This is a genomic window from Methylobacterium ajmalii (genome assembly GCF_016613415.1).
Lineage (GTDB): Bacteria > Pseudomonadota > Alphaproteobacteria > Rhizobiales > Beijerinckiaceae > Methylobacterium > Methylobacterium ajmalii.
Genome location: NZ_JACWCT010000164.1, coordinates 1 through 55,299, shown reverse-complemented (window position 1 = coordinate 55,299; position 55,299 = coordinate 1). Strand labels below are relative to the sequence as shown.

Annotated in this window: 52 protein-coding genes, 2 tRNA genes and 2 pseudogenes; 28 read left to right on the top strand and 28 right to left on the bottom strand. The window is 72.6% G+C overall.

The window, feature by feature from the left end; all coding sequences use genetic code 11:
• The first annotated feature begins 93 nt into the window (after positions 1-93).
• The 3 genes from HPY23_RS29405 (at position 94) to argE (ending at position 2,119) form a co-directional block, all read left to right on the top strand.
• A complete protein-coding gene (locus tag HPY23_RS29405; protein ID WP_048431558.1) occupies positions 94-297 on the top strand; it encodes a hypothetical protein in 204 nt (67 codons plus the stop codon).
• A 104-nt stretch (positions 298-401) separates the two neighbouring features.
• A complete protein-coding gene (locus HPY23_RS29400; protein WP_091746056.1) occupies positions 402-743 on the top strand; it encodes a DUF1491 family protein in 342 nt (113 codons plus the stop codon).
• Between the two features lie 179 nt (positions 744-922).
• Positions 923-2,119, top strand: coding sequence for an acetylornithine deacetylase (gene argE / locus HPY23_RS29395; RefSeq protein ID WP_244537622.1), 1,197 nt, complete (start codon positions 923-925; stop codon positions 2,117-2,119).
• 7 nt (positions 2,120-2,126) lie between these two features.
• Here the strand turns inward: argE and HPY23_RS29390 are convergent, their stop codons facing one another.
• Positions 2,127-2,384 (bottom strand): hypothetical protein, encoded by a 258-nt coding sequence (locus tag HPY23_RS29390; protein WP_048431425.1) that lies wholly within the window; start codon positions 2,382-2,384, stop codon positions 2,127-2,129.
• 301 nt (positions 2,385-2,685) lie between these two features.
• On the opposite strand from HPY23_RS29390, the gene HPY23_RS29385 reads away from it, so the two are divergent.
• Positions 2,686-3,153, top strand: a complete 468-nt coding sequence (locus HPY23_RS29385) for a hypothetical protein (RefSeq protein ID WP_200601808.1) — start codon at positions 2,686-2,688, stop codon at positions 3,151-3,153.
• Between the two features lie 19 nt (positions 3,154-3,172).
• On the opposite strand, the gene HPY23_RS33365 is transcribed toward HPY23_RS29385, so the two are convergent.
• The 6 genes from HPY23_RS33365 to HPY23_RS29355 form a co-directional block, all read right to left on the bottom strand.
• Positions 3,173-3,541 (bottom strand): hypothetical protein, encoded by a 369-nt coding sequence (locus HPY23_RS33365; RefSeq protein WP_236012723.1) that lies wholly within the window; start codon positions 3,539-3,541, stop codon positions 3,173-3,175.
• A gap of 283 nt (positions 3,542-3,824) precedes the next feature.
• Positions 3,825-3,900 (bottom strand) — tRNA-Ile (locus HPY23_RS29375).
• Between the two features lie 240 nt (positions 3,901-4,140).
• Complete coding sequence (locus HPY23_RS29370) at positions 4,141-4,890, bottom strand: ABC transporter ATP-binding protein (protein ID WP_091888218.1); 750 nt, start codon at positions 4,888-4,890, stop codon at positions 4,141-4,143.
• Entirely contained in the window at positions 4,887-6,665 is a 1,779-nt protein-coding gene (locus HPY23_RS29365) for a branched-chain amino acid ABC transporter ATP-binding protein/permease (RefSeq protein ID WP_091888220.1), read from the bottom strand. The genes HPY23_RS29370 and HPY23_RS29365 overlap by 4 nt, the downstream gene beginning before the upstream one ends.
• A gap of 2 nt (positions 6,666-6,667) precedes the next feature.
• Positions 6,668-7,705, bottom strand: coding sequence for a branched-chain amino acid ABC transporter permease (locus HPY23_RS29360; protein WP_091888222.1), 1,038 nt, complete (start codon positions 7,703-7,705; stop codon positions 6,668-6,670).
• A gap of 226 nt (positions 7,706-7,931) precedes the next feature.
• Positions 7,932-9,089 (bottom strand): ABC transporter substrate-binding protein, encoded by a 1,158-nt coding sequence (locus tag HPY23_RS29355; protein WP_091888224.1) that lies wholly within the window; start codon positions 9,087-9,089, stop codon positions 7,932-7,934.
• Positions 9,090-9,351: 262 nt separating this feature from the next.
• On the opposite strand from HPY23_RS29355, the gene paaG reads away from it, so the two are divergent.
• The 5 genes from paaG (at position 9,352) to HPY23_RS29330 (ending at position 12,955) form a co-directional block, all read left to right on the top strand.
• Positions 9,352-10,155 (top strand): 2-(1,2-epoxy-1,2-dihydrophenyl)acetyl-CoA isomerase PaaG, encoded by an 804-nt coding sequence (paaG, locus tag HPY23_RS29350; protein WP_091888226.1) that lies wholly within the window; start codon positions 9,352-9,354, stop codon positions 10,153-10,155.
• A gap of 35 nt (positions 10,156-10,190) precedes the next feature.
• Positions 10,191-10,616: a hydroxyphenylacetyl-CoA thioesterase PaaI gene (gene paaI / locus HPY23_RS29345; RefSeq protein ID WP_091888343.1), complete on the top strand. Its 426-nt coding sequence runs from the start codon at positions 10,191-10,193 to the stop codon at positions 10,614-10,616.
• A 210-nt stretch (positions 10,617-10,826) separates the two neighbouring features.
• Positions 10,827-12,161, top strand: a complete 1,335-nt coding sequence (gene paaK, locus HPY23_RS29340) for a phenylacetate--CoA ligase PaaK (RefSeq protein WP_091888228.1) — start codon at positions 10,827-10,829, stop codon at positions 12,159-12,161.
• Between the two features lie 26 nt (positions 12,162-12,187).
• Positions 12,188-12,817 (top strand): TetR/AcrR family transcriptional regulator, encoded by a 630-nt coding sequence (locus HPY23_RS29335; RefSeq protein WP_048431418.1) that lies wholly within the window; start codon positions 12,188-12,190, stop codon positions 12,815-12,817.
• 61 nt (positions 12,818-12,878) lie between these two features.
• Positions 12,879-12,955, top strand: a tRNA-Arg gene (locus HPY23_RS29330).
• Positions 12,956-13,256: 301 nt separating this feature from the next.
• On the opposite strand, the gene HPY23_RS29325 is transcribed toward HPY23_RS29330, so the two are convergent.
• The 7 genes from HPY23_RS29325 to nikA all read right to left on the bottom strand — a co-directional run bounded on the left by HPY23_RS29325 (position 13,257) and on the right by nikA (position 19,183).
• A complete protein-coding gene (locus HPY23_RS29325; protein ID WP_089504140.1) occupies positions 13,257-13,415 on the bottom strand; it encodes a DUF3309 domain-containing protein in 159 nt (52 codons plus the stop codon).
• Positions 13,416-13,791: 376 nt separating this feature from the next.
• Positions 13,792-14,253, bottom strand: a complete 462-nt coding sequence (nikR, locus tag HPY23_RS29320; protein ID WP_091888230.1) for a nickel-responsive transcriptional regulator NikR — start codon at positions 14,251-14,253, stop codon at positions 13,792-13,794.
• Positions 14,253-15,032: an ATP-binding cassette domain-containing protein gene (locus HPY23_RS29315; RefSeq protein WP_091888232.1), complete on the bottom strand. Its 780-nt coding sequence runs from the start codon at positions 15,030-15,032 to the stop codon at positions 14,253-14,255. Before HPY23_RS29315 ends, nikR begins: the two co-directional genes overlap by 1 nt.
• Complete coding sequence (locus tag HPY23_RS29310) at positions 15,029-15,829, bottom strand: ATP-binding cassette domain-containing protein (RefSeq protein ID WP_091888234.1); 801 nt, start codon at positions 15,827-15,829, stop codon at positions 15,029-15,031. Before HPY23_RS29310 ends, HPY23_RS29315 begins: the two co-directional genes overlap by 4 nt.
• On the bottom strand, positions 15,826-16,698 hold the full coding sequence (gene nikC, locus HPY23_RS29305; RefSeq protein WP_200601809.1) for a nickel ABC transporter permease subunit NikC: 873 nt from the start codon (positions 16,696-16,698) through the stop codon (positions 15,826-15,828). Before nikC ends, HPY23_RS29310 begins: the two co-directional genes overlap by 4 nt.
• Entirely contained in the window at positions 16,656-17,597 is a 942-nt protein-coding gene (gene nikB, locus HPY23_RS29300; protein ID WP_091888238.1) for a nickel ABC transporter permease subunit NikB, read from the bottom strand. The genes nikC and nikB overlap by 43 nt, the downstream gene beginning before the upstream one ends.
• Complete coding sequence (nikA, locus tag HPY23_RS29295; protein ID WP_091888240.1) at positions 17,597-19,183, bottom strand: nickel ABC transporter substrate-binding protein; 1,587 nt, start codon at positions 19,181-19,183, stop codon at positions 17,597-17,599. Before nikA ends, nikB begins: the two co-directional genes overlap by 1 nt.
• Positions 19,184-19,366: 183 nt before the next feature.
• Between nikA and HPY23_RS29290 the strand changes: the two genes are divergently transcribed.
• A complete protein-coding gene (locus tag HPY23_RS29290) occupies positions 19,367-20,323 on the top strand; it encodes a ketopantoate reductase family protein (RefSeq protein WP_091888242.1) in 957 nt (318 codons plus the stop codon).
• Here the strand turns inward: HPY23_RS29290 and HPY23_RS29285 are convergent, their stop codons facing one another.
• The 3 genes from HPY23_RS29285 to HPY23_RS29270 all read right to left on the bottom strand — a co-directional run bounded on the left by HPY23_RS29285 (position 20,324) and on the right by HPY23_RS29270 (position 24,366).
• On the bottom strand, positions 20,324-21,208 hold the full coding sequence (locus HPY23_RS29285) for a ribokinase (RefSeq protein ID WP_091888244.1): 885 nt from the start codon (positions 21,206-21,208) through the stop codon (positions 20,324-20,326).
• Between the two features lie 668 nt (positions 21,209-21,876).
• Positions 21,877-23,544, bottom strand: coding sequence for a Na/Pi cotransporter family protein (locus tag HPY23_RS29275; protein ID WP_091888246.1), 1,668 nt, complete (start codon positions 23,542-23,544; stop codon positions 21,877-21,879).
• Between the two features lie 126 nt (positions 23,545-23,670).
• Positions 23,671-24,366: a hypothetical protein gene (locus HPY23_RS29270; protein WP_091888248.1), complete on the bottom strand. Its 696-nt coding sequence runs from the start codon at positions 24,364-24,366 to the stop codon at positions 23,671-23,673.
• Between the two features lie 249 nt (positions 24,367-24,615).
• Here HPY23_RS29270 and HPY23_RS29265 point away from each other — a divergent pair, with 249 nt between their 5' ends.
• From HPY23_RS29265 to HPY23_RS29250, 4 genes are all read left to right on the top strand, one after another.
• The gene (locus HPY23_RS29265) at positions 24,616-25,167 is read left to right on the top strand and encodes a DUF4337 domain-containing protein (RefSeq protein WP_048430904.1); all 552 of its coding nucleotides are present in this window, start codon (positions 24,616-24,618) and stop codon (positions 25,165-25,167) included.
• Positions 25,168-25,569: 402 nt separating this feature from the next.
• Positions 25,570-26,208 (top strand): TetR/AcrR family transcriptional regulator, encoded by a 639-nt coding sequence (locus tag HPY23_RS29260; RefSeq protein WP_236012722.1) that lies wholly within the window; start codon positions 25,570-25,572, stop codon positions 26,206-26,208.
• Positions 26,205-27,500: an efflux RND transporter periplasmic adaptor subunit gene (locus HPY23_RS29255; protein WP_091888250.1), complete on the top strand. Its 1,296-nt coding sequence runs from the start codon at positions 26,205-26,207 to the stop codon at positions 27,498-27,500. The genes HPY23_RS29260 and HPY23_RS29255 overlap by 4 nt, the downstream gene beginning before the upstream one ends.
• A gap of 4 nt (positions 27,501-27,504) precedes the next feature.
• Complete coding sequence (locus HPY23_RS29250) at positions 27,505-30,639, top strand: efflux RND transporter permease subunit (RefSeq protein WP_091888252.1); 3,135 nt, start codon at positions 27,505-27,507, stop codon at positions 30,637-30,639.
• Between the two features lie 13 nt (positions 30,640-30,652).
• Here the strand turns inward: HPY23_RS29250 and HPY23_RS29245 are convergent, their stop codons facing one another.
• From HPY23_RS29245 to HPY23_RS29235, 3 genes are all read right to left on the bottom strand, one after another.
• Positions 30,653-31,162: an SgcJ/EcaC family oxidoreductase gene (locus tag HPY23_RS29245; RefSeq protein ID WP_060848583.1), complete on the bottom strand. Its 510-nt coding sequence runs from the start codon at positions 31,160-31,162 to the stop codon at positions 30,653-30,655.
• A gap of 170 nt (positions 31,163-31,332) precedes the next feature.
• Positions 31,333-33,165: an aminopeptidase P family protein gene (locus HPY23_RS29240; RefSeq protein ID WP_091888254.1), complete on the bottom strand. Its 1,833-nt coding sequence runs from the start codon at positions 33,163-33,165 to the stop codon at positions 31,333-31,335.
• Between the two features lie 63 nt (positions 33,166-33,228).
• Positions 33,229-34,371, bottom strand: a complete 1,143-nt coding sequence (locus HPY23_RS29235) for a DUF2125 domain-containing protein (protein ID WP_331369162.1) — start codon at positions 34,369-34,371, stop codon at positions 33,229-33,231.
• A gap of 151 nt (positions 34,372-34,522) precedes the next feature.
• On the opposite strand from HPY23_RS29235, the gene HPY23_RS29230 reads away from it, so the two are divergent.
• The 6 genes and pseudogenes from HPY23_RS29230 to HPY23_RS33360 all read left to right on the top strand — a co-directional run.
• Positions 34,523-35,065 (top strand): gamma-glutamylcyclotransferase, encoded by a 543-nt coding sequence (locus tag HPY23_RS29230; protein WP_060848586.1) that lies wholly within the window; start codon positions 34,523-34,525, stop codon positions 35,063-35,065.
• A gap of 231 nt (positions 35,066-35,296) precedes the next feature.
• Positions 35,297-36,625 carry an MFS transporter gene (locus HPY23_RS29225; protein ID WP_091888256.1) on the top strand — a complete coding sequence of 443 codons (1,329 nt, stop codon included), beginning with the start codon at positions 35,297-35,299 and terminating at the stop codon, positions 36,623-36,625.
• 114 nt (positions 36,626-36,739) lie between these two features.
• Positions 36,740-37,582 carry a universal stress protein gene (locus HPY23_RS29220; protein WP_060848587.1) on the top strand — a complete coding sequence of 281 codons (843 nt, stop codon included), beginning with the start codon at positions 36,740-36,742 and terminating at the stop codon, positions 37,580-37,582.
• 9 nt (positions 37,583-37,591) lie between these two features.
• The gene (locus tag HPY23_RS29215; RefSeq protein ID WP_060848588.1) at positions 37,592-38,005 is read left to right on the top strand and encodes an HIT domain-containing protein; all 414 of its coding nucleotides are present in this window, start codon (positions 37,592-37,594) and stop codon (positions 38,003-38,005) included.
• 83 nt (positions 38,006-38,088) lie between these two features.
• Entirely contained in the window at positions 38,089-38,514 is a 426-nt protein-coding gene (locus HPY23_RS29210; protein WP_091754447.1) for an acyl-CoA thioesterase, read from the top strand.
• Positions 38,515-38,884: 370 nt separating this feature from the next.
• Positions 38,885-39,034: pseudogene (locus HPY23_RS33360) on the top strand (IS110 family transposase); the annotation flags it as partial.
• Positions 39,035-39,039: 5 nt separating this feature from the next.
• On the opposite strand, the pseudogene HPY23_RS29205 reads toward HPY23_RS33360, so the two are convergent.
• Positions 39,040-39,399: pseudogene (locus tag HPY23_RS29205) on the bottom strand (transposase); the annotation flags it as partial.
• 571 nt (positions 39,400-39,970) lie between these two features.
• On the opposite strand from HPY23_RS29205, the gene HPY23_RS29200 reads away from it, so the two are divergent.
• From HPY23_RS29200 to HPY23_RS29180, 5 genes are all read left to right on the top strand, one after another.
• A complete protein-coding gene (locus tag HPY23_RS29200; RefSeq protein ID WP_060848591.1) occupies positions 39,971-40,576 on the top strand; it encodes a hypothetical protein in 606 nt (201 codons plus the stop codon).
• A gap of 159 nt (positions 40,577-40,735) precedes the next feature.
• Entirely contained in the window at positions 40,736-41,725 is a 990-nt protein-coding gene (gene acuI, locus HPY23_RS29195; protein ID WP_091888258.1) for an acrylyl-CoA reductase (NADPH), read from the top strand.
• Between the two features lie 49 nt (positions 41,726-41,774).
• Entirely contained in the window at positions 41,775-42,236 is a 462-nt protein-coding gene (gene greA / locus HPY23_RS29190; protein ID WP_060849552.1) for a transcription elongation factor GreA, read from the top strand.
• Positions 42,237-42,911: 675 nt separating this feature from the next.
• On the top strand, positions 42,912-43,406 hold the full coding sequence (locus tag HPY23_RS29185) for a YciE/YciF ferroxidase family protein (protein WP_060848593.1): 495 nt from the start codon (positions 42,912-42,914) through the stop codon (positions 43,404-43,406).
• Between the two features lie 44 nt (positions 43,407-43,450).
• Positions 43,451-43,864 (top strand): VOC family protein, encoded by a 414-nt coding sequence (locus HPY23_RS29180; protein ID WP_091888260.1) that lies wholly within the window; start codon positions 43,451-43,453, stop codon positions 43,862-43,864.
• Positions 43,865-43,874: 10 nt separating this feature from the next.
• Here HPY23_RS29180 and HPY23_RS29175 read toward each other — a convergent pair whose 3' ends face one another.
• The 6 genes from HPY23_RS29175 to HPY23_RS29150 all read right to left on the bottom strand — a co-directional run bounded on the left by HPY23_RS29175 (position 43,875) and on the right by HPY23_RS29150 (position 50,474).
• On the bottom strand, positions 43,875-44,864 hold the full coding sequence (locus HPY23_RS29175; RefSeq protein WP_091888262.1) for a glucokinase: 990 nt from the start codon (positions 44,862-44,864) through the stop codon (positions 43,875-43,877).
• Between the two features lie 66 nt (positions 44,865-44,930).
• Positions 44,931-45,881: a 3-hydroxyacyl-CoA dehydrogenase family protein gene (locus tag HPY23_RS29170; RefSeq protein ID WP_091888264.1), complete on the bottom strand. Its 951-nt coding sequence runs from the start codon at positions 45,879-45,881 to the stop codon at positions 44,931-44,933.
• A gap of 258 nt (positions 45,882-46,139) precedes the next feature.
• Positions 46,140-47,288, bottom strand: a complete 1,149-nt coding sequence (locus HPY23_RS29165; protein ID WP_091888349.1) for an NADH:flavin oxidoreductase/NADH oxidase — start codon at positions 47,286-47,288, stop codon at positions 46,140-46,142.
• Between the two features lie 8 nt (positions 47,289-47,296).
• Entirely contained in the window at positions 47,297-48,325 is a 1,029-nt protein-coding gene (locus HPY23_RS29160; protein WP_091888266.1) for a cyclase family protein, read from the bottom strand.
• A gap of 61 nt (positions 48,326-48,386) precedes the next feature.
• Positions 48,387-49,610 carry an ABC transporter substrate-binding protein gene (locus HPY23_RS29155; protein ID WP_091888268.1) on the bottom strand — a complete coding sequence of 408 codons (1,224 nt, stop codon included), beginning with the start codon at positions 49,608-49,610 and terminating at the stop codon, positions 48,387-48,389.
• Positions 49,611-49,787: 177 nt separating this feature from the next.
• A complete protein-coding gene (locus tag HPY23_RS29150; protein WP_060848599.1) occupies positions 49,788-50,474 on the bottom strand; it encodes a histidine phosphatase family protein in 687 nt (228 codons plus the stop codon).
• A 130-nt stretch (positions 50,475-50,604) separates the two neighbouring features.
• On the opposite strand from HPY23_RS29150, the gene HPY23_RS29145 reads away from it, so the two are divergent.
• Both HPY23_RS29145 and HPY23_RS29140 read left to right on the top strand, forming a co-directional pair.
• Complete coding sequence (locus tag HPY23_RS29145; protein WP_091888351.1) at positions 50,605-51,030, top strand: PaaI family thioesterase; 426 nt, start codon at positions 50,605-50,607, stop codon at positions 51,028-51,030.
• Between the two features lie 104 nt (positions 51,031-51,134).
• Positions 51,135-52,586, top strand: a complete 1,452-nt coding sequence (locus HPY23_RS29140) for an MFS transporter (protein WP_091888270.1) — start codon at positions 51,135-51,137, stop codon at positions 52,584-52,586.
• Positions 52,587-52,589: 3 nt separating this feature from the next.
• Here the strand turns inward: HPY23_RS29140 and HPY23_RS29135 are convergent, their stop codons facing one another.
• Positions 52,590-53,663, bottom strand: a complete 1,074-nt coding sequence (locus HPY23_RS29135) for an NAD(P)H-dependent flavin oxidoreductase (RefSeq protein ID WP_091888272.1) — start codon at positions 53,661-53,663, stop codon at positions 52,590-52,592.
• A gap of 369 nt (positions 53,664-54,032) precedes the next feature.
• Between HPY23_RS29135 and HPY23_RS29130 the strand changes: the two genes are divergently transcribed.
• The coding region (locus HPY23_RS29130) for a DEAD/DEAH box helicase (protein ID WP_200649712.1) at positions 54,033-55,299 on the top strand (1,267 nt) is incomplete at its 3' end.

Here is a 55,299-nt window from a genome sequence, read left to right as displayed (position 1 = left end):
CTTCAACGGGCCGCGGCGAGGTCGCCTCGGGAGCCTGCGAGCGGGGATACCCGCACCCTCGTCGACGCGATCCACGTGTCAGGGAGATGCACCATGTCGCAGTACCGCGTGCTGTTCGCCAAGCAGATCCTCGGGGTCCCATTCACCGTCGGGGCCGTCGAGATCGGCCGCGCCCGCGATCCCGACCGGGCGGTGCGCGCCGCCGCCCTGCGCTTCGCCCGCCAGCACGGCGTCGAGGATTGGCGCGAGCGGGCCGACGTGGCCGAGCTCGATGCCGGCGCCACCCGCGCCGCCTGATCCCGACAGCCGATGGAGTGAACGAGCGACGCCCGATTGCCCCGCGATCGGGCGTCGTCCTATGAGGAACCTCCCCCACGGACTTGCCGAGGACCTCCCGCCCGATGGCCCGCCTGCGCTCCGATTTCTGGGTCGCCGCCCACCTGCGCCGCTGCGCCGTCGAGGGGCTGAGCGCGGTCCAGCGCCGGCGCGGCGCGCCCGAGGCCGGCGCGATCTTCGTGAAGGTCGACCGCCTCGACGGCCGCGCCGACCTCTACGGCCCGGCGCCCCAGGCCCTGTTCGAGGACGACGAGACCGGCGGGCGCCGCTTCGAGCCCCTGATGCGGGAGGCCTTCCCGCCCGACGTCGAGGCCCGGCTCGCCAAGGAGATCCGGTTCGATTCCGACCTCTGGATCGTCGAGATCGACGACCGCGAGGGCCGGCACTTCCTCGATCTCGCCGGGTAGAGACCCGGCGGTGCGTCGGCGCCCGGCTGTCCGCCGGGGCCGGAACGCGGCATAAGGGGAGGGGCCGGCCGTCCCGCGGTGGCACCGACCCTGCAGGGTCCGCCCTGCCCGTCCGGTACGCCGACAAGGCCGTTCCGCCCCGGCGCGACGCTCCGTCCCTTCTCCGTCAGGCCCCCACCGTGTCCCCATCCCCCACCGCTTCATCCCCGGCCGATCCGACCCTTCCCGCCATCACCGACCTCCTCGCCACCCTGGTGGCCTTCGAGACGGTCAGCTCGGCGACCAACCTGCCCCTCGTCGACCACGTCGAGGCCTATTGCCGGCGCCACGGCGCCGCGGTCGAGCGGGTGACGGACCAGACGGGGGAGAAGGCGGCCCTGTGGGTCACGGTCGGGCCGGCCGACCGGCCGGGCTACGTGCTGTCGGGCCACAGCGACGTGGTGCCGGTGGAAGGCCAGCACTGGACCCACGATCCCTTCCGGCTGACCGCGATCGACGGGCGCCTCTACGGCCGCGGCACCTCGGACATGAAGGGATTCCTGGCGGTCTGCCTGGCGCTCCTGCCCGAGATGGCGGCGGCCCCGCTCACCCGCCCGCTGCACCTCGCGATCTCGTACGACGAGGAGGTCGGCTGCCTCGGCGTGCGCCCGCTCATCGCCCACATGCGCGAGCGGGGCGTGATGCCCCTCGGCTGCTTCGTCGGCGAGCCGACCGGGATGGCGGTGGTGATCGGCCACAAGGGCAAGTACGGCGCCAAGGTCACCTTCCGGGGCCGCGCCTGCCACTCGGCGCTGGCGCCCGTCGGCGTCAACGCGATCGAGTACGCGGCCCGCTTCATCGATCGGGTGCGGCTGACCGCCGAGGGTCTTTCCCGCGACGGCCCCCGCGACGAGCTCTACGACGTGCCCCACACGACCGGGCTCACCGCCCTCGTCCAGGGCGGCACGGCGCTCAACATCGTGCCCGACCGCTGCACCGTCGGGTTCGAGTTCCGGGCCATCGCCGGCGACGACCCGCGCGGCCTCGCCGAGACCGTGCTCGCTTACGCCCGCGACGTGCTGGTGCCCGAGATGCAGGCGCGCGACCCGTCCTGCGGCATCGCGGTCGAGCCGGTGATCGACTATCCGGGCCTCGACATCGCTCCCGACGCGCCCCTCGTCACCGTCGCCAAGCGGCTCGCCGGCCGCAACGGCCACGCCAAGGTCTCGTACGGCACCGAGGCCGGCCTCTTCCAGAGCCTCGGCGACGTTCCCTCGGTGGTGATCGGCCCCGGCGACATCGCCCGCGCCCACAAGGCCGACGAGTACGTCGAGACCGCCGAGCTCGCGGAATGCGCCGTCTTCCTGCGCCGGCTGATCGCCGAGAGCTGCGCGTAAGCAGCCCTCAGCGCCGCGCGGCCAGATCCCCCATCCGGGCGGCGCGGCCCTGCTCGACATGCCAGCGCGCATCGGCGACCTGCCGGCGCAGGCTGTCGCGGCGCCAGCGGTGATAGAGGCGCCAGGGCAGCGCGGCAGTGCCGGCGCGGGTCTCGTGGTGGGTCAGGCGGCGCAGCAGGCCCGGCAGGCAGGCCCCCGCCGCCTCGCCGGTGGCGATATCGCCGAGGCGCACCTGGCGCAGCAGCTCGGCCCGGTAATCCTCCACGCCCGATCCTCCCTCGCCCTCCGAGGATGCCGGCGTTCCGCCGGCGGGGCCAGGATGGAAGGAGGGCGATGCGCTGGCAACGCGGCATCGTCGCTCGACCGCTTGCCCGAGGGGAGCCCTCCGACCGGCATCGTCCCGTCCGCCAAGCTCCGTCGTCGGAAGGCCGTCCCGAGGGTCCGCGATCGGGCCCGGGAGGAACATTGTCGCGAGACCCTTAATCCCGTCGCGAGGATTTCCGTGATGAGGTCCGGCGTCCGGGGCGGAGGACCGATCTCCGCCCGCTACCGCTCGGGGATCTCGCATGCACCGTTCCTCGCGCCGCGGCGGCCTCGTCGCTCTTACCCTCGCCACCGGCGTCTGCGGGGCGAGCGCCCAGGGGCTGGGACCCGCAGCGGGCGCCGTCGATGCCTGGTTCCGGAGCGCGGCGCGGCCGCTCTGCGTCTCCGCCGACGGCACCGATACGCGCTGCACCGCCCGCAACGGCCCTCGCTACACCGTCGGCTACGCACCGGACGGCGCCGCCGCGATCGCGTTCGTCCGCTTCCAGGCCGACCCGACCGGGAACGCCGAGAACCTGGAGGTGGCGACCTTCCGCGCCATGGGCGGGCGCTGGGTCTTCGTGCGGAAGGTCGGCAACATCCTCGGCCAGGGCCCGGGTCGGATCGGGTTCGAGGGTGGTCGCGCCGTCTTCACCATGGAGGTCCTGCGCGAGAACGACGCCCGCTGCTGCCCGACCGGTACCCGGCGCCACGCCGTGCCGGTGCCGTAAGGGAGGCGGCGGCCGGGCGTCAGGCCCCGCTGCCGGCTCGGCAGCGCCGATACGACCCGAGGGCGTTGCCGTCGATCCGGACCGAGAGCCGGTCGTCCTGCAGGGCCGCGACGACGGTCGAGGCTTTCGACCGGTCGGCGAACGAGCAGGAACCGCGCCAGGTGACGACGTCGCCCGCCCTGGACACGCTCTTGAACGTGCAGGCGAACTCGTCCGCGGCCATGCCGAGCGGTGCGATCCGCACGGCCCCGTCGACCGGCCGGCACTGGCGCGGATCGGGCGCCCAATCCCCGACGATCGAGCGCCCGCCCGCGAGGGCCGGCGATCCGGCGAGCACGGCGACGACGGTGACGAGGGCGCGGCGGCGGAGGGTGGGGTACAGGGTCATGAGGGGGCTCGGTCCGGGCAGGAGGGACCGCGTCACCGTGAGGCCGCGTCCGCTGCGAATCCCTGACCCGCACCGCTCAAATGCCCGCTTTCGCCGATCGGAACCCAGGAAACGACTCTCATCGTCCATCCGATGGCGGCGAGAGCCACAACAGGGCGGTTCTCTCTGGACAAAGCCTCGCGGAGGCAAGCCGGCTGGTCGGCTCGGACCTGCCTCCGTCTCGGTCCAAATTGCACGGCGCCGATACGACAGGCCGTCAATCATTCGGAACAGGAAGGAAGAATGGTGGGCCCGGTAGGACTCGAACCTACAACCAGACCGTTATGAGCGGTCGGCTCTAACCATTGAGCTACAGGCCCTTCGGTTTCGTCTTCGGTGTCCTGGCGATTGGCCCGCGGACGGGGCGGAGCGCTCGGTCGCGGGGACGGTGACGCGAAACCTGTCCGTAGGTACCCGGCGAGGGCGGTGGCGGCAAGCCCCTCGGTGGCGGTTCCGGACCGGGAGGGAGCGGTTGTATCCTGCGAGGCCGCGATACGACCCTGGCGGGTGACGGCGTTCCCGCCGTGGGGGACCGCCGGCCGTCCCGCGCGGCCCCGAGGTCAGCCCGTCGCCGCGGCCCGGTCCGGCGTCTCGGCCCCGAGGCTGCCGAGATAGGTCTCGGCGACCCGGGCGTCGGCCTGCAGGGTGCGGCTGTCGCCCTCCAGCACCACGCGGCCGCCATCGAGGACGTAGCCGTGATCGGCGATCCGGAGCGCGGCGCGGGCGTTCTGCTCGACGAGCAGGATCGCCACCCCCTCGTCGCGCAGGCGCGCGACCGTGCGCATCACCTCGGCGACGATCAGGGGGGCGAGGCCGAGGCTCGGCTCGTCGAGCATCAGGAGGCGCGGGCGGCCCATCAGCGCGCGGGCCATGGCGAGCATCTGGCGCTCGCCGCCCGAGAGCGTCCCGGCCTGCTGGCGCCGGCGCTCGGCCAAGCGGGGAAAGAGCCGGTATATCTCGCCGAGATCGCCGCCGCCTCCCGTGGTGCGGAACCGGAAGGCGCCGAGCTTCAGGTTGTCCTCGACGGTCATCGTCGAGAAAAGCTCGCGCCGCTCGGGGATCAGGCTCAGCCCCAGCGCGACCCTGGCCTCGACGGGCAGCCGGGTCAGGTCGCGCCCCTCGAAGCGGAGGGTCCCCTTCGCCGGCAGCACCCCCATCAGGGCGTTGAGCAGCGTGGTCTTGCCGGCGCCGTTGGCGCCCAGCACCGTGACGAGCCGGCCGGGCGCGACGCTGAGCGAGACGCCCCGCACCGCCTCGACCTTGCCGTAGGCGACGGAGACGGCGTGCGCCTCGAGCATCGGAACGGTCATGCCGGGCTCCCCAGATAGGCCTCGACCACCGCCGGGTCGCGGCGGACCGCGGCGGGAGCGCCCTCGCACAGCTTGGCGCCGAAATTCATCACCACCAGCCGGTCGGCGAGCCCCATCACGAAATCCATGTCGTGCTCGACGAGCAGGATGCCGAGTCCCTCCTGGCGCAGGCGGCGCAGGAGGTCGCCCAGCGCCTGCTTCTCCTGGTGGCGCAGGCCGGCGGCCGGCTCGTCGAGGAGGAGGAGCTGGGGACCGAGGCAGAGCGCGCGGGCGATCTCGACGATGCGCTGCTGGCCGAGCGCCAGGCTGCCCGCCGGCAGGTCGCGGCAGGCGGTCAATCCCACCCGGGCGACCTGGCGGTCGGCCTCGGCGAAGAGCGCGGCCTCCTCCGCCGCATCGAGGCCGAGCGCGCCGCGGACCGGGCCGGCGCCGCCGCGCAGATGGGCGCCGAGCGCCACGTTCTCGATCACCGACATGCCGGCGACGAGCTTGACGTGCTGGAAGGTGCGGGCGCAGCCGAGCCGGGCGATGCGCCGCGCCGGCAGGCCGGTCACGTCCGTCCCCCGGAGCCGCACCGCGCCGGCGGTGAGGCGTGCCACCCCGGTGACGAGGTTGAAGGTGGTGCTCTTGCCCGCGCCGTTCGGCCCGATCAGCGCCACCACCTCGCCGGCCCTCACGGCAAACCCGATGTCGTTGACCGCAACGAGGCCCCCGAAGGTCTTTCTGAGGTTCGCGGCTTCGAGCAGCGCCGTGCCGGGGGCGGCGGCCGGGCGCGGCGCCAGGGGCTCGCGCGCCGGCCCGCGGTCGGGCGGGGCGGCGACGGAGCGGCGCACGATCAGCGGCCACAGGCCGTCCGGCGCGCGCTGGAGCATCACCACCAGCAGCACCCCGAACACGATCGCCTCGAAGTTGCCCTGGGCGCCGAAGACCAGCGGCAGCACGTTCTGGAGCTGGTCCTTCAGCACCGTCACCAGCACGGCGCCGAAGACGCCGCCGCCGATCGAGCCGGCCCCGCCGATCACCGCCATCAGCAGGTACTCGATGCCGGCATTGATGCCGAACGGCGTCGGGTTGATGGCGCGCTGGATGTGGGCGTAGAGCCAGCCCGACAAAGCCGCCAGCATCGCCGCGTACACGAAGGCGACGATCTTCACCCGCGCCGTGTCGACCCCGAAGGATTCCGCCGCGACGACCCCGCCCTTGAGCGCCCGGATCGCCCGGCCGGTGCGCGAGCGCAGCAGGCGGTGGGTGAGCCAGAGGCTCAGGGCCAGGAATCCCCAGGTCAGCAGCATCGCCTCGCCGCCGCCCAGCACCGGGTGGCCGAGAAGCGAGATCGGCGGCAGGCCGGTCAGCCCATCGTAGCGGCCGAGCACGTCGGTGTTGCCGAGCACGTAGAAGAACGAGATGTTCCAGGCGATGGTGCCGAGCGGCAGGTAATGGCCCGACAGGCGCAGCGTGATCGCGCCGATCACCCAGGCGGCGACGGCCGACAGGAGCAGGGCCACCGGCAGGGAGAGCCAGGGCGAGAGCCCCCCTTGCGTGGTCAGCAGCGCCGTGGCGTAGGCCGAGATGCCGACGAACATCGCCTGCCCGAAGGAGGTGATGCCCGCAACCCCGGTCAGTACCACGAGGCCCGTGACCACGATCGCCGAGAGGCCGGCATAGGTCATCAGCGTGAGCCAGAACGGCGGCACGCCGGGCAGGAACGGCAGGGCGACGACCAGGAGGGCGAAGAGGCCGGTCAGGAGTGGGGTGGGGGCGAGACGGGTGGGCATGGTCACTCCTCGTCCTCCACCGGGGCCGAGCGCAGGGAGCGCCAGAGCAGGACCGGGATGATCGCCATGAACACGATCACCTCCTTGAAGGCGCTGGCCTCGAACGAGGCGACGGATTCGATGATGCCGACGAGGATCGCGGCGGCGGCCGCCGCCGGGTAGCTCGCGAGCCCGCCGATGATCGCCGCGACGAAGCCCTTGAGGCCGATGAGGAAGCCGGTGTCGTAGTAGACGGTGGTGAGCGGCGCGATCAGCACGCCGGACAGCGCCCCGATGAAGGCCGCGACCGAGAAGCTGAGGCGACCGGCGAGCGAGGGGGCGATGCCCATCAGCCGGGCGCCGAGCCGGTTGACGGCCGTCGCGATCAGCGCCTTGCCGAGCAGCGTGCGCGAGAAGAACAGCCAGAGCGCGACGATGATCGCCAGCGTCAGCCCGATCATCCAGAGCGACTGGCCGCTGACGAGCAGGGGGCCGGCCGGGAACGAGGCTTCCGACAGCGGCGGAGTCCGCGAGCCCTCCGCGCCGAAGAACACCAGGCCGAGGCCGGTCAGCGCCAGGTGCACGCCGACCGAGGCGATCAGGAGCACCAGCACCGAGGCATGCGCGAGCGGCCGGAACGCCACCGCGTGCAGGAAGCCGCCCATCGGCGTCACGATGGCGAGGGTCAGGAGGATCTCGACCGCGAGGCCGGGCTTCGTCGGCGCCAGGATCCAGGCCGCCGCGGCGACGAGCGCCGGCAGGGCGAGGTCCCGCAGCGCGAGGCGCAGGAGCCCGCGCCCGTCGAGGGTGTGCCGTCCCTCGGCACAATCGGCCAGGAAGGCGAGGCCGCCGAGGCCGAGGAGCAGCGGCACGGTGCCCGGCAGGGTGCCGGCCTCCAGGCTCGCCAGCGTCAGCGCCCCATAGGCGACGAACTCGCCCTGCGGGATCAGGATGACCCGCGTGACGGTGAAGACCAGGACCAGCGACAGGGCGATCAGCGCGTAGATCGCGCCGTTCACGACGCCGTCCTGGAGGAGGAGAAGGAGGATCGTGGCGTCCACGGAATGGGATCCTGGGCGTCTTGGGGGATGCCGTGATTTTTTATGTCTGTCCCACGCGCGACCTCATCCTGAGGTGCGAGTGCAACGAGCCTCGAAGGAGGGCTCCGATGATCGCAAAGATGTCTGGAGCCCTCCGTCGAGGTGTTAGTCCATCTGCGATGGACTAACACCTCAGGATGAGGTGGAGGGAGGGAGAGCGGCCTGGCGTCCGATCAGGATCCGCCGCTCAATTCGTCGCCGACAACAGCTTCCACTTGCCGTTCTCGATCGTCACCATCACGCGGGCGCGGTCGTCCTGGCCGACATGGTCGGTCGGGGTCATGTTGACGACGCCGTTGGTGTAGACGACGTCCTTCAATCCCTCGATCGCGTCGCGGAGCGCCGACCGGAACTCGGGCGTGCCGGGCTTGGCGGTCTTGAGCGCGACGGGGATCGCGTTCGCCAAGAGCACCTGCGCGTCGTAGGCGTGGCCGCCGAAGGTCGCGAGCGAGCCAGGCCCGAACTTCGCCTCGTAGGCCTTGGTGTAATCGAGGGCGACCTTGCGCACCGGGTTCGATTCCGGGAGCTGCTCGGCCACCAGCAGGGGACCCGCCGGCAGCACCGTGCCCTCCAGGTCCTTGCCGCCGACGCGCAGGAAGTCGGCATTGGCCACGCCGTGGGTCTGGTAGTACTTGCCGGCGTAGCCGCGCTCCTTGAGCGTCTTCTGCGGCAGCGCCGCGGGCGTGCCCGAGCCGGCGATCAGCACCGCGTCGGGACGCGCCGCCATCACCTTCAGCACCTGGCCGGTGACGCTGGTGTCGGTGCGGGCGTAGCGCTCGGTCGCGGCGAGCTTGATGCCCTTGGCCTCGAGCCGGGGCGTGATCTCGGCGAGCCAGCCGTCGCCGTAGGCGTCGTTGAAGCCGACGAAGCCGACGGACTTCACGCCGGCCTTGGCCATGTGGGCGGCGATCGCCTCGGCCATCAGGCCGTCGTTCTGCGGCGCCTTGAACACCCAGCGGCGCTTGTCGTCCATCGGGGCGACGATCTTGGAGGAAGCCGCGAGGCTGATCAGCGGCACCTTGGCCTCGGCCGCGACCTCGATCAGCGCCAGCGAGACCGGCGTCACCGAGGAACCGACGATGGCATCGACCTTATCGTCGCTCGCCAGCTTGCGCGCGTTGGCGACGCCCTTGGTGGTGTCGGTCGCGTCGTCGAGGACGATCCACTCCACCTTCTGGCCGCCGATCTCGGTCGGCAGCAGCGTCACGGTGTTGGCCTGCGGGATGCCGAGCGAGGCCGCCGGGCCGGTCTTGGCGATGGTGACGCCGATCTTGATCGGCTGCGCCAGCACGGGACCGGCCAGAACGGTGCCGGCGAGGGCGAGCGCCCAGACGATGCGCTTCATGGTGGTATCCTCCCGTTTACGGGCCGCGCCGGTTGTTGCTCCGGTCGCTGGCGTCACGGGCCTTCGTTGAGCCCGTCCGGTCGTGCTTTGCAAGTCCGCTTTGTTGGCAAGTCCGCGCGGCGCCCGTCCACCCTGGCGTTCGGCTGAGGGCGCGCGTTTGACTTCACCCGCGCAGCTTTATAATTTACCGTCCGGTTGGTCAATAGATCGCGCCGGCGGCTCCTCGGGGCCCGACACGGCGGGACGGGGAGGACGGAACCGAATGAGCGAGACGAGCGAGACCCTGGTGCTGGTCGAGCGCCACGCCGGCTACCGCGTGCTGGTCCTCAACCGGCCCGACCGGCTCAACGCCTTCAACGAGCCGCTGCACCTCGCCCTGCGCGCGGCTCTCGGCGAGGCTTCCGCCGATCCCGACTGCCGGGCGCTGATCCTCACCGGGGCCGGCCGCGGCTTCTGCGCCGGCCAGGACCTCTCGGCCCGCAATTTCGCGCCCGACGTCGAGCCCGACCTCACGCGCACCCTCGAAGCCTTCTACAACCCCCTGGTCCGGCAGATCCGCGACCTGCCGATGCCGCTGATATGCGCCGTCAACGGCGTCGCGGCAGGCGCGGGCGCCAGCCTCGCCTTCCACGGCGACCTCGTGCTCGCCGCCCGCTCGGCCAAGTTCCTCCAGGCTTTCGCCAAGCTCGGGCTGATTCCGGATGCCGGCGGCACCTGGCTGCTGCCGCGCCTCGCCGGGCGGGCCCGGGCCCGCGGCATGGCGCTGCTCGCCGAGCCGATCACCGCCGAGCAGGCGGAGGCCTGGGGCATGATCTGGCGGGTGATCGACGACGCGGACCTGATGGCCGAGGCGCATCGGCTCGCCGCCCACCTCGCCACGCAGCCGACCTACGGCCTCGCCCTGATCCGCCGCGCCCTCGACGCCTCCGAGACCAACGACCTCGATGCCCAGCTCGCCGTGGAGAGCGAGCTGCAGGGCGAGGCCGGGCGCACGCCCGATTACCGCGAGGGCGTCGCGGCCTTCCTGGAGAAGCGCCCGGCCCGCTTCACCGGGCGGCGCCGGTGAATCCCGGCGAGCTGGCCCGCGCCTGCGCGGAGGCGATGTGGGCCGAGGACCGGGCGAGCCGGGGCCTCGGCATGGCCCTCGACCATGCCGGGCCGGGCGAGGCGGTGCTGTCGATGCGGGTGCGCGACGACATGACGAACGGCCACGGCTCCTGCCACGGCGGCTTCATCTTCGCGCTCGCCGATTCGGCCTTCGCCTTCGCGTGCAACGCGCACAATCAGCGGGCGGTGGCGCAGCATTGCGCCGTGACCTTCCTGCGGCCGGGAAGGCGCGGCGAGGTGCTGACGGCGCGGGCCGTCGAGCGGGTGCGCGAGGGACGCTCCGGGATCTACGACGTGACGGTGACCGACGCGGAGGGGCAGGTGGTGGCGGAGTTCCGCGGCCACTCGCGCACGGTGCCGGGGACGGTGCTGGCGGGGGAGGGGGGAGCGGTGCCGTCTGCCCAATCGGAGCCCCCCTGAACGCCGCTACGCCTCATCCCACCCACAACCTCATCCTGAGGTGCGACCGAAGGGAGCCTCGAAGGAGGGCTGCAGATGTCTCGCGCTCCCTGAAGCTCTCCTTCGAGGTCAGCCGATCTTCGATCGACTAACACCTCAGGATGAGGTCGCGGGTGGGTGATCGGGATAATCTACACGTAAAAAGTCAAAAATACTCCAGGGAGAGACGCCATGCTCCAGATCGCCCCCCGCAAGCTCGCCCGCATGGTACCGGAGGCCTCCGAGCTCGACCGGTTCGAGACCGCCTCGCGGGCGGAGCTCGCCGCCTGGCAGCGCGAGAAGCTGCGCGAGACCCTACACCACGCCTACTCCAACGTGCCGCATTACCGCGCCGCCTTCGACGCCGCCGGCGTGCATCCGCGCGACTTTTCCGACCTTCCCGACCTCGCCCGCTTCCCCTTCACGGCGAAGGCGGATCTGCGGGCGAACTATCCGTTCGGCATGTTCGCGGTGCCGCGGGAGGAGGTGGCGCGCATCCACGCCTCGTCGGGCACCACCGGCAAGCCGACCGTGGTCGGCTACACCAAGGCCGACATCGACACCTGGGCCGACGTGGTGGCGCGCTCGATCCGGGCGGCGGGCGGACGGCCCGGGATGCTGGTCCACGTCGCCTACGGCTACGGGCTGTTCACCGGGGGGCTCGGCGCGCATTACGGCGCCGAGCGGCTGGGCTGCACGGTGATCCCGATGTCGGGCGGCATGACCGAGCGCCAGGTCCAGCTGATCCAGGACTTCAAGCCCGACATCATCATGGTGACGCCGTCCTACATGCTGGCGATCCTCGACGAGTTCCGCCGCCAGGGGCTCGACCCGCGGGCCTCCTCGCTCAAGGTCGGCATCTTCGGGGCCGAGCCCTGGACCAACGCGATGCGCCAGGAAATTGAGGAGGCGTTCGACCTCCACGCCGTCGACATCTACGGCCTGTCCGAGGTGATGGGGCCGGGGGTCGCCAGCGAGTGCGTCGAGACCAAGGACGGGCTCCACATCTGGGAGGACCACTTCTACCCCGAGGTGATCGATCCGCAGACCGGCGTGGTGCTGCCGGACGGGGAGGAGGGCGAGCTGGTCTTCACCTCGCTCACCAAGCAGGCGATGCCGGTGATCCGCTACCGCACCCGCGACCTGACCCGGCTGCTCCCCGGCACCGCCCGGGCGATGCGCCGGATGGAGAAGATCACCGGGCGCTCCGACGACATGATGATCGTGCGCGGGGTCAACGTCTTCCCGAGCCAGATCGAGGAGAAGATCCTGACGATCCCGGCGCTCTCGGCGCATTACCAGGTGGTGCTCTCCCGCGAGGGCCGGATGGACACCATGACGATCCGCGTCGAGGCCCGGCCGGAGGCCGACATCGCGGATCTGCGCGAGGCGGCGGCCGACCGGCTCTGCCAGGCGGTCAAGGACACGATCGGGATCACCGCGACGGTGGACGTGCTGGCGCCCGGCGGCATCGAGCGCTCGCTGGGCAAGGCCCGCCGGGTCGTCGACCGGCGTCCCCGCGAGTAATACGAGACCAGCAGCGACGAGATCTCATGGCCCGCACCCGCGCCACCGACTACGACGACAAGCGCCGGGCGATCCTCGATCGCTCGGCCGAGCTGTTTGCCGCCCACGGCTACGACCGCGCCTCGATGAGCCGGATCGCCGAGGCCTGCGGCGTCTCGAAGGCGAACCTCTACCATTACTACCGCGACAAGGACGAGATCCTGTTCGACGTGATCCGGCTGCATCTCGAGGAGCTGCTGGAAGCCGTCGAGGCCGCCGACCGCCCGGGCCTGCCGCCCGAGGCGCGCCTGCGCGGCCTCGCCGAGGCCCTGCTCGAGGCCTACCGGGACGCCGACGCGCAGCACAAGGTGCAGATCAATCACCTCGGCCTCCTCGCCCCCGAGCGGCAGGCGGAGCTGAAGGCGAGCGAGCGCGAGCTGGTGCGCCTCTTCTCCGAGGCGATCGCCGGGGTGGCGCCCCACCTCGCCGGCACGCCGCTCCTCAAGCCCGTCACCATGTCGTTCTTCGGCATGGTCAACTGGCACTATCTCTGGTTTCGCCCCGGTGCCGGCCTGACCCGGGCGGACTACGCCGACCTCGTGACCCGGCTGATCGCCGAGGGCGCCCGCGGCATCGCCGCCGCGCCGGCCCCCGAGCGCCGCGCCGCCGGCGGGTGACGGCCCGCCCGACTCTCCCGTGGACGACCGGCGAGGCTCCTGCTACCACCGCCGGCGGTCAGGCCCCGTAGCTCAGCTGGATAGAGCAGCCGCCTTCTAAGCGGCAGGTCGCAGGTTCGAGCCCTGCCGGGGTCGCCACTGAAATGCATTGCATGCCAATGAGTTGGCGTCTTTCAAGTATATGCAGACCCGCCCGCCGGAGCAACGGAGCGGAAACGACAGACGCCGAAAGCTAACGATCGGTGCGAAAGATCCCGACCGACCTCCCGAAGGGTGTTCTGCGGACGGTCTTTCCTGTGCTGCCCGACCGGACAGGCGGCGAATGCAAGCCGATCGCCTCACCAACATATCCCGGAACCGTACATCTGGTCCCTGAGGTCCATGCCGACCGGGATCACCCGCCGAGGGTCGAGCCGCGGCGGGTGGTCAACAGGAGACGTCAGATGGTCAGCCGGCCGGTGAGCAGGAGCACGATCAGGATGATGAGGAGGATGCCGCCGATGCCGAGGCCGCCCGTACGGTAGCGGCCGCCACCGTAGAAGCTGCCGCCGCCGCCAAAGAGCAGGATGAGCAGGATGAGGACGATCAGAAGCGTCATGGGCAGCATTCCTTAAAGCCAAGCTGGCTGGCATGAGGAATGCCGGCCGCGCATTTTCGTTCCTTCAGGGCGTAGCGTCCTGCGGCGATGTCGCTTCGCGATGGTGGCTTCGGCGTTTCTCGATCGACCGCGGTGGAGCGGCGCGGATCGTCGCGTCTCAGCCGTCTTCCGCGCAGCGGCCCGACCCCATCGGACTTGGCCGAGGCGCAGACTTCCAGCCGGTCCGAGTTCCGCGTACGTGGCATGCCAGCGGGCTCAATCGAGGTCGGCTTCCGCATCCGATACGGGCCGGAGCCCCGGCCATGTCCTGATCGAGGCGAGCGCCGAGCCGGCTCGATTGGTCCGTTCGCCTCCGCCCCTGGCCCGGCGAAAGGGCTCACGTCCGGATGTGCTCGTGCGGATGCGGCTCCGGGCCGTGGCCGTGGTCGTCGAGCTCGATCCGGGCGGGGATCAGCGAGAGGCTGTCGTGGCGGATGCCGCGCTGGGTCGCGACCTCGTCGGCGAAGGCCAGGATGTCGCGGGCGCGGCCGCGCAGCATCAGCGTGTGCAGGCTGGCATCGTGGTCGAGGGGGGCCTGGACCTGGGCGATCACCAGGTCATGGCGGCGCTGCTGAATCTCGGCGAGGCGCTGGCCGAGGTCGCGCACCCCCGCCTCGGCGACGAAGCCGAAGGTCGCGACGCAAGAGAGGTCGGGATCGAGCTGCCGGCGCGCCTCGGCGAGGCCGCGCCGCAGGAGGTCGCGCATCGCCTCCGAGCGGCCGGCATAGCCGCGCAGCGTCGCGATCCGGTCGACCTCCGCCACGAGGCCGGGATCGAGGGTGACGGTGATCCGTTGCATCAGCGCGCCTCCGCGGGCTCGGCCGGCAGGACGGCGTCGAGAAGTTCGCGCGCCGCCGGATGGGTGAGCGACAGGACCGGCCGGCAGGGCGAGGCATCGACGATCCGCCCGTCACCCAGAACCACGATGCGGTCGGCGAAGCGGCGCGCCAGCCGCACGTCGTGGGTGACGAGCAGGAAGGCCGTGCCGTGCCGGCGGCGCAGGGCCGCGAGCTGGTCGAGGATCTCGACCTGGCGCGGCGCGTCGAGATTCGAGACCGCCTCGTCGAGGACGACGAGGGCCGGCCGGGTGGCGAGCGCCCGGGCGAGGCCGACCCGCTGCACCTGCCCGCCGGAGAGCTGTCCCGGGAGCCGCAGGGCCACGGCGGGGTCGAGGCCGACCGTCGCCAGCACCTCCTCGACCCGCGCCTGCCGCGCGGGGACCGACAGGCCGGTCAGGTGGCGTAGCGGCTCGGCGACGATCCGCCCGACCGCGTGGCGCGGGTTGACCGCCGAGAGCGGGTCCTGAAGCACCATCTGGATCGCGGCCCGGAAGGCCCGCCACCCGGCGCGGTCGAGGCGGGACAGGGGCGTGCCGCGAAACAGCACCTCGCCGGCCTCCGCCGGCTCGAGCCCGAGGAGCAGGCGGGCGAGCGTGCTCTTGCCCGAGCCGCTGCGGCCGATCAGAGCGACGCACTCGCCCTCCCCCAGCGCCAGCTCGATGCCCGCGAGCACCGGGCGGCGGGCGCCGGGCCCCGGATAGGAGTGGCCGAGCCCGCGGGCGGCGAGCAGGGCCGTCATGCCGGCTCCCCGTGCAGGGCCCGGTGGGCGGCGAGCAGCGCCCGCGTCGCCGGCGCGGCCGGCGCTGCGAAGAGCCGCGCGGCGGGACCGGCCTCGACGATCCGCCCGGCCTCCATCACCGCCATCCGGTCGGCGAGGCGGGCGACGACGCCGAGGTCGTGGGTGACGATCAGGAGCCCGAGGCCGCGGGCCCGCACCAGCCCGGCGAGGAGGTCGAGGATGCGCTTCTGGGCGACGAGGTCGAGGTCGGTGGTCGGCTCGTCGGCGACGAGGAAGGGCGCGGCGGACATCAGCGCCAGCGCGATCATTGCCCGTTGCAGCATGCCGCCGGACATCTGGAACGGGTAGAGGCCCGGGATGCGGGAATCGTCGCCGAGCCCGACCGCCGCGAAGGCCTCCGCGGTTGCCGCCCGGGCGGCGGCCCCGCGGAGGTCCGCCACCGCCAAGGTCTCGGCCGCGTGGTCGGCGAGGGTGCGCAGCGGGTTGAAGGCGGTGCGCGGCGCCTGGAGCACGGTCGCGACCGCCCGGCCGCGTAACGCCGCCGGGTCCGCCTCGATGCCGTCGAGGAGGATCCGCCCGCCGCCCTGCCGGGTGCCCGGCGGCAGCACGCCGAGGAGAGCCGCGCAGGCGAGCGACTTGCCCGAGCCGCTGGCGCCGACGAGGGCCAGGACCTCGCCGGTGACGAGATCGAGGCTGGCCTCGCGCACCAGCGGCACCGCCTCGCGGCCGGGCCCGCGCCGGGTTTCGCGCCAAGTCTCGACCGACAGGCCCTCGGCCCGGAGCGTGCGGGCGCTCACAGGCCCCGCTCCGCGGTCAGCGCCGGGTCGAGCCGGTCGCGGAGCGCGTCGCCCAGCCGGTTGAAGGCCAGCACCGCGAGCGCGATGGCGAGGCCCGGCCAGACGACGAGGAGCGGCCGGGTCCAGAAGAAGGCGCGGGCGTCGTTGATCATCACGCCCCATTCCGGCGTCGGCGGCTGCACCCCGAGCCCGAGGAAGGACAGGCCGGCGACGTGGAGCGCCATGTGGCCGATATCGAGGGTGGCGAGCGCGGCGAGCGGCGGCACCACGCCGGGCAGGATGTGCTCGGAGAAGATCGCCCGCCGCGGCGCCCCGGCGATCCGCGCGGCCAGCACGTAGTCGCGGGTCTTCAGCTCCAGGACCAGGCCGCGCACGATCCGCGCGTACCAGGCCCAGTGCGACAGCGCGATCGCCGCCACCACGTTGGCGAGCCCGGTGCCGAGCGCCCCGATCATGAACAGCGCCAGCACGAAGGTCGGCACGGTGAGGAAGACGTCGCAGAGCCGCATCAGGGCCGTGTCGATCCGGCCGCCGAGCATCCCGGCGAGCCCCCCGACCGCGAGGCCGAGGGCGACGACGAGGGTGAGCACCGCCAGCACCGCGCCCAGCGTGGTGCGCGCCCCGGCGACGAGGCGCGAGAGGATGTCGCGGCCGAGATGGTCGGTGCCGAGGGGATGGGGGAGGCTCGCGGGCGCGAAGCGGTGGGCGAGGTCGACCGCCAGGGGGTCGTGCGGCGCCAGCATCGGCCCGAGCAGCGCCAGGAGCAGGAAGACCGCCGCGAGGAGGCCCGCGAGAACGACCGGGGGAGAGGCGGGCACGGCGGGTCTCACGCGGCCTCCCGCCCATGGCGCAGGCGCGGGTCGAGCCAGGCATAGGCCAGGTCGACCGCGAGGTTGCACAGCACGAACACCAGCGTCATCACCAGGGTGAAGCACTGGATCACCGGATAGTCGCGGTCGTAGATCGCCGAGACCGCGTAGCGGCCGACGCCCGGCCAGGAAAAGATCGTCTCGACCACGAGGGCCCCGCCCAGGAGTTCGCCGACATGCATGCCGGTGGCGGTGACGACCGGCACCAGCGCGTTGCGGAAGACGTGCCGGCGGGCCACCGCGCCCTCGGAGAGGCCGCGCAGGCGGGCGTAGAGGACGTGGCGCCCGCGGCCCGCCTCCAGCATGCTCGCCCGCAGGAGCCGGGCATTCACCGAGAGCGACATCAGGCCGATGGCGAGCGCCGGCATCACCAGGTGGGCGGCCCCGCCGCGGCCCATCGCCGGCAGCCAGCCGAGCGTGACCGAGAAGGCGACGACGAGCAGGAAGGCGACCCAGAAGTTCGGCAGCGAGACGCCCAGCACCGCGATCCCCCGCACCAGCCGGTCCTGCCAGCCGTCGCGATGCGCCGCCGCCCAGGCGCCGAGCGGCAGGCTGAGCGCGAGGCTGACGGCGAGCGCCGTGCCGGCGAGCTCGAGCGTCGCCGGCAGGTAGCCGAGGAGCTCCGGCAGCACCGGCCGGCGGGTGGCGTAGGAGAGGCCGAAATCGCCCTGGAGTGCCCGCCACAGCCAGTCGAGGTACTGGACCGGGAAGGGACGGTCGAGGCCGAGCATCGATCGGGCATCGGCGAGCGCCGCGTCGGTGGGCGGCACCTGCGACAGGCGCAGGTAGTCGAGCGCCGGGTCGCCAGGCCCGACCCGCAGCATCACGAAGACGAGGAGCGAGACACCGAGCAGCATCGGCGGGATCAGGGCGATGCGGGCGAGGACGAAGCGCAGCATCAGCGGCCCGGTCCCGGGCGCATCGCCGCGAACGGGATCTCGTTGAGGGTGGCGCCGAAGCGCACGCCGGTCACGGTCGGGCGGTGGACCTCGATCGCCACCGCCGAGGAGATCGGCAGGTAGACCGCCGCCTCGTGCAGGGCCGCGAGGACGCGGCCGGAGAGGCGGCGGCGCTCCTGCGGGTCGGTGGCGGCGAGCGCCGCCGTGATGGTGGCGTCGATCGTCGGCTTGTCGGGCAGGCCCTTCTGCGCCTGGTAGTCGGCGTGGGAGGGCGCCCGCATCGCGCTCAGGAAGGAGGCCGGATCGTAGGGCGGGCCCCAGGTCTCGCCGAAGATCAGGCCGAACCGCCCGTCCTTCTGGCGGGCGAGGATCGCGCTCTCCTCCTCGCCGACGAGCCGCACCGCGATGCCGACCCGGGCGAGGTCGGCCTGGACCACCTCGGCGATGGCCTTCTGCTGGGCGTTGGTGCCGACGAAGGCGAGCTCGACCGCGAGCGGCCGGCCGTCCTTCGCCCGCGCGCCGTCGCGGCCCCGGATCCAGCCGGCCTCGTCGAGGAGCTTGTCCGCCGCCGCCCGGTCGAAGCCGTAGGGGGTGAGGCCGGCATCGGCGTCGGGGACGCCCGGCCCGAACAGGAAGTCGGCCCGGGGTTCGAGCCCGTCGAGGACGGTGCGCACCAGGGTGTCCTTGTCGACCGCCCGGTTGATCGCGCGGCGAACGGCCAGGTCGTCGGTCGGAGCGCGCGCCGAGTTGAGTGCCAGCACCCGGGTGGCGAGCGGCGGCGAGAGCGCGGCCGAGAAGGCCGGCGCCTGGTCGCGCAGGCGCAGGAAGGCTTCCGAGGGAATCAGGCCGGCGGCGCCAGCGATCAGGTCGATCTCGCCGGTCTGCAGGGCGATGGCCCGGGTGTTGGGGTCGGGGATCACCTTGACGACGAGGCGCGCGAAGCCGGGCTTCTCGCCCCAGTAGGCCGGGTTGGCGGCGAACGTGTCCGAGACGCCGAGCCGGGTCTCGACGAGGCGCCAGGGCCCGGTGCCGATCGGCGCCGCGATCCCGTCCGCCGTGGTGCCGCCCGCCTTCATGGCGGCCGAGGAGACGAAGCGGAACGGCCGCGGCAGCGAGAGTTCGTTCAGCGTCGGCGCGTGCGGGGCGTCGAGCACCAGGCGGAAGGCCAGCGGTCCGGTGACCTCGGTGCGGTCGATCCGTCGGACGAGGTCGAGCCAGGCGTGGCGGGCCCGGTTGGCGAGGATCGCGTCGAAATTCGCCTTCACGGCCGGCGCGTCGAAGGGCGTGCCGTCGCTGAAGGTCACGCCGGGGCGCAGGGTGAAATCGTAGGTCCTCCCGTCCGGCGAGACCGTCCAGGCGGTGGCGAGCCAGGGCTCGAGGGTGCCGTCGGCCCGGTACTTCACCAGCGGCTCGTAGACGCTCGCCTGGGCGAACATCTGGTTGGGCGCGTAGAGGTGGGGGTTCAGCGGCCCGACATTGCTCGGCCAGGCCGTGGCGAGCTGCTGGGCGCCGGCCGGGCCGGCATGCAGGGCGGCGAGGGCCAGCAGCGCGGTACGGACCTGGACTAGGATCGCCGGCTTCGACATCGGGCCCCTGGTATGACGAATGCACCGAAACATCCTACGCCGTGATACGACGGCGGGCGCGAATGGCAAGGCCGTGCCCGCCCGCGCGGGCGGGTATCTCGGGGGCCGTCGGTCATGCTCCAATGAGACGGGCGCGCCGGACCGGGCGACGCCCCGAAGGACGACGACAGGGGAGGGGACGCGATGGCGAAGGTCGCGATCGTCGGGTGCGGCGCCATGGGCTCGGTCTACGCGGCGCTGATGGCCTCGGCGGGCCACGAGGTCCACGCGGTCACGCTCTGGGCCGACCACGCCGCGGCGATGCGCGCGCACGGCCTGCGGGTCGAGGGCGCGAGCGGCGACCGCACGGTGCGGCTCGCGAGCGCCGGCACCACCCCGGAGGGGATCGGCCCGTGCGACCTCGTGATCGTCGCGACGAAGGCCTTCGACGTCGCGGCGGCGGCCGCGAGCGCCGCCCCCCTGATCGGCCCCGGGACGGTGGTGCAGACGATCCAGAACGGGCTCGGCTCGCCAGAGGTCGCCGCCGCCGTCATCGACCCCGACCGGATCGCCGTCGGCGTCGTCGGGGGCTTCGGCGCCTCGATGCGCGGGCCGGGCCATGCGCACCACAACGGCCTCGAGATGATCCGCTTCGGCGCCTTTGCGGGACTCTCGCGGGAGCGCCTGGAGGCCTCGGCGGCGATCTGGCAATCGGCCGGCTTCACGGTCAGCCTGTTCGACGATCTCGGCCGGATGGTGTGGGAGAAGCTGATCATGAACGTCACCTTCTCGGGCACCACGACGCTGACGGGCCTCACCATCGGCGAGGTGATGGACGATCCCGATGCCTGGGAGGTCGCGCGGGCCTGCGCCGAGGAGGCGATCGCCATGGCGGCCGCGATGGGCGTGGCGCTGCAGGTCGGCGACCCGATCGCGCACATCCGCCGCCTCGGCGGCAAGATCCCGGCGGCCCGGCCCTCGATGCTGCTCGACCACCGGGCCGGGCGCCGCGGCGAGGTCGAGGCGATCAACGGGTCGATCCCCCGGCTCGGGCGCCGCTGCGGCGTGCCGACCCCGGTCAACGACACGGTGGTGGCGTTGATCAAGGCGCGGGAGACCGCCTTCCCGGTCCAGGCCGACCCCGCGCGGTGCCCGACCTGATCAGGTCCCGAGCGCCCGGTCGGTCTCCTCCCGCCAGGGCAGGCTCGCCTGGCTGCCCCGCCGCCCGCAGGCGAGGGCGGCCGCGACGCTCGCCCGCTCCATCGCGGCGCGGAGCGGCGTGCCGCGGTCGAGGGCCGCGGCGAGCACGCCGACGAAGCAATCTCCCGCCGCCGTGGTGTCGACCGGCTCGACCGCGCGGGCCGGGACGTGCCAGGCGCCGCTCTCCGTCGCTGCCTCCGAGCCGGCCTCCCCGAGGGTGCGCACCACGTCGATGCCGAGCGCGGCGTGGAGGGACGCGGCCTCCGGCGCGCAGCCGAGGCGCGCGGCGGTCGCCTCGGCCTCGTCCTCGTTGACGACGAGGAGGCCGGCGAGCCGCATCGTGTCGAGGTCGAGCGGCAGGGCCGGGGCGAGGTTGAGGATGCTGCGCAGGCCGAGTGCCCGGGCGCGGCGCAGCAAAGCCGTCGTCTCGGCCGGATCGACCTCCATCTGCAGGAGCAGCGACGTCGCCCGGGCGAGGTCGGCATCCGCGACCTGGTCGGCCCGCGTGTGCCCGTTGGCGCCGAGCGCCACCACGATCCGGTTGCGGCCCTGCGCGTCGATCCAGATCGAGGCGCAGCCCGTCGCCGCCGCGACCTCCCGGACCCGGGCGGTGTCGGCGCCGGCCTCGCGCAGGCCCGACAGGGCCACCTCGGCCAGGGCGTCGCTCCCGACCGCGCCGATCATCGCGACCGCAGACCCGTCGCGCGCCGCCGCCACCGCCTGGTTCGCCCCCTTGCCGCCGGCCTGCACGGCGAGGTCGTCGGCCAGCAGGGTCTGGCCGGAGCGCGGGACCTCGGGCAGGCGGAAGATGAGGTCGGCGTTCAGGGAGCCGAAGCAGACGATCACGCAGATTCCCCCTCGGACGATCTTGTCGGACGACCTTGCCGGCATCGCGCCGGCCGGCCGGGCCCGGCGCCGCCGAGAAGTGCCGGCTCGGGGCGATCTCGGCGTCGGACCGGACATGGCCGAGCCGAGGCTCCCTGGTCAAGCGGAGGCCGGAGCCGCGCCGCCGGACGCGTGCATCGCACCGTCGATCCCCGCCCGCCGCAGGGTTGCCGGCCCTCGCCGCCGGGGCGCTATCGAGGCTGGCGGAACCGCGCGTCGGCTCGGCCCTCCGCTCCCGAGGCCGCCCGAGATCCCTTCTCGCCATGCCCGCGCTTCCGCCCGCGCTCAACCTCCGCATCGACCTCGCTCCCGGGATCCGGATCGGGCCGGACAAGATCAACCTGCTCGAGGCGATCGCGGCACGGGGCTCGATCTCGGCGGCGGTCCGGGCGCTCGGGATGTCGTATGCCCGCGCGTGGCTGCTGGTCGACGAGCTGAACCCGGCCTTCGCCGAGCCGGTGGTGGCGGGCCAAGCCGGGGGGCGTCGGGGCGGCGGTGACGCCGCTCGGCGAGCGCTTGGTTGCCAGCTGCCGCGCCGTCGAGCGCGATGCGGCCGAGGCGGCGACGCGGCACCTGGACCGGGGGCACTTGGCCGGGCTGGAGGGGGCGCTGGCGCCGCGCCGAGCCGGTCAGGGAGCTTCGAGGCGGCTGGCGCGCAGCGCCCCCCGGCTCTCCAGGATCGGGTAGGCGGCGCCGGCCACCAGGTGGTCGTTGACCCGCTTCAAGTCGCGCACGAGATCGGGATAGAGGGCGCTCGCCTCGGCCGGCCCCGCCCCGGCGCTCCCGCCGGCCTCGCGCAGGCGGCGGAAATGCGCCTCGGTCGAGCGTGCCTCGAGGTCGCGGAACACCGCCTTCTCGTCGGCGAGCCGCCGGGCGGCGCGGGGATCCTCGGTCAGGAAGGCGGCGCCCGCCGCGCCGAGATTCGCCTGGAGCCGCGCTAGCAGCGCCTCCACCTCCGTCCTGCCCTCGGACGAGAAGGCGAGCCCGCGCTTCAGGCGCTTGGCGGCGTGGGTCATCACGTTGCGCGAGAGGATGTCGCCGGCATGCTCCAGGTTGGTGGTGAAGGCGACGAGCGCCGCGATCCGCCGCTCGTCGTCCTCGCTCAGGGCCTCCGGGTCGAGGCGCACGAGGTAGGCCTTGATCGCGCCGTTGAGCCGGTCGAGGGTGTCGTCCATCCGGCGGATCTCCGTGACCTTGGCCCGGTCGCCGCCGGTCAGCGCCTCGCCGGCGCCGGCCATCATCTCGGCCAGCACGTCGGCCATGCGCAGGGCCTCGCGGCCGGCGGCGCCCAGCGCCACCGGCGGCGTCTCGAGAGCCGCCTCGTCGAGATGGATCGGCCGGCCCGGATCGTGCGCGTCGATCCGCTCCGGCACCAGCCGGCGCAGGAGGGCCGCGAAGGGTCCGAGCAGCGGCAGGAAGACCAGCGCCAGCGCGAGGTTGAAGGCGGTGTGGAAATCCGCCACCGCCCGCGACAGGTCGGGCTGCCAGGTCACCGCGAGCGGCCCGATCAGCCCGAGGCAGGGCAGGGCGACGGCGCAGCCGGCGGCCCGGGTGAGGAGGTTGCCGAGCGCCACCCGGCGCCCCGCCGCCTCGCCGTCCCGGGCCCCCTCCAGCACCGGGTTGAGGGCCGAGCCGAGATTGGCCCCGAGCACCAGCGCCATCCCGGCCTCGAAGGGCAGCACCCCGGCCTGGGTGAAGGACATCACCAGGAGCACGATCGCGACGCTCGAATGCGCCGCCCAGGTCAGCACCGTGCCGAGCATCAGGGCGATCAACCTGTCGGTCGCGACCGCGCCGAGCAGCACGCGCAGGGCCGGCACGTCCTCGTAGGGCGTGATCACCTCGACGAGGCGCGAGAGCGCCATCAGCATCAGCCCGAGCCCGATCGCCGCCCGGCCGAGGTCGCGGGTGCGCGGCTCGGAGCCGCGGCGAAACAGGATCACGCCGACCAGTACCAGGACCGGCGCCACCCGGGCGACGTCGAAGGACAGGACCTGCACGATGAGCGTGGTGCCGATATTGGCGCCGAGCATCACGGCCAGCGCCGGCACCACCGCCACCAGCCCGGCCCCGGCGAAGGAGGCCACCATCAGCCCGGTCGCGGTGCTGCTCTGGAGCAGCGCGGTGACGCCGAGACCCGCCGCCAGCGCCTTCACCCTGTTGCCGAGCGCCACCCCGAGCAGGCGCCGCAGGTGCGGACCGAGCGCGCGCTGCACCCCGGTCTGCACCATGTGGATGCCCCAGAGCAGCAGCGCGACCGCGCCGCACAGGTCGAGCAGGGTCAGGGTGGTGTCCATCCGCGTCGGTCGTCCTCCGTCCGGGTCCAGGCTCTGACATAGGGCGCCGGAGCACCGGGGTTCCTGCCCCCGATGCAAGTCTGCTGCCTGCTCGTGTCTGCTGCCCGCTCACGTCGGCGGAGGATGTCAGGGCCTGGGACAGGCCGGGTCCGCCGGGCGCGGCGCCCGCCGGAAGTCGAGGACCGCGCGGGTGTAGGTCTCGACCACCTCCGAGAAGGGCTGCCGCTCGCCCGTGAACAGCACCGCGCGGTGGCTGAACAGGTGCTCGGGCACCTCGAGCGTGCCGCAGGACGGGGCGGGCGGGGCCGCCTGGTCCCACCCCTCGGGCAGGGGCTGCCAGTGCGGCTCGGACCCGACGGTCTGGCGGGTGGTACCGAGCGCCGAGACCGCCCGGCCGAACGGGGTGTCACTGGTCTCCAGCACCCGGTTCATCTCTGGGGTCAGGCGGGCCGGCACGTACCAGTTGTCGGCCTCCGACAGGACGTGCTCGCCGCAGGCGAGCCGCACCCGGCGGTAGCGCAGGGGCTCGTCGGGGCCGACCGCGAGGCGCTTGCGGGTCTCGGCGGAAGCCGGCTTGTCGACGCCCCGGTCCAGCCGGGCGACGAGGCGCGGCGCTTCGGCCATGCGGTGGGCGCCGCACCAGCCTTCCAGCGTCGCGGTGGCGCTGCGGCTCGCGAGCAGTGTGGCGTTGAGGCTCTGCACCACCGCCACCGCCTCGACGCGGGAGAGATAGGTGTCGGGCCAGTCCGGCCCCGCGGCGCGGGCGGGCGACGCGGCCACGGCGATGGCGAGGAGGAGGGCGGCGGACGGGGTTCGGCGCATGGTCGGGCGTCTCTCGGGATGTCTCTTCGGGGCGTCTCTTCGGGGCCGGCCCTCGCGGCGGGGCCGTGCGGCAGGCCTGCCCGCTCCCGGGCGGCCCTGCAAGCGGGGGCTGGCGCCGCCCGGCGACCCGGCTATGAAGGCGCGGGCGCCGCCGGCTTCATCGATCGGGCGCGCCCCCGGTTCTTCGTCCTGTCGCAGGGTTTCGCCAGACGAGGCCGCGCCTGTCGGATTGGTTCGGGAGAGATGACGATGTCGGGTGGTCACGGGGCGGTGGACAGCTCCAACAAGAAGGTCGCGCTGCTGATCTCGGTGCTCGCGCTGTTTCTCGCCCTCGGCGAGACCCTGGCGAAGAGCGCCCAGACCGATGCGCTCGGCGCCAACGTCGAATCCGCCAACCAGTGGGCGTACTTCCAGGCCCGCACCATCCGCGGCACGGTGCTGAAGACCGCGGGCGAGCAGATCGCGCTGGAGCCGAACGCCTCCCCGGAGGCGGTCAAGAAGCAGATCGAGGAGTGGGCCAAGACCATGGCCCGCTGGGATTCCGATCCGGCCTCCGGCGACGGCCGCAAGGAACTCGCCGCCAAGGCCAAGGCGGCCGAGGCCAAGCGCGACCTCTCGCTCGCCCGCTACCACCATTACGAGCTCGGCTCGGCCGCGTTCCAGATCGGCATCGTGCTGGCCTCGGCCCAGGTGATCACCGGCATCGCCGCGCTCGCCTTCGCGGGCGGGGCACTGGGGATCGCGGGGATCGGCATGCTGGCGATCGGGCTGTTCGCCCCGCACGCGATCCATCTGTTCTGAGGCGGGTGCCGGAGGCCCGGTCGGGCCTCCGAGCGATGATTGTCGCACCCCATGATGTTGTTCCGGGTCCGCGCGGCAGTGCCCGGGATCCGCAAGGGGCACAGTCGAGACGACGACGCGAAAAGTGTCGCCATGTCCTGTCCGGCCCACTCGACTGCATTTTGGATCACGCGCCGCCGCCGCTGACTGACGTTGGGGCGGGATGAGGCGCGCGCGTGATCGATCCGGATTGGACGGTGCGCGGGGCCCGCCCCGTCTCCACTCCGCGGCCCGATCCGCCTGGATGCAGGGGCACGCCCGGTGGCAGCGCTTTCTTATCGTGCTATTATGTCGCGGAAACCTGCGCTTGCCAGCGCGGCGCCCCACCCCGCTAACTGAACCCATCAGTTCAGTTAGGGCTTCATGAGCGACGCCGCACGCCACGCCGATCGCCCGCACATCGCGCACGCCGCCGCCGCGCGCCCGCTCGATCCCGCGCGCCGCCGCCGCATCCTCGAAGCCGGGATGGGGCTTTTCTCGGGCCTGCCCTACGCTGCCGTGCACATGGATGCGGTGGCGGCCGCCGCCGGCGTCGCGAAGCCCACGCTCTACCGCTACTTCTCGACCAAGGAGGCCCTGTTCATCGCCGGCCTCGCCTGGACGCTGGCCGATCTGCGCGAGGCGATCGGGGCGATCCGGGCGGTCGACGCGCCGGCCCGCCTGCGCGCCGCCGTCGCGCTGGTGCTGGAGCGGGTCGGTGCCCTGTCGCCGGCGCTGACCGCGATCGAGGGGCGGGGCGCCGAGTTCGGCGAGCGCAGCCGGCGCGTCCTGCGCGAGGGGTTCGACGGCCTGCGCGGCGCGCTCGCCGACCTGTTGCGGGCGGGCGTCGAGGCCGGCGAGCTCGCCGTCCCGGACGTCGAGCTCGCGGTGCTGATGATCCTCGGCGGCATCCGCATGGCGGTGCACGGCACCGGCCGGCGCGCGCCGGCTTCCGCTGCGGTCGCCGACTTCTTCCTCCACGGCCTCGGCGCGCCGGCGCCGTCCACAGGAGCCCCGCGATGATCCGCCTCGTCCTCCTTCTCCTGGCGCTGGTCGCGGCCGGGGCGGGCTGGCTCGTGCAGCGCCACGGCGGCGACACCCACGCCGCCTGGACCACGGCCCGGACGGCGCTGCCGCCCGACCTCGCCCGCTACCTGCCCGAGCGGCCGCCCGGCGCGGTCCCCGCGCAAGTGCCGTTCGCTGCCCTGACGCCGGCCCCGGCGGCGAGGCCCGCCAACCCGGCCGCCTCGCCCCCCCTGGTGACCACCGTGGCGGCGGGCGTCACCGACCTTGCCCTGACCCGCTCGGCGGTGGGCTGGATCGAGCCGATGGCGAGCGTGGTGGTGCGCCCGCGCATCGACGGCGTCATCACCGAGCAGCTCGCCCGCGACGGCCAGGTGGTGAAGGCGGGCGACGTGCTCTACCGCCTCGACGACCGCGAGCTCCGCGCCCAGATCGCCCGCGACGAGGCGGCGCTCGCCCGCGACCAGGCGACCCAGGTCCGCACCCAGAACGACGTGCGCCGCGTCGGCGAACTGCTCTCCCGCTCCTCCGCCTCGCAGGCGCAGTTCGACGTCGCCTCCGCCGAGGCCAAGGTGGCGGCGGCGAACGTCGCGGCCTCCCAGGCCGCGATCGACGCCGACAAGGTCCGGCTCGACTACACCGTCGTGCGCGCGCCGATCTCCGGCCGCCTCGGCCGGGTCCTGGTGACCACCGGCAACCTCGTGAAGGGCAACGAATCGGCCGGCACCGGCCTCGTCACCATCACGCAGATGCGGCCGCTCCGCGCCACCTTCTCGCTGCCCGAGCGCGACCTCGACGGCTTGCGCGCGGCGCTCGCGCGGCCCGGCACCGCCCCGGTCCGGGTCTTCTCCAGCGGCGGCGAGGCGGTGCTGGCGGTGGGCCGGCTCTCCTTCGTCGATTCGAGCGTCGACCAGGCCTCCGGCACCGTCACCGCCTGGGCCTTCTTCCCCAACGAGGACGACCGGCTCTGGCCCGGCCAGTACGTGCGGGTCGAGGTCGATCTCGGCTCGCGGCCCGGCACCGTGACGGTGCCGCAGGCCGCGGTGCAGCCGGGCCAGGAGGGCAGCTTCGTCTGGGTGGTGCGGCCCGACCGCACCGTGGAGCGCCGCACCGTCGAGGTCATCACCTCCCGCGACGGCCGAGCCGCCCTGAGCCTGGGCCTGCGCCCCGGCGAGCGGGTGGTGGTCGAGGGCCAGTTCCGGGTCCGCCCGGGCCTGCCCGTCAGCGAGCGCCAGCAGGACGCCGCCGAGGCCCAAGCGTCCGTTCCCGGCACCCCCACGCGGATCGAGTGACCCGATGAATCTCTCGGCCCCGTTCATCCGCCGGCCCGTCGCCACGATCCTGCTGTCGATCGCGCTGACGCTGTCGGGGCTGTTCGCCTACCGCTTCCTGCCGGTCGCGGCCCTGCCGACCGTGGACTTTCCGACCATCTCGGTCACCGCGCAGCTCCCCGGCGCCTCGCCGGAATCGATGGCGGCCTCGGTGGCGACGCCCTTGATCAAGGAGTTCTCCACGATCCCGTCGATCGCCACGATCTCGGCGACGAACTACCAGGGCTTCACCTCGATCACCGTCGAGTTCGAGCTGTCGCGCAACATCGACCAGGCCGCCGCCGACGTGCAGGCGGCGATCACCCGGACCCTGCGCCGGCTGCCGATCGAGCTGACCATCCCGCCGAGCTTCCGCAAGCTCAACCCCGCCGACGCGCCGGTGATCCTGCTTGCTCTGTCGAGCGAGACGACGCCGCTGCCGACGCTCGACGCCTTCGCCCAGACGGTGATCTCGCCCTCGCTCTCGACCATCACGGGCGTGGGCCAGGTGCTGGTCTACGGCAGCCAGAAATTCGCCGTGCGGGTCCAGCTCGATCCCAACGTGCTCGCGGCCCGCGGCATCGGCGTCGACGAGGTGCAGGCGGGTATCCAGAACGCCAACACCTCGACCCCGGTCGGCGTGGTCGAGGGGAGAGGGCAGAATCTCACCATCCAGACCAACACCCAGTTGATGAACGCCGATGCGTTCCGCGACGTGATCGTGGCGGTCCGCAACGGCCGGCCGGTGCGACTCGGCGAGGTCGCCCGCGTCATCGATTCGGTCGAGAACAACCGCATCGCCTCGTGGAAGGACGGCACCCGCGCCCTGGTGCTGGCCGTTCAGCGCCAGCCGGACGCCAACACGGTCGACGTCGTCGACCGTGTCCGGGCGATGCTGCCGAAGTTCCAGGAGCAGCTGGGCGCGAGCGGCACCATCGACGTCGTCAACGACCGCTCGGTGTCGATCCGCGAGGCGGTGCACGACGTCCAGTTCACGCTGGTGCTGACCATCGTGCTCGTCGTGGCCGTGATCTACCTCTTCCTCGGCCGGCTCGCCGCGACGCTGATCCCCTCGGTGGCGGTGCCGATCTCGATCATCGCCACCTTCGGGGCGATGTATCTTCTCGGCTACTCGATCGACAACATCTCGCTGCTGGGCCTCACCCTGGCGGTCGGCCTCGTCGTCGACGACGCGATCGTGATGCTGGAGAACATCGTCCGGCACGTCGAGGAGGGGATGAAGCCGTTCGAGGCGGCGCTGAAGGGCGCGGGCGAGATCGGCTTCACCATCCTGTCGATCACCATCTCGCTCGTCGCGGTGTTCATCCCCGTGCTGCTGATGGGCGGCGTCGTCGGGCGCATCTTCAACGAGTTCGCCATCGTGGTGACGATCGCGATCATCGCCTCGGCGGTGATCTCGCTGACGCTCACCCCGATGCTCGCCGCCCGCCTGCCGGCCGATGCCGCCGGGCACGGCCAGAAGAAGAACCTGTTCGAGCGCGGCTTTGCCCGCATCCAGGCCTGGTACGAGCGCGGCGTCGATCTCTGCCTGCGCTGGCCCTTCGCGGTGCTGATGGTGTTTTTCGCCTCCGTCGCGCTCACCGCCTGGATGTTCGTCGTCATCCCGAAGGGCTTCTTCCCGTCCGAGGATATCGGCCAGCTCCAGATCGCGACGGAGGCCGGCCAGGACGTGTCCTTCGACGCGATGAGCGCGCTCCAGCACGAGGCCGAGGTGATCCTCGCCCGCCATCCGGCGGTGGCCCACGTCGTGAGTCGCGCCGGCTCGAACGGGTTCTCCGGCACGCTCAACCAGGGCTCGTTCTTCGTCGAGCTCAAGGACCGCGACCAGCGCCCGCCGCTGCCCAAGACCATCGCGGAGCTGCGCCAGCAGCTTGCCGCGGTGCCGGGCCTGACCGCGTTCATCACGCCGGTGCAGAACCTGCGCCTCGGCGGGCGCCAGTCGAAGAGCCAGTATCAGTACGTCGTGCAGGGCCTCGACCGGCCGGGGCTCGAGCGCTGGTCCGAGCGGCTGACCGAGGCCCTGGCGAAGGACCGCGCCATCTTCGCGGGCGTCACCAGCGACCTGCAGAACGCCGCGCTCCAGGCCAAGGTCACGGTTGACACCGACAAGGCGCAGGCGCTCGGCATCACCTCCGACCAGATCCGCCAGACCCTCTATACCGGCTTCGGCACCCGCCAGGTCTCGACCATCTACGGCACCGCCGACAGCTACCAGGTCATCACCGAATTCGACCCGCGCCTGAACTGGACCGCCGACCGCCTCGACGAGATCCGCCTGCGCGCGACCAACGGCAAGCTCGTCCCGCTCTCGGCGGTGGCGGGCATCACCCGGGTGCCGGGCCCGCTCTCGATCAACCAGCTCGGCCTCCTGCCGGCGGTGACGATCTCGTTCGACCTCGCCCCCGGCGTGGCGCTCGGCCAGGCGGTCAACCGCATCGCCGAGATCAAGGACTCGCTCGGGGTACCCGGCACCATCACGACGACGTTCGCTGGCACCGCCCAGGTGTTCCAGGACGCGCTGGCCAACCAGGGCCTGCTGCTGGCCGCGGCCGTCATCACGATCTACCTCGTGCTCGGCATCCTGTACGAGAGCTTCATCCACCCGCTCACCATCCTCACCGGCCTGCCGGCGGCGGCGATCGGGGCGCTGGGGGCCCTCCAGCTCTACGGGATGGACCTCTCGGTCATCGCGATCATCGGCGTGCTCATGCTGATCGGCATCGTGAAGAAGAACGCCATCATGATGATCGACGTCGCCCTGGTGCTCCAGCGCGAGAAGGGCTGGAGCCCGGCGGCGGCGATCCGCGAGGCCTGCGGCTTACGCTTCCGGCCGATCATGATGACGACGGCCGCCGCCGTGATGGGCACCCTGCCGATCGCCATCGGGCACGGCGCCAGCGCCGAATTGCGCCAGCCGCTGGGCGTCGCGGTGGTGGGCGGGTTGCTGGTCTCCCAGCTCCTCACCCTGTTCATCACGCCGGTGCTCTATCTCTACATGGACCGGCTCGGGACGGGCGTGACCCGGACGGTCCTCGCCCTGCGCCGCGGCCGCCGGGCGGCGCCGGCCGACGAGGCGGAGGGGCGGCTGCCGGCGGAGTGAGCCGGGCCCCGCCTCAATGCTCCTTGGCGGCCGCCGTGACGGCGATGACCGGCTCGGGCATCGCCGAGGAATGGTGGTGGGCGATCAGCCACTCGCCGTCCCTGAGCACGTAGACGAAGCTGTAGCGGGCCGGCACGACGACGTGCTCGCCCGGCTTCTTGCCGTCGACCAGGAAGGTGTAGGTGCCGACATCGGTCGCCAGGTTGCAGCCGATGCGGATGGTGTGGGTGTTGATGACGCCCTGCGGGTGCTTCTCCAGGAAGTGCACGAAGTAGTCCTGGATCATCGCCCGGTCGGTGCGCGGCACGTTCGAGACCGTCGGCAGCAGCACGGCGTCGGGGGCGTAGTTCGCCGTGACCTTCGCCGGGTCGAGGGTCGCCAGCGACGCGTTCCAGCGGTCGAACAGGCCCTCGATCTGGCGCTCGCTCACCGCGGCGCAATCCATCGCCTCGGCCCGCGCCGGCACCGTGCCGAGCAGCGCCGCCCCGACCGCCAGGGCGGCCGCCATCATCCTCGTCGTCATCCGATCGTCCCCTGCCTGTGAAGCAGCGGAACGGTACGGCGGCCGCCGCGCGCAATCGACGTCAAATCCGCGCGGTTCCGAGGAGACTTCGAATTCTTTCGATATAGTTCGGATGACTGAGGGGAAGAATGCCCCTCTGCTAACGGTTAGAAGGTTGCGCCGTAGCGGAATTAGGCTTCGGCGAGCGGCCGCGTCGCCGCCGCCAGCCACGTCCGGGTCTCCGGGTCGACGAGGTCGTCGAGGGCCGCGCGCACCCGGGCGTGGTAGGCGTCGAGCCAGGCCGTCTCCGCCGGGGTGAGCAGCTCCAGGGCCACCAGCGCGCGGTCGAACGGCGCCAGCGTCAGGGTCTCGAAGCCGAGCATCGGTCGCTCGGCACCCGGCAGGCTCGTCTCCTCGACCAGAACCAGGTTCTCGAGGCGGATGCCGAAGGCCTGCACCTTGTAGTAGCCGGGCTCGTTCGAGACGATCATCCCGGGCTGGAGCGCCACCGTGCCGGTCTTGGCGATGCGCTGCGGCCCCTCGTGCACCGACAGGAAGGCGCCGACGCCGTGGCCGGTGCCGTGATCGAAGTCGAGGCCGGCCTCCCAGAGCGGGCGCCGGGCGAAGGAATCGATCTGCGCCCCCGTGGTGCCGCGGGGAAACACCGCGGTGGCGATGGCGATGTGGCCCTTGAGCACCCGGGTGAAGCGGTCGCGCATCTCCGGGCTCGGGGTGCCGACCGCGACCGTGCGGGTGATGTCGGTGGTGCCGTCGGCGTATTGTGCGCCCGAGTCGATGAGGAACAGTTCGCCGGGCTGCACCCGGCGGTCGGTGCCGCGCGAGACCCGGTAGTGCACGATGGCGCCGTTCGGGCCCGAGCCCGAGATGGTCGGGAAGGCGATCTCGCGCAGAAGGCCGGTCTCGGCCCGAAAGGCCTCGAGCCGCACCACCGCGTCGATCTCCGAGACGGCGCCCCCCGGGGCCTCGCGGGCGAGCCAGGCGAGGAAGCGGGTCACCGCGGCGCCGTCGCGCCGGTGGGCGGCGCGGGTGCCGGCGATCTCGGCGGCGTTCTTCGCCGCCTTCATGGCGGTGATCGGGTCGGGCCCGACATCGACGCTGCCGCCCGCCGCCTCGATCCGCCGGCGCAGGGCCACGGCGCCGGTCGCCGCGTCGAGGCGCACCCGGGCCTTGCCCGCGCCGAGGGCGTCGAGCGCCTCGGTCAGCGCCTCGGGATCGTGGCGCTCGGCCAGCCCGTCGAGGGCGGCGAGCGCCTCGGCCGTGACCTTGCGGGCATCGAGAAAGAGGCGCGGCAGGCCGTCCCGTGGGATCACCGCGTAGCCGAGCGGCAGGGGAGTGTGGGAGACGTCGCCGCCGCGCAGGTTGAACGCCCAGGCGAGGTTGTGCGGGTCCGACACGACCAGCGCGTCGAGCCGCGCCTTGTCGAGGGCGGCGCGCACGCGGTCGAGCTTGGCTGCCGCCGCTTCGCCGGCGAGGTGGTCCGGATGGGGCACCACCGGGGCGCGGGGCGCGGCCGGGCGGTCGATCCAGACGAGGTCGACGAGGTTGAGCGCCGTCGCCTCGATGCGTCCGCCCGCGGCCTGCGCGGCCCGCTCCAGCCGGGCGAGGCCGTCCGGCGTGTGCAGCCAGGGATCGTAGGCGAGCACCCCGCCCGCCGGGAGGTTGGCCTCGATCCAGGCCTCGACGCTGGTCTCGGCCAGCGGCACCGGGGTGACGATCGCGGTGTCGACCTGCTCGGCCGCCTGGAGCGTGTAGCGCCCGTCGACCACCAGAGCGGCCTTGTCGGCGAGCACGATCGCCGTGCCGGCCGAGCCGGTGAATCCGGTGAGCCAGGCCAGCCGCTCGGCATTGGCCGGCACGTATTCCGACTGGTGCTCGTCGGCCCGCGGCACGACGAAGCCGGCGACGCCCCTCTGCGCCATCGCCGCCCGGAGCGCCGCGACCCGCGCCGCGCCCTCCCGGTGGCTGGGGTCCTCGAAGCTCTGGAAGCGCGCGGTCTGGCTCATGCCCCCTGGGGTACGACGGCCGGGGCGGGGCGGCAACCGCCCCGCCGCGTCAATTCGGCGGGCTCAGTACAGCGGCTGCAGCCGGACGTTCGGCACCGCGAACGGCCCGACCACCACCCGCCCGCCGGCGAGCCGCACGGTCGGCAGCACCTTGAGCGGCGGCTCGCCCGGCCGGTCGCCGGCACCCTGGCCCGGCGCCGGCTCCTTGCGGCGCCCGCCGAGGAACTGGCCGACGATGTTGCCGATCAGCGCCGCGCCGTCGCCGCCCAGGCGCGCGCCGAGCTGCTCGCTGATCAGCGGGGCGATCACCTGCTCGAGCCCGGCGGTGCGCACGTCGAGCTGGCCCGAGGGCCGGTGCAGCTCGTCGAGGGCGAGCACGCCCTGCGCCCGCAGCCGCCGGCTGCCCTTCTCGGCGGCGAGGCTGGTGATCTCGACGGTGCCGCCGGCCTCGCGCCAGCGCTCGAGCTCCTGCGCCAGGGTGCGGGTGCGGAAACCCGCCGCCCGGGTCACGGTGGCGTCGAGCGCGAGGTCCGCCGGCTCGGTGCCGCCGAGCACCGGGTCGAGCATCGGCACGGCGGCCTGCCTCACCCGGGCGCTGAGGTCGACGGCACCGTCGGTCTCGAAGCGGCCCGGGGTCGGGCGGGCATGCAGCTCGAGATGCTGGGTCGAGAAGTCGATCGGCGACGGGTCGGCGCCGGTGACGCTGCCCTTCAGGCCGTCCGCCACCACGGAGGCGCGCTGGAAGCCGTCGCTCGTGGCGTGCAGGCTCGCCTCCAGGCTCGTCCAGGTCACGTCGGCATCAAGGCCGCCCTGCTGCACCTTGAACGGCCCGGTCGCCTCCAGGATGACGTGGCGCGGCTGGTAGACCTGCGCCACCGCGACGAGCGGCCCGGTGGTGAAGCGCACGTCGGAGCGGGCGAAGCCGAGCGAGGCGCAGCGCAGCTCGAACCGGAACGGGAAGCCGGTCAGCGAGCGGTCGGCGCAGGTCCATTGCCGCCCGGCCTGGGCCTCGCGGGCGAACCATCGGTCGATCTCGCCCTCGGCCTTGCCCCGCAGCCAGAACCACCCCGCGCTCCAGGCGAGCGCCAGGAGCAGGAGCAGCACGAACGGCGCGAACAGGCCGAGGCGCAGGCCCGGTCCGCGTCCTCCGGTCGTCCGCCCCGTCTCGGTCGTCGGCCCCGCTTGCGTCGGCCTGTCCATCGGCATGATCCCGGTTCTGCGGCGGCCCTGAAGGACCGCCCGGATTGAACCGCGCTCCCGTAGCTGCTACCGGCCGCGCCCGGCAAGTGAGACCGGCGGGTGACACCGAACGGGTGAGGCACGCTGAGGCGGTCGTGCCGGGGGGAGGATGCGGGCGATGGAGGCGGGCGAGCCGTCAGATCTCTGGGTGTTCGGCTACGGCTCGCTGATGTGGCGGCCGGGCTTTCCCTTCGTCGAGAGCGGGCCGGGGCGCCTGCGCGGCTATCACCGCTCGCTCTGCGTCCTCTCGCACGTCCATCGCGGCACGCCGGAGCGGCCGGGCCTGGTGCTCGGGCTCGACCGGGGCGGCTCCTGCCGCGGCATGGCGTTCCGGGTCGCGGGCCCGGACGCGGCGTCCACGCTCGCCTACCTGCGCGAGCGCGAGCAGGTCACCGCGGTCTACGTCGAGCGGGTGCTCGGGGTCACCCTCGACGACGGCCGCCGCATCGCGGCGGTGACCTACCTCGTCGACCGCCGCCACCCGCAATATGCCGGCCGCCTGCCGGAGGCCGAGCTGGTGCGGCTGGTGCGCCAGGGCCTCGGCCGCTCGGGCGCCAACCCGGACTACGTCCGCCACACTCACGACCAGCTCGTCGCCATGGGCATCCCCGACCCGATGCTCGCCCGCCTCGCCGCCGCCTTCGCGGTGCCGAGCCCGTGATGCCTCGCGCCTCGGCAGGTCGATGCCGAGGGCCGAGGGGTCGGGCGCGTCGGCGCCGACGCCCGTCCGGGCTCCGCCCGGCGCCGTCGCCCGGATCGGTTCGACGGCGCCGCGGTGCGGGGCCGGGTGGTTGCCGCCGCACGATCATTCCCCGTTCAGGTGCGGTAGGCCGTGTGGGCCTGGACTTTTGGACGACGGCCCGAACGGGCAAGCCGGAGCGCTTCCGCGTTGATGAACCCCACCACCCACCTCGCCCTGATCAACGTCTTCGTGGGCGACATCCAGGGCGGGCTCGGCCCCTTCCTCGGCACCTGGCTGGCGCAGGCCGCGAAGTGGGGCCCGAGCGAGGTCGGCCTCGTCACCACCATCGTGGGCTTCGCCACCCTGGGCCTGAGCGGGCCGCTCGGCGCCCTGGTCGACCGGCTCGGCCGGCCCCGGATGCTGATCGCGGCCGCCTGCGCGGCGATTCTCCTCGGGACCCTGCTGCTCCTGCCGGCCCGGGCGTTCATGACGGTGCTCGCCGCCCAGTTCGTCGCCGCGGTCGGCGGCACCCTGGTGGTGCCGGCGGTGACGGCGCTGACGCTCGGCATGGTCGGCAAGCAGGCCTTCCCCAAGCAGCAGGGCCGCAACCAGGCCTGGAACCACGTCGGCATCCTGGGGGCGGCGTTGGCGATCAGCTTCGGCACGCCGTACATGGGCCCGAGCATCGCCTTCTGGATCCTCGGCGGGCTCTCCGCCTGCGCCATCGTGGCGGCCCTGACGACGCCGAAGCAGGCCTATAACGGCCGCCGCGCCGTCGGCTGGAAGGAGGACGACCCGGACGACAAGCCGGAGCGCTCCGGCATCCTGAAGGTCCTGTCGGACCGCCGGCTCCTGATCCTCTCGGCGGCGCTCGCCCTGTTCAACCTCGCCAACGGCTCGATGCTGAGCCTCGTCGGCCAGAAGCTCGTCGCGGCGGGTGAGGACGGCACCGGCTGGACCGCCCGCTACGTCATCGTCGCGCAGGCCGTGATGATCCCGGTGGCGCTCTTTGCCGGCTCTCTCGCCGACCGGCGCGGCCGGCGCCAGCTCCTCCTCGTCGCCTGCGCGGTGCTGCCGGCCCGCGCGCTCCTCTCGGCCTTCCTGTCCGACCCGTACTGGCTGATCCTCGCCGAGGTGCTCGACGGCGTCGCCTCGGGCGTCATCGGCGTCGCGGTGCCGGTGGTGGTGGCCGACCTGACCTGGGGCTCGGGCCGCACCCAGACCGCGCTCGGCACCGTCGCGGCGGTGCAGGGGGTGGGCGGCGCCCTCTCGGGCTGGGTCGGGGGCCTGCTCGCGTTGCATCTCGGCTGGACCTGGGCGTTCCTGGCGCTCGCCGTGCCGGCCGGCCTCGCCCTGATGATGGCCCTGTGGCTCGAGGAGACCTGCGCCCCCGGCGGCCAGGACGGGGCGGGCGCCGCCTGCAGCCAGTCCAACCCCCCGGAGGGTGACGACCCGCCGGAGGACGACGCGCCGCCGGAGGAGGCCGGGGAGGCGGAGCCGCGCCGCCGCGGCGCGATGGAGGCCTCGGCACGATCCTGACGCTCCGCCGTGGAGGAGCCGTCCTGCCCCCTGGACAGGGCGGAGGCCGCCGTGATGCTATCGCGGCCATCGTGCCGAAGTCCCTGCCGAGGCTCCAGAGGTGAGTGCGCCGCCATGAAGACGCTTCTCGTTCCGGTCGCCCGCCACACCCTGCTCGATTCGGTGCTCGACACCGCCGTGCTCACCGCCCGCCGGTTCGACGCCAGCATCGAGGGGTTCGGCCTGCGCCCGGCGCTGGCCGAGTACGTCCCCGTCGACATGGTCGGCGGCATGACCTGGGTGCGCGACGAGGAGACCGACCTCGTCGAGGCCCGCGATTGCGGCGGCCTGTTCACCGCGGCGATGGACCGCCACGGCGTATCCCGCGACAGCGCGGATGCCGGCCGCACGGGCCCGCGCTACCGCTGGCGCCCCGACGCGCCTCCCGGCGACGGCTTCCTGGCCCAGCACGCCCGGCTGTTCAACGCCACGATCGTCGGCCGGCCCGGGAGCGGGGAGGGCACGCCCCGGATGACCACCCTGGAGGCGGTCCTGTTCGAGAGCGGGCGCCCGCTGATCATCGCCCCGCCGACGACGCCCGCCAGCATCGGCGAGACCGTGATGATCGCCTGGAACGGCTCGACCGAGACCGCCCGCACGGTCGCCTTCGCGGCGCCGTTCCTGCGCGCCGCCTCGCGGATCGAGGTGCTGGGGGTCGATGCCGGCATGGTACCCGGCCCGAGCGCCGAGGAGATGGCCGCCGCCCTCAACCGCGAAGGCCTGTCGGCGCAGGGGCGCACCCTCGCGGCCGGCCGCCGCGCCGTCGGCGAGGTCTTCCTCACCGAAGCCGAGGCGATCGGCTGCGACCTCCTGGTCAAGGGCGCCTACACCCAGAGCCGCCTGCGCCAGATGATCTTCGGCGGCGCCACCAGCCACATCCTCGCCCACGCCACCATGCCGGTGCTGATGGCGCATTGACGGACCCCGATGACCGATTTCGCCCTCGACCCGCGGCTCTCCGCCGACACCATCGCGCTCGGCGACCTCGCCCTGTCGAGCGTGCTGCTCCTGAACGACAAGCGCTTCCCCTGGTTCGTCCTGGTGCCCCGGCTCCCCGGCGCCTCCGAGCTGACCGACCTCTCGCCGCAGGACGCCGCCCGGCTGATGGAGGAGACGCGCCTGACGGTCGGGGTGATGCAGGCGCTCGCCCAGCCCGACAAGGTGAATGTCGGGGCGCTCGGCAACGTGGTGGCGCAGCTCCACGTCCACGTCGTCGGGCGCTTCCGCTCCGATCCGGCCTGGCCCGGCCCGGTCTGGGGCCACGGCACCCGCGAGCCCTATCCGGCGCACGCCGCGGCGCAGCTCGTCGAGCGGGCGCGAGGATTGTTCGCGGCGGCGTGACGAAACGCCGGCTCGCTGCTTACCTTGGGCGAGGAACGGGCTAGGGTGCGCCGTCCCGTCCCGAATCGCGCTGGCCCACTCCGATGACCGACGACCCGTCCGCTCCGCTCGCCGCCTGGGGCCCCCCGGTGATCCGCACCATCGCGATGCCGGCCGACACCAACCCGGCCGGCGACATCTTCGGCGGCTGGCTCATGGCGCAGATGGACCTCGCCGCCGGCAACGTCGCGGCGCGGCGCGCCCGGGGGCGCTGCGCCACCATCGCGGTCGAGGGCATGACCTTCCTGCAGCCGGTGGTCGTCGGCGACGAGGTCAGCCTCTACGCTCACATCGTCTCGGTCGGCCGCTCCTCGATCCGCATCCAGATCGAGGCCTGGCGCCGCGCCCGGGAGAGCGAGGAGACGATCAAGGTCACGCAGGCGCTGTTCACCTTCGTGGCGATCGACGAGAATCGCCGCCCGCGGGCGGTGCCGCCGGATTCGGCCGCGGTGGCGCCCGGCGTGGTGTGACGTCGAGGAAAAACTCGTCTCGCGCGCCGGTTCCTGGAAAAATAGTCCACGTCCCGGTCCGGACTTGATCCCGAGGTTTCGGCCCGGCGAGGATGGGTTGACATGGAAGGGCACTTGCAGTCTGCGCAACAATTTCCTTATCGCTCGGAGCCTGTTTGACACACGCGATAGGTCGCAGGATGATCTTGCCTCCAACGCCTCAGGATGAGGTTGCTGGCGGGATGGAAAATCCCCTCGCGAATGTATCGATGCAAGTCGAACAGATTGGGTAGTTGGCGAGACGTTGCGGGTCCGCTGAAGGCTGCTCCTCCTATCGAGACGTGAGATCGCGATCGAGGTTCGATCGCCACGGCATCGGGAAGGAGCGGCCATGACGCACTTTGCCGGCCTCGACGTCTCCCTGGAAGAGACCGCGATCTGTGTGGTCGACGCGACGGTTCGGATCCTCAAGGAGACGCGGGCAGCAAGCGAGCCCTGCGCTCCATCCGCGGCCCTGACGGCGCTCGGCCTGCCGCTGGACTTATCGGCGATCGGCAGGACCCTGCAGGTCGGCCTCATCCTGAGGCTCTCGAAGGACGACCCCGTAGACCTCCCGATGATCGTCGATGAAGCCGATCAAGGCCGCGACCGGCGGTCGAGCTCGGCAAAAGCGAAATACGCGCTCGCCTTGCGCAGGATCTCGTTGGCTCGGCGCAGCTCACGGTTCTCACGTTCGAGCGCCTTGATCCGCTCGCGCTCGTCCGTCGTCTGCCCGGGTCGCACGCCTTGATCGCGTTCGAACTGGCGCACCCGGTTCCGTAGCGTCTCGCCCGAGCAGCCGATCTTGGCCGCAATCGACTGGATCGCCGACCATTGCGAGCCGTGCTCGCCCTTGAGGTCGCGCACCTCGGGGAAAAAGCCGGGCTGTTCGCTTCGTCATGGCTCCCCCTCTCAGAAGCCGGAGCCTCCGGGAAACGCGGAGCGGTTCGTTCCCCGTATGGGAGAGGGGGGATGCGTCTACGGTTAGTCGAACAGATCGCGCGGAAACCACATCACCCCTACGACGCCGTGTACCGGCCGTCTTGAGCGACCGTCGGGCACGTGGTCGTGGCGCCGAGCTGATGCCCGACGGAAGCGGTGCCGGCCGCGCGACCGCCTCTCCGGCCCCTTCGCAGTTCCCCGTTCGGCCCGAAGGTTCCGCCCGTCCACCGGCGAAGCGGCCTACGTGGTTTACCACAAGTATAGAGATCGCGCAGGATTCGGGGGTTCCGGCACCCGTGGAGTCGATCGACTCTCAGCCTTGCGCGAAACCCTCCGCAATTCGCCGAAATACGTAATAAATCCCGAGGGCAATTTTACCCTCTTGGGGGTTTCGGCTTGCCTGGCGGGCGTCGCCCCGGCTTCACTGCCGGACAAGCGTGGCGCTGGCGAGTGTTGCGCCGGCGTCATTCCCCGCGACCCCCGAGGATCTCCGACCATGACCGCTCCGGTCACCCGTGCCATCGCCGCGACCGCGCTCGCGGCCGGCCTCGTCTCCGCCGCCCCGGCGCTCGCCGGCGGCTACGGCTGCACCACCGATTGCTACCGCCAGGTCTCGACGCCGCCAGTCTACGGCACGGTGTCCGAGCAGGTGATGGTGCGCCCGCCGCGCACGGTGACCCACGTCGTGCCGCCGGTCTACGACACCGTGTCCGAGCAGGTGCTGGTGGCCCCGGCCCGCCGCGTCTGGCAGACCTCGGTCGACGCCTACGGCCAGACCGTCGGCTGCTGGGTCACGATCCCGCCGCGCTACGCGACCCAGACCCGCCGGGTGCTGGTGCGCCCGGCCCAGGTGGTGCCGCAGGTGATCCCGCCGGCCTACGCCTCCTACCAGCGCCGCGTCCTGGTCGAGCCCGGCCGCTCGGGCTGGGTGCCGGCCAATGGCGGCGGCTACGGCGGTGGCTACGGGGCCGGCCCGGCCGCGGGCGGCCTCGTCGGTGCGGGCCTCGGCCTCGCGGGGGCCGGGATCGGGCTCGGTGCCGCGGCGGTCGGCGCCGGCACCGGCCTCGTCTTCGGCGGCGGCAGCATCTACGACGGCTACTGAGCCGATGCGCGGCCCGGGCCGGACCCGGGCCGCTCCCTTGCCGCCCCCCGGCCCGGGTCCGACCCGGGCCGTCGTCACCTTGCCGCCGGGGGGCTCGCGCCCCACAACCCGGGTCGGCGACGCGGCACGAAGGCCGCGCGCGGACAGGGAGGCGACGGCGTGGGTACCTTCAAGGCGGTGGTGATCGAGAAGGGCGAGGGCGGCCAGCGCGTCGCGCTCAAGGACTTCGACGAGGCCGATCTGATGGACGGCGACGTCACCGTCCGGGTCACCCACTCCACCCTCAACTACAAGGACGGGCTGGCGCTCACCGGCAAGGCGCCGGTCGTGCGGCGCTGGCCGATGATTCCCGGCATCGACTTCGCCGGCGTGGTCGAGGCCTCCTCCCATCCGGACTGGAAGCCCGGCGACGCCGTGGTGCTCAACGGCTGGGGCACCGGCGAGACCCATCTCGGCGCCTACGCGGAGAAGTCCCGCGTCAAGGGCGACTGGCTGGTAGCGCTGCCGGCCAGCCTCACCCCCGAGCAGGCGATGGCGATCGGCACCGCCGGCTACACCGCGATGCTCGCCATGCTGGCGCTGGAGCGCCACGGACTCACGCCTCGATCCGGTCCGGCCCTGGTGACCGGGGCGGCCGGCGGCGTCGGCTCGGTGGCGGTGTCGCTGCTGGCCCGCGCCGGCTGGCACGTCATCGCCTCGACCGGGCGTGCCGCCGAGGAAGCGGAGTACCTGCGCGGCCTCGGCGCGGCCGAGATCATCGACCGCGCCGAGCTGAGCGCCCCGGGCAAGCCGCTCGGCAAGGAGCGCTGGGCCGCCGCGATCGACGCGGTCGGCGCGACGACGCTCGCCAACGCCCTGGCGATGACCCGCTACGGCGGCGCCGTCGCCGCCTGCGGCCTCGCCGGCGGCATGGATCTGCCGACCTCCGTCGCGCCCTTCATCCTGCGCGGCGTCGCGCTCTACGGCATCGAGAGCGTGATGGCGCCGCTCCCCTTGCGCCGCGAGGCCTGGGCTCGCCTCGCCCGCGACCTCGACCCCGCCGCCCTCTCGGCGATGACCACCACGGTGCCGCTCGCCGAGGTGATCGCGCGCGGCCCCGAGATCCTGGCCGGGCGCACCCGCGGGCGGGTGGTGGTGACGATCGCCTGACCGTGCCGGGAGACGGAACCTTGGCGTGGCCTCGCGCATTGCCCGTTTCATGAGCATCGCCTTCGTTCGCGAGAAGGAGGGCGGGGAAGCCTTCGAGGACCTCCCCGACCGTCCCGTCTCCCCGCACCCCAACTTCGTCACGCCGGAGGGCCTCGCCTTCATCGACGCGGAGCTCGACCGGCTGCACACCGAGCATGCCGGCCTGTCGCCCGATGACAAGGCGAACATGGCGCGGGTGAACCGCGACCTGCGCTACTGGACCGCCCGGCGCAACTCGGCCCAGGTGGTCGAGCAGCCTCCCGGCGACACCGTGCATTTCGGATCGACCGTCACCATCGCCCGCGACGACGACGACGAGCAGACCTTCCGCATCGTCGGCGAGGACGAGGCCGATCCGGCCAAAGGCAGCATCGCCTACGTGGCGCCGCTCGCCCGCGCGCTCACCGGCAAGCAGGCCGGCGATACCGTCACGCTCGCCGAGCATGAGATCGAGATCATCGCGGTGCGCTGAGTACGCACCTTAGGGCGGTAAATTGTCAGGCCCGACCTCGCGGTAGTCGACGAGGTTGGGCCTTTTTTGTGATGTCATGGGCCAGCTACCGGACTTATAGAAGTGTCGTCTCGCATGGCCTGTTCGACAAGTGCGCCTTCTCTCGCGAGCACTTTTCATCCCATCGACAACTTAATACACCTCACAAAACTCCCGCCGCAATGTCGCTGCCACAGCAAGCCGAGGCGGTGATCGGGAGTTTTGTGAGAGACACTTAATCTCGAGGTATAGGACCATCGACGTCTGCCTGATTACAGCAAGAGCCCTTGTCCAACCCTCGACCTCATCCTGAGGTGTCAGTCCATAGAGATGGACTGAACTCGAAGGAGGGCTCCAAGGATCACGCTGCCTGCTGGAGGTCTCCTTCGAGGTCAGTCGATTTTAATCGACCGACACCTCAGGATGAGGTTGCGTGTTGGAGATAAGATCATCCATCAACGTATTGGATTCGTTGAACCGGCTTTCGACCCGTCGAAGACGGGCTGACCTTGGAGGGATCCTCCAGCCGGCATGAAAGCTCCTGGATTCTTTCTTCGAGTGCCCGCCAGGGCCGACGGCGAGGCCCTCGCGTGCCGGAACGAAGCCGGACGACGGGGCGTTGCCGGGGGCACTTTAGTACCCCACGGGAGCATACGCATGGCCGACGACAAGACCCTTCGGGCGCTCTTCCTGCACCAGCTCAAGGACACCTACTTTGCCGAGAACGCGATCCTGAAGGCTTTGCCGAAGATGGCCCAGGCCGCTCGCTCCGACGCCCTGCGCGGGGCCTTCGGCGTCCACCTGGAGGAGACCCGCGAGCAGGTGAAGCGCCTCGACCAGGTGTTTCGGATCGTCGGCGAGAAGCCCGAGGGCGTCACCTGCCAGGCGATCCAGGGGATCCTCGCCGAGGGCGAGGAGGTGATGCGGGACTTCGCCGGCGGGGAGGCCCTCGACGCCGGGCTGATCGCCGCCGCGCAGGCGGTCGAGCATTACGAGATCGCCCGCTACGGGACGCTGCTCGCCTGGGCGCGCCAGCTGGAATTCGGCGAGGCGGAGGAGCTGATCAGGGAGACGCTGATCGAGGAGGAGAATACCGACGAGTTGCTGTCGGAGCTCGCCGAGGACGCGGTCAACCCGGCCGCGGCGGCGTAACCGCAGGGGCCGTCCGGGCGTTGGTCCGACGTGAGGTGCCAGCCATGCCGCCGATCGCCGGGATCCTCGAGACGGTCCTCTACGTCGACGACCTCGCGCGGGCGGCCGCGTTCTGGGGCGGGCCGATGGGCCTGCCGTGCCTGTACGAGGACCACCGGATGCGGGCCTACGACGTCGCCGGGCGCGGCGTCCTGCTGCTGTTTCCCCGCGGCGGCTCGCTCCGCCCGGTCGCGACCCCCGGCGGCACCATCCCGCCGCATGACGGGGCGGGCCCGCTCCATCTCGCCCTGTCGATCCCGGCCGACGCGCTCGACGCCTGGGAGCGGCACCTCGGGGTGCACGGCATCGCGATCGAGGGCCGCACCACCTGGCCGCGGGGCGGCACCAGCCTCTACTTCCGCGATCCCGACGGCCACCTCGTGGAGCTGGCGACGCCGGGCTTGTGGAACGGGTACTGAGCGGCCCCGCTCACGCCACCCAGTGCTGCCCGTCATAGGCGAACCGGTCGGGCTGGCAGGCGAGCGCCGCGAGACCGGTGAGCGCCGGGTCAGCGATGGTGATGACGCAGGTCGGGATCTGCGTCATGCGGTCGGAGAAGGGCGGCTTGTGCTCGAAGGCGCGGCGGAACGTGCCGTCGTTCAGGACGTCGAGGATGCGGGGCACGATGCCGCCGCCGATATAGACCCCGCCGGTGGCCAGGAAGGTGAGGGCGAGGTCGCCGCAGAGCCGCCCGAGCAGCTTGGAAAACACCTGCAGGGTGCGCCGCGCCGCCGGGTCCTCGCCCGACATGCCCCGCTCGGTGATGTCCTTCGGATCGGCCTCGCCGCCGCCGAGGCCGGCATGCAGCCGGGTCAGCCCGGGTCCGGAGAGCAGAGACTCGACGGTGATCCGTCCCTCGATCCGGGCGAGGTTCGGCCAGAACGCGGCCTCGTCGGCGTCGCTCGGCCCGAAATCGATGTGCCCGGCCTCGGTCGAGACGATGGCGAGCTGCTTGCCGTAGGGTACGAGCGCGGCGGCACCGAACCCGGTCCCGGGGCCGAGGACGAGGCGCGCGCCCCCGTCGGGGCACAGCGTCGGGCCGATCTGCTCGAGGATCGAGCTGTCGCGCCCGGCCGGGTCGAGGGCGGCGGCGCCGGCCGCCACCGGGACGTAGTCGTTGACGACCCGGCAGCTCTTCAGGCCGAAATCGCGGCCGATCCGCTCGCCCTCGATCACCCAGTGGGCATTGGTGAGGTGGACCGACGGCCCGTCGACCCGGGCGGCCACGGCCAGGATCGCCGAGCGGGGCGGGGCGACGTCGCTCTTCGCGAGCGCCGCCCGGATCGCCGCGCTCGGATCGGGATAGGCGGCGGTCTTCTCGTGGGCGAGCACCACCGGCTCGGCCCCGGGCGTCTCCTGCACGGCGAAGCGCGCGTTGGTGCCACCGATGTCGCCGAACAGGACCGGGAACTCGAACATGGGCCGCCGCTTCGCTCCACCTCAGGGCTACCCGTTATAGCGCCGCGGCGGCTCCGGTCGACCGGTTCACTCGCCTTCCATCCGGCCGACATCCTTCATGGCCCGCTTCAGCGCGAGCAGGCGCCGGTCGCGGTCGCGGAACAGCTCGGCCGGGTCGCGTCCGCCCCAGTCGAAGAAGCCTTTTCCCGCCATCACGCCGGTGCGCCCCTGCGCGACGAGATCGTCGACCGCCTCCGAGCGGGTGCGGGCCGGAGGCGGGCTGTAGCTCGCATTGGCGAGCGCGTGGCGCAGCAGCTCGATGCCGGTGAAGTCCGCCTTGGCGAGGTGGCCGAGGATCGGGATGCGCAGCGCCAGGCCGTGGATGATCGCGTCGTCGATCTCGCGGGCGGACGCCACGCCCTCGTCGAGCAGGTGGTAGACCTCGGCCGAGATCGCCGACTGGATCCGGTTGGCGACGTAGCCCGGGATGAAGCGCTTGAGCACGATCGGCACCTGGCCGAGGCCGAGCACCAGCTGGCGCGCCTCCTCGATCACCGCCGGATCGGTCCGCGGGCCCGGCACCACGTCGACGAGGTCGACGATGTAGGGCGGGGTGTACCAGTGCATCACGAGCGCCCGCGCCTGCCGGGCCTCCGGAATCAGCGGGAAGACGTCGAGGTAGCTGGTGTTGCTGGCGATCCGGGTCTCGGGCGCGCACAGCCGGTCGAGCTCGGCGAACAGGGTGCGCTTGGCCTCCGGGTTCTCGGTGATCGCCTCGATGACGAGGCTCGCCCCCGCCACGGTCGCGGCGAGGTCCGGTTCGAGCCGGATGGCCTGCGCCGCCCGCTCAGGCGTCCAGTCGGCGGACACCGCGCCGGCCTCCCGCAGGGTGTCGAGGGCCGAGGCGATCAGGCCCGGCACCTGCTCCAGGGTCTCGGGCCGGCTGTCCGTCAACCGCACCCGGTGCCCGCCCAGGGCCAGCACCAGGGCGATGCCGTGCCCCATCAGTCCGGCGCCGACGACCGCGATCTCGCTCATGATGTCCTCCCGTTTCGTTGGATTGTCGTTGCGTCGAGCCGTCCGCGACCGGCGTTCATCCGCGGCTGCCGGCTCGTCCCACCCGCATCCTCATCCTGAGGTTCCGGCGTTCGCCGATCGCAGACGTGAGAGGAGCCTCGAAGGAGGGCTCCAGGAAGCGCGCCGACATCTGGCGCCCTCCGTCGAGGTTCGGTCCATGTTTAATGGGCCGACACCTCAGGACGAGGGTGTGGATGGGAGGAGCCGGGGTGCCGAGGCTCACGCCCGCCACGGTCCCAGCCGGGCGATGTCCTTCTCCCGCCGCTCCAGCCACCAGCCGGCCTGCTGCGGCCACGCCTCGAAGCCGGGCTCCTGCGTCCCGTCGAGGACCCGGCTCGCCCGGACCGCCCAGTTCGGGTCGGCCAGCGCCTCGCGGCCGACCGCCACGAGGTCGGCGCGGCCCTCGGCCACGATGGCGTCGGCCTGGCGCGGATCGACGATCAGGCCGACCGCCATGGTGGACAGCCCCGTCTCCCGCTTCACCGCCTCGGCGAAGCCGACCTGGAAGCCGTAGTCGCGTCGGATCCGTGCGGCGGTGGCGGAGCCCGCGAGCCCGCCCGACGAGCAGTCGAGCACGTCGACGCCGAGCGCCCGCAACTCGCCCGCGAAGGCCAGCGTGTCGTCCAGGGTGAGGCCGCCCTCGAGCCCGTCGACCGCCGAGACCCGCACGAAGAGCGGCTTGCCCGCAGGCCAGGCCTCCCGCAGCGCCCGGGCGACGCGCAGGGGAAACCGCATCCGCCCGGTCCGGTCGCCCCCGAACGCGTCCTCGCGCCGGTTGGTCAGCGGCGACAGGAAGGTGTGCAGCAGGTAGCCGTGGGCGGCATGGAGCTCGATCACGTCGAACCCCGCCGCCTCGGCCCGCCGGGCCGCCGCGACGAAGGCTTCGGTCAGGGCGTCGAGGTCGTCGCCCGAGAGCTCGGCCGGCATCAGCCAGCCCTCGTCGAGGGGGACCGCGCTCGGTGCCACGATCGGCCAGGGCGCCTCGCCGCGGGCGATCTCCTCGGCCGAGAGCGGGCCGTTGCCTTCCCAGGGCCGCTGCATGCTGGCCTTGCGGCCGGCATGCGCCAGCTGCACCCCGGCGGCCGCACCCTGGGCCTTGAGGAAGGCCGCGATCCGGGCGAGCGCGGCGCCGTGCGCGTCCGACCAGATCCCGAGATCGCCGTGGGTGATGCGGCCTTCCGGCACCACCGCGGTCGCCTCCAGGATCACCAGCCCGGCGCCCCCGAGGGCGAGGCGGCCGTAATGGACGAGGTGATAGTCGCCCGCCATCCCGCCGGCCGCCGAGTACTGGCACATCGGCGGGATCACGACGCGGTTGCGCAGGGCGACGTCGCGGAGGGAGACGGGGGTGAAGAGCGGCGCGGTCATGATCGGGCTCACACGGTGGCGATCGGCGTCGTCGGCGAGCCGACCGCGCCGGGCAGCCGCAGGGGCGGCGCCGTCAGGAGGAAGCGGTGGCGCCCGTTGGCCCGCAGCCAGTTCGCCAGCGGGGTCAAGTGCCACAATTCGCCGAGATTGACCCCGAGGCGGAACAGGCAGTGCTCGTGCAGGGGGAGGGTGGCGCAGCACCCCTCCGCCGGCATCGCCGGATGGACCTCGACCGCGTAGTTGTCGGCGATGAGGGCGGCGAGACCCGAATCGGTGATCCAGTTGAGGAGCTTGCGGTCGCGCCCGTCGAGGCCGGCGCAGAGGTCGTGGACGATCGCCGGGTCCGGGTTGCGGTTCATGCCGAGCAGCCGCTCGGCGAAGCCGGTATGCAGGCAGACCATGTCGCCCGGCTCGACCGTCACCCCGTCGGCATCGAGGATGCGGCGAAGCTGCTCGTAGCCCACCGCCACCCGGGCCTCGCCGAGATGGGCATGAAGGTCGATCATCACGCCGCGGCCCTGCATGCCGCGCTCGGCCAGCCGCTCGATGCCGAGCGCCCGGGCACGGGAGGGGGCGCCGGCCTCCTCCGGCGTGGCGGGGCCGGTGATGTCGGTCCCGGCCCGGAAGCCGTTGTAGTAGACCGGTCGCGGGGTGCCGTCGCCCTCGGCGTCGAACAGCGAGCCGACATGGGCGAGGCTGTCCCACTGCGTCGAATATTGCAGGTGGAGCACCGCGAGGTCGTCGCTGATCACGTCGGTGGCGTCGGGCACCTCCTCGCAGACCGGGAAGTTCATGTTGGGGCGGCCGCTCGCCCGCACGGTCGGGCGGATCTGCGGCGGGTGGCGCCGGGGGTTGAGCACGTTGCCGCCCGGATGGTCGAGGGGCAGGCTGAGGCAGAAGGTCAGGCCTTCGCGCACCTCGGCGGCGCCCTGGCGCACCTTCTCGGGGGTCAGGAGGTTGAGCCGGCCGAGCTCGTCGTCGGGACCGAAATCGCCCCAGGTCGAGCCCTCCGGCCGGCGGCGCCAGCGCAGGGTCATGGTCGGGACCTCCCTTCAGGGGCAACAGGACGGCGCGCCGGTCCGCGGCGCGCGTCCGCCGTCACTTCTTCACCAGCGGGCAGCGCGAGGCCGCGAGCGGCTGGAACGCCTTGTCGCCCGGCACGGTCGCGACCAGCCTGTAGAGGTCCCACGGCCCCTTCGATTCTTCGGGCTTCTTGACCTCGAACAGGTACATGTCGTGGACCATGCGGCCGTCCTCGCGGATGCGGCCGCCGCGGGCGTAGAAGTCGTCGACCGGCGTGTCGCGCATCGCCTGCATCACTGGCCCGGTCTCGTCGGTGCCGGCCTTCCGCACCGCCTTCAGGTAGTGCATCACCGTCGAGTAGACGCCGGCCTGGGACATGTTCGGCATCTTGCCGACCCGCTCGAAATAACGCTTCGACCACGCCCGGGTCTCGTCGTCGAGGTCCCAGTAGAAGCCTTCCGTGAGCAGCATCCCCTGCGTCGCCTTGAGGCCGAGGCTGTGGACGTCGCTGATGTAGACGAGGAGCCCGGCGAGCTTCTGGCCGCCTTGCGTCAGGCCGAACTCCGCCGCCTGCTTGATCGCATTGGTGGTGTCGGCCCCCGCATTGGCGAGCCCCACCACCTTGGCGCCGGAGCCCTGCGCCTGGAGCAGGAAGGACGAGAAGTCGGCCGTGTTGAGCGGCACCCGCACGGAGCCGCGCACGGTGCCGCCCTGGGCCTTCACCACCGCGCTCGCGTCGCGCTCGAGATCCTGGCCGAAGGCGTAGTCGGCGGTGACAAAGAACCAGGAATCGCCGCCGGCCTTGACGGTGGCCTGCGCGGTGGAATTCGCCAGCGCGTAGGTGTCGTAGGCCCAGTGCACCGAGACCGGCGAGCACGCCTCGTTGGTGAGCCGCACCGCGCCGGGGCCGTTGAACACAATCACCTTGTTCTTGGCCCTGGCGATGTCGGCGGCGGCGAGCGCGGTGGCGGAGGCCGCCACGTCGAGAATCGCGTCGACCCCGCCGGTGTCGAACCAGGCCCGGGCGGTGGTCGCCGCGATGTCGGGCTTGTTCTGGTGGTCGGCGACCACGACCTCGACGGGAGCGCCCAGCACCGTGGCGCCGAAATCCTCCACCGCCATGCGGGCGGCGGCCGCGCTGCCGGGCCCGGTCACGTCGGCATAGGGCCCCGACATGTCGAGCAGGAAGCCGAGGCGCACCACCCCGTCGGAGATCTGCTGGGAGACTTTTGGAGCCGGCGCCGTCTGCGCACGCGCCACCCCCTGCCAAGCCATGCTCTGCAGAGCATTGATCGGCATCGCGGCGACGAGCGTCGCCGCCAGAAGCGTTGTCCTCACCCGGTCCGTCCTTCGTCGAAGACGTTCGTTCGTGCGGTACGCCGTCGAGGGCGCCCGGGTGCATGGTCCGGACAAGCGCCCCCGGTTGTCAACTGCGAGCCGAGCGGGTCGGCCCGGGAAAATCGGTATGGCGGCGCCTCACGCCGCCGGTCCGGTCCCTTCCGCCGATCCGAGCCAGGGCTGGGCGTTGACCATCCCGACGCGCCAACCGGCGCCGTCCGGGCCGTCGTAATGGTCGAGGAGGGTGAGCGAGCAGTTCTCGATCGCGAAGGCGAGACCACCCTGGGGCGGCAGGTTCAGGGCGAGCGCGATCGCGGCCCGGATCGTGCCGCCATGGGCCACCGCCACGATGTCGCGCCCGCTATGCTCGGCGGTGAGCTCGGCGATGGCGCCGCCGACCCGGGCGGAGAGGTCCGAGAAGCTTTCGCCGCCGGGCGGGCATTCCTCGGCGGGGGCGAACCAGTAGCTCGCCGCGAGGGGCTGGCGGTCGGCGAAGAACCGCACCCGGTCCTGGCCCTGCCAGGCGCCGAGGTTCTGCTCGGCCAGGGCCGGAAGCGCGGTGAGCCGCGGGCCGCTGCCGTCCACCGTGAAGTCGCCCGCCTGCCACAACGCCTCGGCGGTCTGCCGGGTGCGGCCGAGATGGCTCGCGACCCAGACCGCGCCGCGGGGCAGGACCGGGGCGAGGGCGGAGAAGACGTGGGCATCGCTGCAATCGCAGGCGATGTCGGCGCCGCCGTAGATGCGGCCGCCGTCGCCCCGGACGGGGGCGTGGCGCACCCACCACCAGCGGGTACGGACGAAGGAGGAGGGGGGAGAAGCGCTCATGCCCCCACTCTTAGCACCGCCCCCCGGCGCCGCCAGACCGACTTCGGACGGCGGCAGGCCGAAATGCCGGCCCGAATTGCCAGCCCGGCGAACTCTGCCCATACGGGCCTGGAGCAAGCGGGAGCGGATGATGGACGAGGCGGAGCACGGCACGGACGACGGCACCATCTACGGGGCGACGATCCCGTTCGCGCGGCACTGCGGCATCGAGGCCCTGGAGGTGGTGGAGGGGCGCACCCGCCTGCGCCTGGCGCTCGGGCCGCAGCACGGCAACAACCTCGGCATCGCCCATGGCGGCATCCTCTGCACGCTGCTCGACATCGCCATGGGCACGGTGGCGCGCCTCACCGCCGGCCGGCCGGTGGTGACCCTCGACATGCAGACCCGCTTCCTGTCCCCCGGCCACGGCGTGCTGCTGGCGGAGGGCCGGGTGGCGCGGGCCGGCCAGTCGATCCTGTTCTGCGACGCCGAGATCCGCGACGAGGCCGGGCGGGTGGTCGCGACCTCGACTGGGGTGTTCAAGTCGGTCGGCGTGAAGGAGCAGGCCAAGGCGTAGAGCGGGCTTTCGGGCGGGCCGCAGAGGTTTCTGATCGGTTTCGGGTTCCCCTGGCGGCCTCGGGGGCCATCTCCGTTCCGGCACGGTCAGAGCGAAGGGCCCCGATGACGCACCCCACCGCCACCCGCCCCGCCGTCGGCGGCGTGATCGAGACCGACGTCTCGGCCCGGCTCGACCGGCTGCCCTGGGGCCGGTTCCACACGCTGGTGGTGCTGGCGCTCGGCATCACCTGGGTGCTCGACGGGCTCGAGGTGACGCTGGCGGGCGCGCTCGCCGGCGCGCTCAAGGCGAGCCCGACGCTCCAGTTCTCCAACGCCGAGATCGGGCTCGCGACCTCGAGCTACCTCGCCGGCGCGGTGCTCGGCGCCGTCGGCTTCGGCTGGCTCACCGACCGGCTCGGGCGGAAAAAGCTCTTCTTCATCACGCTGGCGGTCTACCTCGCGGCCACCGCCGCCACCGGCCTGTCCTGGAACCTGTGGAGCTTCTGCCTCTTCCGCTTCCTCACCGGCGCGGGCATCGGCGGCGAGTACACGGCGATCAACTCGACCATCCAGGAGCTGATCCCGGCCCGGGCCCGGGGCTGGACCGATCTCGTCATCAACGGCAGCTTCTGGCTCGGCGCGGTGCTCGGGGCCGGCACCTCGCTCGTCGTGCTCGATCCCGCCCTGTTCGGACCGGATACGGGCTGGCGCGTCGCCTTCGGGCTCGGCGCCTTCCTCGGGCTCGTGATCCTCTTTCTGCGCACCTGGATCCCCGAGAGCCCGCGCTGGCTGATGACCCACGGCCGGCACGAGGAGGCCGAGGCCCTGGTCGCCGGGATCGAGGCGCGCTTCCGCGCCGAGGGCCACACCCTCACCGAAGGCCCGTTCCCGAAGGCGCGGCTGCGCCAGCGCAGCCACACGCCGCTCGCCGAGGTGCTTGCCGCCCTCAAGGCCTACCGGCAGCGGGCCTGGGTCGGCCTCGCGCTGATGTCGGCGCAGGCGTTCTTCTACAACGCGATCTTCTTCACCTACGCGCTGATCCTGATCGACTTCTACAAGGTGCCGGCGGACGGGGTCGGCTGGTACATCCTGCCCTTCGCCGCCGGCAACTTCTTCGGTCCGGTGCTGCTCGGACGGCTGTTCGACACGCTCGGCCGCAAACCCATGATCGCCGCGACCTACGGGATGTCGGGGGTGCTGCTGGCGTTGAGCGGGTGGGCGTTCCAGCAGGAGATCGTCACCGCGACGACCCTGACCGTGTGCTGGATGGCGGTGTTCTTCTTCGCCTCGGCGGCGGCGAGCTCGGCCTATCTCACGGTGAGCGAGGTGTTTCCGCTCGAGATCCGGGCGCTCGCCATCGCGCTGTTCTACGCGGTCGGCACCTCGGTCGGGGCGGTGGGACCGGCCCTGTTCGGGGTGCTGATCGAGGGGCACTCGCGCAACGCCATCTTCGGCGGCTACCTGCTGGCCTCGGTGCTGATGATCGCGGCCGGGATCGTGGCGGGGATCTGGGGGGTGGCGGCGGAGCGGAAATCGCTGGAGGACGTAGCGAAGCCGCTGGCGGCGGAGGAGTGAGACTCAGCCCAACGTCTCCTCCACCCCTCTCCAGATTCCGCCCAACACCTCGCCCGCCGACACCGCTTGCGCCAGCCCCGCCGCCTGCCCGGCCCAGGCCTGCATGCGGGCAAGGTCGCCCGTCTTCGCCGCCGCCTCGCGCATCGCCTGCGTCAGACCGCGCTGGACGGGGTAGGGGGCGGGCGCCGGGGCATCCGGCGCCGCGGCGGCCGCGACGTACTCGGTCGCGAGGCTGCGGCCGGCGCGGCCGCTGAAGGCGCGCGTCAGCCGCGTATCCTCGGGACGGGCCCGGCCGAGAGCGTCGGCCCAAGGGGCGGAAATCCCGGCCTCGGGGCAGCGCAGGAATCCGGTGCCGGCCTGCACGGCGCTGGCGCCGAGCAGCAGGGCCGCCGCCGCCCCACGGGCATCGGCGATGCCGCCGGTGGCGATCACCGGAATCCGCACAGCGTCGACCACCGCCGGCAGCAGCGCCATCAGGCCGATTGCGGCCAGTTCGGCCTTCGCCGGATCGAAGCTGCCGCGGTGTCCGCCGGCCTCGGCGCCCTGCGCCACCACCGCGTCGGCGCCGGCCGCCTCGGCGGCCAGCGCCTCCGCCACCGTCGTGACGGTGGCCCACCAGGCGATGCCGCTCGCCTTGAACCGCGCGACGATATCCGGCGGGTAGAGCCCCATGATGGAGGAGACGATCCGGGGCCGGGCTTCGATCACCGCCTCGCACTGGGCGAAGAAGTCCGGCGGCGTCGCGTCGCCCGCCTTCGGCGCCACGGCGGGACCGAAGCCGCCCAGGAATGTCCGCAGGCGCGCCTCGTGCCCGGGGTCGCGGACGGGGGCGGGATCGGGGATCCACAGGTTGATCTGGAACGGGCCGGCCGCCCGCACCGCCTCGGCCCAGGCCAGGATCGCGGCGGGCTGCATCAGCAGCGCCCCGCAGGCTCCGAGCCCGCCCGCCCGCATCACCGCCACCGAGAGCGCCGGCGGGCAGGCCCCGGCCATCGGCGCGAGCAGCAGCGGCCGGCGCAGGCCGTAGCTCTGCGCGAAGGCCTCGGCGCGGGCGAGTGCGGGATGACGAGGCGTCACGAATGGGCTCCGGGCTGGCGCACCCGGCGGATGCCCGGCCGCAGCATCGATCCCAGGGGGCCGGGGCGCAAGCCGCGCGCCGGGTGCAGGGGAGGCCGTCCCATGCTGCACCGCGCCCGGCGATTGACTTCGCACCCGCACAACGCCATATGGCGGATTGCAGCGTCAGCGGCCGATCGTGGCCCGCTCGAGAGGGCTGCGTGACGGATTTCGCCGCGGCACCTGCGCGGCAGGCCCGGCCCTCTCTTAATCGCTCGTCCCTTGGATCGCTCCATCACGCGGGCGGTCTCCTGACATCGGATCGCGATGAAGGCCGTGCGTTGCGCGCGCCTTGCGGCGATCCCGCTGCCAAAATTCAAGAAGATTCCCTTGACCCAGTTCACCGATTTCGGCCTCGCGGCGCCGATCCTGAAGGCGCTCGCCCAGGCCGGTTACGTCACGCCGACCCCGATCCAGGCCCAGGCGATCCCGCCGGCGATGCAAGGCAAGGACCTGTGCGGCATCGCGCAGACTGGCACTGGCAAGACCGCCTCCTTCGCGCTGCCGATCCTGCACCGTCTCGCCAGCGAGAGCCCGTCGAAGCCCGCGCCGCGCCGCAGCTGCCGCGTGCTGGTGCTCGCGCCCACCCGTGAGCTCGCCAGCCAGATCGCCGACAGCTTCAAGGAATACGGCCAGTTCCTGAAGCTCACCACCACGGTGGTGTTCGGCGGCGTCACCATCGGCCGCCAGGAGCGGGTGCTGGCGAACGGCGTCGACGTGCTGGTCGCCACCCCGGGCCGGCTCCTCGACCTGATCGACCGCCGCTCGCTGACCCTCGACGGCGTCGAGTTCCTCGTCCTCGACGAGGCCGACCAGATGCTCGACCTCGGCTTCATCCACGCCCTCAAGCGGATCGTGAAGCTCCTGCCGGCCCAGCGCCAGAGCCTGTTCTTCTCGGCCACCATGCCGAAGAACATCGCCGGCCTCGCCGACCAGTATCTGAAGAACCCGGTCCAGGTCGCGGTGACCCCGGTCGCCACCACCGCCGAGCGGGTCGACCAGAAGGTCGTCTTCGTGCCGACCGGCTCGAAGCAGTCGCTGCTCGCCACCATCCTGCGCGACCAGTCGATCGACCGGGTGCTGGTCTTCACCCGCACCAAGCACGGTGCCGACCGCGTGGTGCGGGGCCTCGAGCGCGACGGCATCGGCTCGGCGGCGATCCACGGCAACAAGTCGCAGCCGCAGCGCGAGCGGGCGCTCGCCGCCTTCCGCGCCGGCACCTGCCGGGTGCTGGTGGCGACCGACATCGCCGCCCGCGGCATCGACGTCGACGGCGTGTCCCACGTCGTCAACTTCGACCTGCCGAACGTGCCGGAGGCCTATGTTCACCGCATCGGCCGCACCGCGCGCGCCGGCAAGGACGGTCTGGCGATCTCGTTCTGCAACGACGAGGAGAAGGCCTACCTGCGCGACATCGAGCGCCTGACCCGCCAGAAGGTGCCGGTGATGGCGATCCCCGAGGGCTTCGTGCCCCCGAGCCGCGAGGAGGCCGCCCAGGCCGTGGCCGAGGCCGAGCGCGACCGGCGCCAGCCCGGCTCGGGCCCGCGCGGCCAGCGTCCCGGCGGCGGTCGCCAGGGCCAGCAGCCCGGTGGGCGCC

Bases quoted from the DNA above. Each gene is read 5' to 3' on its own strand.
- HPY23_RS29365 (WP_091888220.1), bottom strand. From the start codon at position 6,665: ATGCCCACCCGTCTCGCCCCCACCCCACTCCTGACCGGCCTCTTCGCC.
- HPY23_RS29150 (WP_060848599.1), bottom strand. From the start codon at position 50,474: ATGAGCGCTTCTCCCCCCTCCTCCTTCGTCCGTACCCGCTGGTGGTGG.
- HPY23_RS29220 (WP_060848587.1), top strand. From the start codon at position 36,740: ATGAAGACGCTTCTCGTTCCGGTCGCCCGCCACACCCTGCTCGATTCG.
- HPY23_RS29165 (WP_091888349.1), bottom strand. From the start codon at position 47,288: ATGACCGCGCCGCTCTTCACCCCCGTCTCCCTCCGCGACGTCGCCCTG.
- HPY23_RS33365 (WP_236012723.1), bottom strand. From the start codon at position 3,541: ATGACCCTGTACCCCACCCTCCGCCGCCGCGCCCTCGTCACCGTCGTC.
- HPY23_RS29260 (WP_236012722.1), top strand. From the start codon at position 25,570: ATGAGCGACGCCGCACGCCACGCCGATCGCCCGCACATCGCGCACGCC.
- HPY23_RS29265 (WP_048430904.1), top strand. From the start codon at position 24,616: ATGTCGGGTGGTCACGGGGCGGTGGACAGCTCCAACAAGAAGGTCGCG.
- HPY23_RS29170 (WP_091888264.1), bottom strand. From the start codon at position 45,881: ATGAGCGAGATCGCGGTCGTCGGCGCCGGACTGATGGGGCACGGCATC.
- HPY23_RS29180 (WP_091888260.1), top strand. From the start codon at position 43,451: ATGCCGCCGATCGCCGGGATCCTCGAGACGGTCCTCTACGTCGACGAC.
- nikB (WP_091888238.1), bottom strand. From the start codon at position 17,597: ATGCTGCGCTTCGTCCTCGCCCGCATCGCCCTGATCCCGCCGATGCTG.
- paaK (WP_091888228.1), top strand. From the start codon at position 10,827: ATGCTCCAGATCGCCCCCCGCAAGCTCGCCCGCATGGTACCGGAGGCC.
- HPY23_RS29355 (WP_091888224.1), bottom strand. From the start codon at position 9,089: ATGAAGCGCATCGTCTGGGCGCTCGCCCTCGCCGGCACCGTTCTGGCC.
- HPY23_RS29245 (WP_060848583.1), bottom strand. From the start codon at position 31,162: ATGACGACGAGGATGATGGCGGCCGCCCTGGCGGTCGGGGCGGCGCTG.
- HPY23_RS29230 (WP_060848586.1), top strand. From the start codon at position 34,523: ATGGAGGCGGGCGAGCCGTCAGATCTCTGGGTGTTCGGCTACGGCTCG.
- HPY23_RS29140 (WP_091888270.1), top strand. From the start codon at position 51,135: ATGACGCACCCCACCGCCACCCGCCCCGCCGTCGGCGGCGTGATCGAG.
- HPY23_RS29235 (WP_331369162.1), bottom strand. From the start codon at position 34,371: ATGCCGATGGACAGGCCGACGCAAGCGGGGCCGACGACCGAGACGGGG.
- HPY23_RS29250 (WP_091888252.1), top strand. From the start codon at position 27,505: ATGAATCTCTCGGCCCCGTTCATCCGCCGGCCCGTCGCCACGATCCTG.
- HPY23_RS29225 (WP_091888256.1), top strand. From the start codon at position 35,297: ATGAACCCCACCACCCACCTCGCCCTGATCAACGTCTTCGTGGGCGAC.
- HPY23_RS29385 (WP_200601808.1), top strand. From the start codon at position 2,686: ATGCACCGTTCCTCGCGCCGCGGCGGCCTCGTCGCTCTTACCCTCGCC.
- greA (WP_060849552.1), top strand. From the start codon at position 41,775: ATGAGCATCGCCTTCGTTCGCGAGAAGGAGGGCGGGGAAGCCTTCGAG.
- HPY23_RS29290 (WP_091888242.1), top strand. From the start codon at position 19,367: ATGGCGAAGGTCGCGATCGTCGGGTGCGGCGCCATGGGCTCGGTCTAC.
- HPY23_RS29160 (WP_091888266.1), bottom strand. From the start codon at position 48,325: ATGACCCTGCGCTGGCGCCGCCGGCCGGAGGGCTCGACCTGGGGCGAT.
- HPY23_RS29185 (WP_060848593.1), top strand. From the start codon at position 42,912: ATGGCCGACGACAAGACCCTTCGGGCGCTCTTCCTGCACCAGCTCAAG.
- HPY23_RS29400 (WP_091746056.1), top strand. From the start codon at position 402: ATGGCCCGCCTGCGCTCCGATTTCTGGGTCGCCGCCCACCTGCGCCGC.
- HPY23_RS29325 (WP_089504140.1), bottom strand. From the start codon at position 13,415: ATGACGCTTCTGATCGTCCTCATCCTGCTCATCCTGCTCTTTGGCGGC.
- paaG (WP_091888226.1), top strand. From the start codon at position 9,352: ATGAGCGAGACGAGCGAGACCCTGGTGCTGGTCGAGCGCCACGCCGGC.
- HPY23_RS29215 (WP_060848588.1), top strand. From the start codon at position 37,592: ATGACCGATTTCGCCCTCGACCCGCGGCTCTCCGCCGACACCATCGCG.
- paaI (WP_091888343.1), top strand. From the start codon at position 10,191: ATGTGGGCCGAGGACCGGGCGAGCCGGGGCCTCGGCATGGCCCTCGAC.
- HPY23_RS29275 (WP_091888246.1), bottom strand. From the start codon at position 23,544: ATGGACACCACCCTGACCCTGCTCGACCTGTGCGGCGCGGTCGCGCTG.
- HPY23_RS29200 (WP_060848591.1), top strand. From the start codon at position 39,971: ATGACCGCTCCGGTCACCCGTGCCATCGCCGCGACCGCGCTCGCGGCC.
- nikR (WP_091888230.1), bottom strand. From the start codon at position 14,253: ATGCAACGGATCACCGTCACCCTCGATCCCGGCCTCGTGGCGGAGGTC.
- HPY23_RS29240 (WP_091888254.1), bottom strand. From the start codon at position 33,165: ATGAGCCAGACCGCGCGCTTCCAGAGCTTCGAGGACCCCAGCCACCGG.
- HPY23_RS29175 (WP_091888262.1), bottom strand. From the start codon at position 44,864: ATGTTCGAGTTCCCGGTCCTGTTCGGCGACATCGGTGGCACCAACGCG.
- HPY23_RS29315 (WP_091888232.1), bottom strand. From the start codon at position 15,032: ATGACGGCCCTGCTCGCCGCCCGCGGGCTCGGCCACTCCTATCCGGGG.
- HPY23_RS29255 (WP_091888250.1), top strand. From the start codon at position 26,205: ATGATCCGCCTCGTCCTCCTTCTCCTGGCGCTGGTCGCGGCCGGGGCG.
- HPY23_RS29155 (WP_091888268.1), bottom strand. From the start codon at position 49,610: ATGCCGATCAATGCTCTGCAGAGCATGGCTTGGCAGGGGGTGGCGCGT.
- HPY23_RS29405 (WP_048431558.1), top strand. From the start codon at position 94: ATGTCGCAGTACCGCGTGCTGTTCGCCAAGCAGATCCTCGGGGTCCCA.
- HPY23_RS29335 (WP_048431418.1), top strand. From the start codon at position 12,188: ATGGCCCGCACCCGCGCCACCGACTACGACGACAAGCGCCGGGCGATC.
- HPY23_RS29145 (WP_091888351.1), top strand. From the start codon at position 50,605: ATGGACGAGGCGGAGCACGGCACGGACGACGGCACCATCTACGGGGCG.
- HPY23_RS29270 (WP_091888248.1), bottom strand. From the start codon at position 24,366: ATGCGCCGAACCCCGTCCGCCGCCCTCCTCCTCGCCATCGCCGTGGCC.
- HPY23_RS29370 (WP_091888218.1), bottom strand. From the start codon at position 4,890: ATGACCGTTCCGATGCTCGAGGCGCACGCCGTCTCCGTCGCCTACGGC.
- nikA (WP_091888240.1), bottom strand. From the start codon at position 19,183: ATGTCGAAGCCGGCGATCCTAGTCCAGGTCCGTACCGCGCTGCTGGCC.
- HPY23_RS29210 (WP_091754447.1), top strand. From the start codon at position 38,089: ATGACCGACGACCCGTCCGCTCCGCTCGCCGCCTGGGGCCCCCCGGTG.